The following is a 52,934-nucleotide window of genomic DNA, read 5'->3' as shown; positions in this document are numbered from 1 at the left end:
CAGAGGCCGGTTCTGCCAGGCCACCACCTCCTCGATCACCGCATCCGTCACCGTCGAGATCAGGTCGGCCGACACCTCGATGCCGTAGAGCTCCCGCAGGTGTCCCGTGATCTCCCGCGTCGACATGCCCCGCGCATACATCGAGATAATCTTTTCGTCGAAGCCGGGGAAACGCCGCTGGTACTTGCCGATCAGCGCCGGATCGAACGTCCCCGCCCGGTCACGTGGCACGGACAGCTCCATTGATCCGCCATCGCCCAGCACCGTCTTGCGGCCATAGCCGTTGCGCCGGTTGCCGCTCTCGTCGCTGGCCAGGTGATGATCCAGCTCCGCGCGCAGGGCTCGTTCCGTCAGCGCTTTCTTCAGCTGGTCGAGCAACCCGTTCTGATCGAACGCCGTCTTGGCGTCCGCCCCGGCCAGCAGCTGGTCGAGGATCGCATCGGGGATAATTGGTTCTTTGCGTCGTGCCATCGGGGGCTCCTTCCGTTCTCAGCATACCCCCGCCGAGCACGAAATTCCGGATAGTCCCGGGGTACGAGAAGCGCGCCGTCAACTAACTCGCCATGATCACCACCGCGGCAGTCCTTATATTGCTCTGACGTTTGCCAACGCGCCCTAGCCGCGCCCGCCCCGTCCTTCGTCATATCAGAACGCATGTGTTTAGAGCTGCGGATCCGCAATTTGAGCGAACCCGCCGTTCACGAACCAGTCATCAGCCGCGAGCGCTTGGAAGAAAACATGCTGCCATGAATTAGGTTTGTCGTCATGGGAGTCCCGTTCCTCTTCGAGATAAGCCTTAACCGCCGCCGCGCCACCGGGATCATGGAGCCGCTGGAGCCGTCGCTTGAGGGAGACCAGATTAGCGTTCGCGTTGGTCCCGAAGCTGATACCTAGCCCGCAGGTGGTGAAATGGCGAGCAACCCGCTGTTGGTCGGTAAGGGGCCATGAGGTTGGCGCCGTTACTGAAAAGACGACGACGAGTGGCGCGCCATAGTCGAGCGTAGCCGTGATCCAGCGTTGGGTCAGAAGGTGAGCATCATAATAGGGATGGAAAGTCTGCTCGCCCGCCGTCGTTGGGAAGCGCGCCTTCTTAGTATCGTTACAGAAATGGCAGGCGGGGACAAGGTTAAGGGGCAGGACTGAAAGATCGGGATAGCGCGATTTCGGCAGATGGTGGTCTACATGAGCGACCGATCCGATGCTGCACAGAGGACAGAGTTTATTCGGTGCAGCGTTTTTAATCGCATCGTAAACGGCACGCGCGGCACCACGCGTGGCGCTCAGATGGTCCTCGTAGAGCGCGATTAACTCCGCCTTCGTGACGGAGCCCAGGTCGGTGCGCCGGACGATGAGGTTGAGGAGCGAGTTGGTAGCATGCGTGTCGTAGAGAGGTTCATTCGCCTCGATCGTGTTTTTGACCGCATTCAACCGGTTAACGAGATCATCAGAGGTGCTAATGGCGCCGATACACATGGCGAGCACGTCTGTGACCGCGAAGGCGGGCTTGCTGAGCGCATACATGGGTCAGACGTCCAGATCGTCGTCTGTGTCGACCTTGGGCGGCAGAAGGGTCAGTGTCCTGGCCAGCGCACGCGCCTCACCGCCAAGCTTCCCATCAAAATAGTCGACTACCGCGTCATACGTGCGGGTCTGCACGGCCTCGCTAATCATTCTGTAGAAACCGGTCTGCATGACCTCGAGGCCGAATACCTCGTGGGTCAGGATGCCTACATTTTCGCCGAAGGTCTCGTGTCGCGGCCGATCGGCGCGGCTCGATAGCCCTGACCGACTGAGGATCCATGCACAGGTTTTCGGCACCTCCTGCAGGACCACCGGCGAGTGAGTGGCGATGATAGCGACGCCGTTCCGATCGGTCAGCAATTCAGATAGCGCGCGGACGAACGCGGACAGAAGTGGCGGGTGGAGGTGACCCTCGGGCTCATCGATTAATACCAATGATTTCTCTTCAACTATTTCAACCAGCTTCGTGATGATCAACAACACGATGCTATGGCCTGAACTCAGATTGCGGAAAAGCCGCCAAGCCCGCTGCTCCCAGCCTTCTTGCTCGTCGTCCACGATTGCGGAGATTTCGGCTTCCTTGAAAAGGGGGTCCGCCTCAAGGAGTTCGAGCGCGTGCGCCCAGCGGTCCCGGCGCGCACCGATTCGGCAGGCGATGATCCCGTCCTTGAAGTCCTTGAAAAGGTCCGGCTGAGCCTTGATGGTTAGCGGCGCAGCATCGTCGCTGTTTTCGCGGTCCTCGGCGGATTCCCGGATCAGACCGACATAGGCGTAGCGGACCTCGAGCCCGGCCGGATTAGTGACAAGCGGCCCATATTTGTCGAACGGGCTGAACGACACCGTGACCAGTCCTGCAAAGCCGTGGCTGCGACCCGGGAGCGAGGTCGAGATCCCAAGTGGGCTGAGTGTGCCGGGCGAACCTCCCCGTGGCGCCTCGCGGCCAAGAAAGGCGCGGCCGAGAAGGTCGAAACAACGCGATTTTCCAACGCCATTGCGACCGATAACGACATGGATGTTGCTCGGGGGATGAGAGGCGGGCCTAACGCGAAACGTGATGGTGGGCGGCTCATCTGCGGCGCGTGGGTCGACTGGGAACTTAAAACAAAATGAAAAACCAGTAAGCGCTGCGTCGCCGCGGGCGAGACGGTGAAACCGGTTCCGCACACGGTCGCTATCGATGTCACGGAGCAGCGATCGCCCGAGCACCGCTTCCCCAGCATGACGATCAAGCAATGTCAGATCGCGCGCGCAATCCTGCAGAGCCCCCAGGAACCAATCGCGATACTGCGGGCCCAGGATATTAAGTGTCTCGTAATAGTTCTCCGACTGGCCTATAGAGAACCAATTTTCATTGAGTGCAGGAAATGTCGGAGGCAATGGCGTCCTTCCGCCCGTCATGCCCACATGAGCAATCTTGACTTGTCCAATGTCCGTCCGTGTGCCATCTGCCGCGACAACAATCGCATAAAATTGCGTGACCCAAACATACCAGTCGTTCCAGTCATCTTTGACAAGGAGCACCTCATTGCCGTTACTTGAGGCTCCTGCGCTGTCGACTACTCTAAACACTGTATCTTCCTTTTCGATCTCGGCTTCCCACCGAGTGCGTGGCGTGCGCTTCGGCATACTAGATCAACCGGCCGGCGAGCGCCAAGCGAAGACTATGATCGTGTAGACTATTTCGTCCATATCCGCGTTCATTCCTCGTTGGCGTAGCAAAGAGGATTCAGTCATGCGAAAGGGCGAGCGCTGTGAGTGTGTCTGGATCGTGTCCCGAGGCATGGTGTAGGATCCGGGGCGCTCATCTGGTCTCCGGCAGGTCTGGCCGGGACGTTCACGCGGCCGTAGCGGGCAATGTGAGGGCGAGATCATCACGTAGCGGGGCGATGGTTTCCAGGGTCATGTAGCGCGCCCGCTGCAGTTGTTCGCTATCCAGCAAAAGCGGAACGTGCGCGACACTGCCGAATCCGAGTTCGGTCAGTCTCTTCGAGTCGGGTCGAAACACCACCGCCATGTCCACCTCAAGCGCTACCCCTATCGATGAAGGTAGGGAACGCCGGCATACAGATCAATTGGGCACGACAAAAAATAAGGGGATAGCTTTCGCTACCCCCTAGTTTGTACCGCCAATTTAGTCAGTCACGTCGGCATACTAACTGCACCCCGTGGTCGAACCGCAGGTGTCGCACTTCAGGCAGGTGCCGTTGCGGACGAGCGTCATGTTGCCGCACTCACCGCACTGGTCGCCCTCGTAGCCGCGGGCGCGGGCTTCGCGGATGCGGTCGAAGCGGTTGTCGCTGGTCGATCCGCCGTAGGCGGTGCTGGTCACCGCACCGACGGTGGCCTGGCCGCCGGCCTGGGCGACCGCGGTGGCGACGGCGGTGGCCGAGGTGGTCACGGTGCCGGCCGAGGCCGGAACCGGCGCGCCGTCGGTGCCGGTGGCGGCGAGCGCCACGGCGGCGGCGGCGGTGCGCTGGGTCTGGCCGCCCTCCAGGACGCGCAGGTTGTTGCGGACATAGCCGGTCGAGGCGATCTTGCGGACGATGTCGGCCGGGTTGACCTTGTCCTCCGGCAGGTCGCCCTGCTTGTCGCCGCTGCCGACCGTGAAGGGCAGCAGGTCTTCCGGCGTGGCGTGGCCCAGGTCGGTGCGGCCCAGGTAGGAGATCGCGACCTCGCGGAAGATGTAGTCGATGACCGAGGTCGCCATCTTGATGGTGTCGTTGCCCGACACCATGCCGGCCGGCTCGAAGCGGGTGAAGGTGAAGGCCTCCACGAACTCCTCCAGCGGCACGCCGTACTGAAGGCCGATGGACACGGCGATGGCGAAGTTGTTCATCAGCGACCGGAAGGCGGCGCCCTCCTTGTGCATGTCGATGAAGATCTCGCCGATGCGGCCGTCCTCATACTCGCCGGTGCGCAGGTACACCTTGTGGCCGCCGACCATGGCCTTCTGCGTGTAGCCCTTGCGGCGGTGCGGCAGGCGCTCGCGGGCCGCCTGCTTGCGCTCGACGATCTTCTCGATGACCTTCTCGACCACGCGCTCGGTGACGATCTGGGTGCGGGTGGCGTTGGCGGCCTCGGCGATCGCCTCGACCGTCTCGCCCTCCTCCTCGTCGTCCAGCAGCTGCGCCTGGAGCGGCTGGCTGAGCTTGGAGCCGTCGCGGTACAGCGCGTTGGCCTTCAGCCCCAGGCGCCAGGACATCAGGTAGGCGTCCTTGCACTCCTCCACCGTCGCCGAGTTCGGCATGTTGATGGTCTTGGAGATGGCGCCGGAGATGAAGGGCTGCGAGGCGGCCATCATCGTGATGTGGCTGGCCCAGGACAGGAAGCGCTTGCCGATGCGGCCGCAGGGGTTGGCGCAGTCGAAGACCGGCAGATGCTCGTCCTTCAGGTGCGGGGCACCCTCCAGCGTCATGGCGCCGCAGCAGAAGGTGTTCGCCGCCTCGATGTCGGCCTTGGTGAAGCCGAGATGCGTCAGCAGGTCGAAGCCCGGCGCGTCCATCGCGGCGGCCGGAATGCCCAGCGTGTTGATGCAGAAGTCGGCACCCAGCGTCCACTTGTTGAAAGCGAACTTGATGTCGAAAGCCGTGCGCAGGCCGCCCTCGATCTTCGCCAGCAGCTCGTCGGTCAGGCCCTTGGCCTTCAGCGTCTCGTGGTTGACGCCCGGCGCGCCCTTCAGCGTGCCGTGGCCGACCGCGTACAGCTCGATGTCCTTGATCTGCGCGTCGTCGTAGCCGAGCGTCTTCAGCGCGGCCGGCACCAGCCGGTTCACGATCTTGAAGTAGCCGCCGCCGGCCAGCTTCTTGAACTTCACCAGCGCGAAGTCCGGCTCGATGCCCGTGGTGTCGCAGTCCATGACGAGGCCGATGGTGCCGGTCGGTGCCACCACCGTGGCCTGGGCGTTGCGGAAGCCGTTCTGCTCGCCCAGCGTCAGCGCCTCGTCCCACACGCGGCGGGCCGCGGCGGCCAGCTCGGCGTCCGGGCAGGCCTCGGCGTCGAAGGGCACCGGCGCCACGGCCAGCCCCTCATAACCGTCCGTCTCGCCGTAGGCGGCGCGGCGGTGGTTGCGGATCACGCGCAGCATCGAGTCGCGGTTCTGCTCGAAGGCCGGGAAGGTGCCCAGCTCCTCGGCCATCTCGGCCGAGGTGGCGTAGGCGGTGCCGGTCATGACGGCGGAGATGGCGGCGCAGATCGCGCGGCCCTCGTCCGAGTCGTAGGGCAGGCCGGACGCCATCAGCAGGCCGCCGAGGTTGGCGAAGCCCAGGCCCAGCGTGCGGAATTCATAGGAAAGCTGGGCGATTTCCTTCGACGGGAACTGCGCCATCAGCACGGACACTTCCAGCACCACCGTCCACAGGCGGCAGGCGTGCTCGAAGGCCTCGACGTCGAAGGAGCCGTCCTTCAGGCGGAAGGTCATCAGGTTCAGCGACGCCAGGTTGCAGGCCGTGTCGTCGAGGAACATGTACTCCGAGCAGGGGTTCGAGGCGTTGATGCGCCCCGAGGCCGGGCAGGTGTGCCAATCGTTGATGGTCGTGTCGAACTGCACGCCGGGGTCGGCGCAGGCCCAGGCGGCGTAGCCGATCTTGTCCCACAGGTCGCGGGCGCGCAGCGTCTTGTGAACCTTGCCGTCGGTCCGGCGCATCAGGTTCCAGTCGGCGTCGTCCAGCACGGCCTTGACGAACTCGTCGGAGATGCGGACCGAGTTGTTGGAGTTCTGGCCGGCCACCGTCAGGTAGGCCTCCGAATCCCAATCGGTGTCGTAGGTCTGGAATTCGATGGAGGTGAAGCCCTGCGCGGCGAACTGGATCACGCGCTGGATGTAGTTCTCCGGCACCTGCGCCTTGCGGGCGGCGATGACGGCCTTCTTCAGCTCCTTGTTCTCCTTCGGGTCCTGGCCGGCCTGGGCGGCGGTCATCACCGCGGTCATGTGCTCGCGCACGATGCGGGAGCCGGTGACGAGTGCCGCGACCTTCTGCTCCTCCACGACCTTCCAGTCGATGTAGGCCTCGATGTCCGGGTGGTCCATGTCCACCGACACCATCTTGGCGGCGCGGCGGGTCGTGCCGCCCGACTTGATGGCGCCGGCGGCGCGGTCGCCGATCTTCAGGAAGCTCATCAGCCCAGACGACTTGCCGCCGCCGGCCAGACGCTCACCCTCGCCGCGCAGCTTGGAGAAGTTGGAGCCGGTGCCCGAGCCGTACTTGAACAGGCGCGCCTCGCGGACCCACAGGTCCATGATGCCGCCCTCGTTCACCAGGTCGTCGGCGACGGACTGGATGAAGCAGGCGTGCGGCTGCGGGTGCTCGTAGGCCGAGGCCGAGGAGGTCAGCAGGCCGGTCTTGAAATCGACGTAGTAATGGCCCTGGCTCGGGCCGTCGATGCCGTAGGCCCAGTGCAGGCCGGTGTTGAACCACTGCGGGCTGTTGGGGGCGGCCATCTGGGCGGCCAGCATGTAGCGCATCTCGTCGAAGAAGACGCGGGCGTCCTGTTCCGAATCGAAATAGCCGCCCTTCCAGCCCCAATAGGTCCAGGTGCCAGCCAGACGGTCGAAGACCTGCTTGGCCGAGGTCTCGCCGCCCGTGCGCTTCTCCTTCGGCAGGGTGGCCAGCGCCGCCTCGTCGGCGGTCTTGCGCCACAGCCAGGAGGGAACGGTGTTCTCCTCGACCGGCTTCAGCGCGGCGGGGACGCCGGCGCGGCGGAAATACTTCTGCGCCAGGATGTCGCTCGCGACCTGGCTGAAGCCTTCCGGAACCTCGATGCCCGTCTGCGAGAAGACGACGGAACCATCGGGATTCCGGATCTCGCTGGTCGTCTGGCGGAAGCCGAGACCGGCGTAGGCATCCTGGCCTTCGTTCGTGAAGCGACGCTCGAACCGCATGGTAATCCGCTCTCCCTTGTTCCTTGGTCCCGCCAACACGGCGACGGGCCGCCGTCCGGCCTCCGGCCGGAGACAAACCCTATATCTGGTGGTCTCGTCGCGTCCGACTCGGCGGTCAGCCACAAACCGTCGCGCTCAAGTTCCAAACACAAGATATAGCGGGCTCGCCCCACCAGCAACGCCATAAAAAGGGGTTTGTTCTGGTGGCCGTCAAAAAAAGGACTTGCCCGGAGTTGCCCACAGGGGCTTGGGGACAGGCGGTTGGAAGCCCTGGAATCCCTCGCTTCAAGGATGTTACCCACAGGCTTATCCCTGATTCGAATCGCTAGATTTCGTGGTTTCCGTGCGAAACACCAACCATATGCACCCCGGACTCTACCCGTTCGGCTAGGAGCGACACAAGAGATAGGGGGTGGGCAGTCCAAATGGCCTGGACTCCCGCCGGAGACCTCCGCCAGCCCTACCATATCTGGGGTTCCGGACCGGCCGGAATCCTGGCAGTCCATCCTTGTCACGGTCCCGGACCCGTGACGTTCCGGCGCGCCTTCGGTTGGGGGGAAGCCGGTCCGCAGGGGCCGGAGAGACAGGAGGAAACGCCATGCGCAGGACGATCATGGCCGCTCTTTCGATGCTGGCGCTCGCCTATGGCGGCGCCGGCGCACTGGCCCAGACGGCCGGAGGCCAGACAGCCCAGGCGCAGGCCGCGACCGTGCAGGACGTGCAAGTCCGCGGCATCGACTGGACCCCGCTCACCGCGGCCAGCGGCGGGCTGTCCAGCGTGGACCGGCTGATGGGCCGCACCGTCTACGGCAGCGACGGCCGGACGGTCGGCAAGGTGACCGACGTGCTTCTGGACGGCGACGGGCAGGCGCGCCAGCTCGTGGTGCGCAGCGGGGGCTTCCTCGGGCTGGGCAGCAGCGACCGGGCCATCGACGTCGGGCTGGCGCAGACCCGGCTGGACGAGAACGGCATCCGGCTGCGCGACCTCACCCGCGACCAGGTGATGGCGATGCCGCCCATCGACTATGACGACGGCATGACCTCCCTGAACCGCAGCCCGCGCAGCCACGACCGGGCGACCGGCGCCGCGGAGTGAGCCGCGGGCCGCCCGTTGCCACCAGTGCCGCCGTTGCCGGCGCCTACTCCGCCATCACCTGGCGGCGCGCCTCGGCTGAGATCCGGCTCAGCTCCTTCGCCATCTGCCGCTCGGTCAGCCCGACGCCGCGCTCGTGCAGGTCGCGGCTCAGCCGCTCCATCACGTCGTGCGGGCCCGCCGTGCCGACGTCGGCCTCGACGAGGTCGCGGGCGTAGGACTCGGCCTCCGCCCCGCGCTTGCCGAGCAGCCCGGCCGCCCACAGGCCGGCCAGCCGGTCGCGGCGCACGCGCACCCGGAACATCAAATCCTGGTCGTGGCTGAACTGGTTCTCGAAGGCTTGTTCACGTTCATCGAACAGGGTCATGGGATGGCCTCCAATCTGGATTGGCTTATTCCCCCGCCTTACCTCTCTAATATAGTTGCGGCGTGACCCGCCGTCATCGTCCCCAACGGAGAGCCTTCCACCCCATGTGCAGCGTCATCCTCCTGCGGACCCCCGGCGCCGCCTGGCCCCTGGTGCTGGCCGGGAACCGCGACGAAATGGCCGACCGGCCCTGGAAGGCGCCGGGCCGCCACTGGCCGGACCGGCCCAACGTGGTGGCCGGGCTGGACGAGCTGGCCGGCGGCTCCTGGATGGGGCTGAACGACGAGGGCATGCTGGCCGTGGCCCTCAACCGCATGGGCACGCTGGGGCCTGAGACCGGCAAGCGCTCGCGCGGCGAGCTGGTGCTGGACGCGCTCGACCATGCCGACGCGGCCGACGCGGCCATGGCGCTGTCGCACCTGGACACGCGGGCCTACCGCCCCTTCCATCTGGTGCTGGCGGACAACCGCGACGCCTTCCTGCTGGTGCATCGTGGTGAAGGCGGGGGCGGCGAGGGCGGGCGCAACCGGCCCGAGGTCATACCCATCGGGGAGGGCGTCCACATGCTGACCGCGGCGGAACTGAACGACACGGAGGATCCCCGCATCGGCTTCTATCTGCCCCTCTTCCGCGGGTCCGTGGCACCCACCGTCGAGGCCGCGGGTGCGGACTCCTTCGGCTGGGGCGGCTGGCCGGAGCTGCTGGGCAGCCGCATCTGGGACGACCGGCATCCGGAGCGGGGCGAACGGAGTGCGATGAGCTTCCGCCTGCCGACGGGCTTCGGGACGGTCAGCAGCTCGCTCGTCGCCCTGCCCGCCATCGGGCGGCCGGAGCTGAAGCCCATCTGGCACTTCGCGGGCGGCCCGCCGCACGCGACGCCCTTCGAACCGGTGGCGCTGCGCTGACACCCGGCCGGCTGCCCAGGACCGGCTGCCCAGGACCGGCTGCATTGTGTTCCTTGGGCCGTCTTGCTATATCAGTCGGGACTATATCCGGACCGGCAAATATCTTGGCGGATCCACAGGCTGTTGGACGAATTTCGCATGACACGACGCCGGCGCATCTATGAAGGCAAGGCGAAGGTTCTCTTCGAGGGGCCGGAGCCGGGCACGCTCGTCCAGTATTTCAAGGACGACGCGAGCGCCTTCAACAACAAGAAGAAGGGCGTCATCACCGGCAAGGGGGTGCTGAACAACCGCATCTCCGAATATCTGATGAGCCGGCTCGGCGAGATCGGCGTCCCGACGCATTTCGTGCGCCGCCTGAACATGCGCGAACAGCTCGTCCGCGAGGTCGAGATCATCCCGATCTCCCTCGTCGTGCGCAACGTCGCCGCCGGTTCCCTGTCGCGGCGCTTCGGCATCCCCGAGGGCACGCCGCTGCCGCGCTCGATCATCGAATACTATTACAAATCCGACGATCTCGGCGACCCGATGGTCTCGGAAGAGCACATCACCGCCTTCGGCTGGGCCGCCCCGCAGGACCTGGACGACATGGTCGCCCTGTCCCTGCGCATCAACGACTATCTGTCGGGCCTCTTCCTCGGCACCGGGCTGAAGCTTGTGGACTTCAAGCTGGAGTTCGGCCGCCTCTGGGAGAACGAGGAGATGCGCATCGTCCTGGCCGACGAGATCAGCCCCGACAACTGCCGCCTGTGGGACATCAAGACCAACGAGAAGCTGGACAAGGACCGCTTCCGCGAGGATCTGGGCAAGGTCGAGGAGGCCTACCAGGAGGTCGCCCGCCGGCTCGGCATCCTGCCGGAGGGCGGCCCCAACGACCTCATGGCTCCCAAGACGATGCAGTAAGCGGCATCCAACCACCCTTTCAGTCAAGACAACACGAAGCGGACATACCCCGATGAAGGCCAAGGTTCACGTCACCCTCAAGCGCGGCGTTCTGGATCCCCAGGGCAAGGCCATCGCCCACGCCCTGCACACGTTGGGCTTCAATGGCGTCGAGGACGTCCGCGCCGGCAAGTTCATCGAGGTCGAGCTGAAGAGCACCGACGAAGCCAGCGCCCGCAAGGAGCTGGACGCCATGTGCACCAAGCTGCTCGCCAACACCGTCATCGAGGACTACTCGATCGAGCTGGTGGCCTGAAGGCCCTTCCCTTCGGGGACGGTTCTGAATGGGGGATGCGCGAAGCCCGCGCGTCCCCCATTTTGTTTTGGGCACGGTTGTTCCGCGGCATGTTGCGTCAAGCCATTGATGACACTCGTTGTGGCCGTCATCCCCGCGAAAGTGCATAGGCGCTAACTTTGAGGTCTGAGCGACTGAAGCAAGCTCCCAACCACTCCTCCACCGTCATCCCCGCGGACGCGGGGATCCAGGGTTTCCAACGGGTTCGCTCTGGAAGGGACTGGATTCCCGCTTTCGCGGGAATCACGAAGAGGGAGGTTGCAGGCTTCGGCAAGACGGGCCGATGTGCAAAAGTTAGCGCCCATGCGCGAAAGCGGGGATCCAGAAGTCCGCAGAACGAACGCTGTGGAGGAGTCCTGGACCCCCGCTTTCGCGGGGGTGACGGCTAAGTGGTTGGTATTCCTGAAAAGAAACACCCCTCACCCCCGCAGCCCCCATGACTCCCCAGCAGCTCGCCGCCATCGATCCCATCTTCGCCGAGGCCCTGCGGGTCGGCGGGCCGGAGCTGCGCGACTTCTCGCGGCCGGACGGCTTTCCGGGGCTGCTGCGCGTCGTGATGGAGCAGCAGCTCGCCACGGTCGTGGCGGTGGCGCTCTGGAACAAGCTCGTCGCCCGGCTCGACACGGTGACGCCGGAGGGGTTCCTGACGCTCGGCGACGAGGAGCTGCGCTCGCTGGGCTTCTCCCGGCAGAAGATCGGCTACGCGCGCGGGCTGGCCGAGGCTGTGGCCGGCGGGCGGCTCGACCTCGACGCCATCCACGCGATGGAGGACGAAGCGGCCATCGCCGCCCTGGTCCAACTCAAGGGAATCGGGCGCTGGAGTGCGGAGATCTACCTGATGACGGCACTCGGCCGGCCGGACATCTGGCCGGTCGGCGACCTCGCCATCCAGCTCGGGGTGCAGCGGCTGAAGGGCTGGGCCGAGAAGCCGAGCCAGGCGGAGCTGGAGGCCGTGGCCGAGCCCTGGCGCCCCCACCGCAGCCTTGCCGCCCAACTCGTCTGGCACCACTATGTCGCGCTGCAAGAGCAAGCCAGGGCGAAGAGGAAGAAGCGGCCGTGAGCGACGAAATGGCAAGCGAAACCGAGATCATCGCCCTGATGGTGGGCAAGGCCTCCCCCTTCGGCCCGCCGGGCCGCCGCAGCGCCATCGCCAAGGCGCCGGTGGACGGCCCGCTGGAGGTCGGCCCCGAAGGCTTCCTCATCGACGAGCAGGCCGACCGCAAGAACCACGGCGGACCGGAGAAGGCGGTCCACCACTACCCACTCGACCATCACGCCGCATGGCGTGCAGAACTGGGTACGGAGGCGCCCCACCTCGGCAGGCCCGGCGCCTTCGGCGAGAACATCGCCACCCTCGGCCTGACCGAGGCCGACGTCTGCATCGGCGACGTCTTCCGCGCGGGCTCCGCCCTGCTCCAGGTGGCGCAGGGCCGCCAGCCCTGCTGGAAGCTGAACCACCGCTTCGCCGTTCCGGACATGGCCAGGCGCGTCCAGACCAGCGGCCGCACGGGATGGTACTACCGCGTGCTGGAGCCCGGCCGCATCGCCCCCGGCGACCGTCTGGCCCTGACCGCCCGCCCCCACCCGGACTGGACGCTCGCCCGCATCCTACACGTCCTCTACCACGACACCATGAACCGCACGGCGCTGGCCGAGATGGCCGGGCTTCCGGCGCTGGCGGAAGGCTGGCGCAGCCTCGCCCGACGCCGGCTGGAGCGGGGTGCCGTGGAGGACTGGAGCGCCCGGCTGGGCGGATAGGGCCGTTCCCACCCTCCGCAGCCCCTTTTCGCATGGCTGGGCGCGGGGCCGCGCGCCCGCACACCCTTGCTTTGGCGGCATTGCGCCTTTAGTGTCCGGCTCGAATCTTCCCTGCCACCGACGCCGGACGCATCGAGCCCAATGAAGGCTGCCGTCATCGTATTTCCCGGCTCCAACCGCGAACGCGACGCCGTCGCGGCGCTGGAGGCCGCCAGCGGGACCAAGCCGCATCTGGTTTGGCACCGTGACACCGAACTGCCCAAGGTCGATCTGATCCTCGTCCCGGGCGGCTTTTCCTATGGCGATTACCTGCGCTCCGGCGCCATGGCGGCGCATTCGCCGATCATGCGCGAGGTGAAGGCGCGCGCCGACCAGGGCGTGCGGGTGCTCGGCATCTGCAACGGCTTCCAGATCATCACGGAAGCCGGGCTGCTGCCCGGCGCCCTGATGCGCAACGCCGCGCTGAAGTTCGTCTGCCGCACCGTGCATCTGCGCGTCGAGAACACCGACAGCGCCTTCACGGCGAAGTACCGCAAGGGGCAGATCGTCCGCTACCCGGTGGCGCACGGCGACGGCAACTACTGGACCGACACCGAGACCGTGAAGCGGCTCGACGGCGAGGGCCACGTGGCCTTCCGCTACGTCGACGGCGACGGCAAGGACGATCCCTTGTGGAACCCCAACGGGTCGGTCGGCAACATCGCCGGCATCTTCAACGCGACGAGGACCGTCCTCGGCCTCATGCCGCACCCGGAGGACGCCGTGGAGAGCCTGCACGGCAACACCGACGGCAAGCCCATGTTCGAAGGCCTTGTGGAGGCCCTGTCGTGAGCCAGAACCAGCCCGAAGTCACACTGGAACTCGCCCGCGAGCACGGCATGACGGAGGCCGAGTACAATCTCGCCCTCGAGCTGCTGGGCCGCACCCCGACCTTCACCGAACTCGGCATCATCTCGGTGATGTGGTCGGAGCACTGCTCCTACAAGTCGTCCAAGCACTGGCTAATGCAGCTGCCGACCACCGGCCCGCAGGTCATCTGCGGCCCCGGCGAGAACGCCGGCGTGGTCGATTTCGGTGACGGCGACGCCATCATCTTCAAGATGGAGAGCCACAACCACCCGTCCTACATCGAACCCTACCAGGGCGCGGCGACGGGCGTGGGCGGCATCCTGCGCGACGTGTTCACCATGGGCGCCCGGCCCATCGCCAACATGAACGCGCTGCGCTTCGGCTCGCCCGACCATCCCAAGACCCGCCACCTGGTGTCGGGCGTGGTCGCCGGCATCGGCGGCTACGGCAACTGCGTCGGCGTGCCGACGGTCGGCGGCGAGACGAACTTCCACCGCGCCTACAACGGCAACATCCTGGTCAACGCGATGACCGTGGGTGTGGCCAAGACCGACCGGATCTTCTATTCGGCGGCGGCCGGCGTCGGCAACCCGGTGGTCTATGTCGGCTCCAAGACGGGCCGCGACGGCATCCATGGCGCCACCATGGCGTCGGCCGAGTTCACCGAGGATTCGGAGGAGAAGCGCCCGACCGTGCAGGTCGGCGACCCCTTCACCGAGAAGCTGCTGATCGAGGCCTGCCTGGAGCTGATGGCGACCGACGCCATCGTCGCCATCCAGGACATGGGTGCGGCCGGCCTGACCTCCTCGTCGGTCGAGATGGCCGGCAAGGGCGGCCTCGGCATGGAGATGGTGCTCGACGACGTGCCGATGCGCGAGGAGGGCATGACTCCCTACGAGATCATGCTGTCCGAGAGCCAGGAGCGCATGCTGATCATCCTGAAGCCCGGCCGGGAGGAGGTGGCGCGCGCCATCTTCGACAAGTGGGAGCTGGACTTCGCCGTGATCGGCCACCTGACCGACACCGGCCGCCTCGTGATCAAGATGCACGGCCAGACCTGGTGCGACATGCCGATCGCCCCGGTCTCCAACGCAGCGCCCATGTACCAGCGCCCGTGGGAGCCGACCCCGGCCCAGCCGGAGCTGGAGGACGACGTCCGCCTGCTGCCGGCCAGCGGCACGCTCGGCGACATCCTCGAAAAGCTCGTCTCCTGCCCCGACCAGGCCTCCAAGCGCTGGATCTGGGAGCAGTATGACAGCCTCGTCGGCGGCGACACCCGCTTCATGTCGGGCCAGGCCGACGCCGCCGTGGTGCGGCTGCCCGGCCAGAAGAAGGCCGTCGCCATCACCACCGACGTGTCCCCGCGCTACTGCCTCGCCGACCCGGTGCGCGGCGGTGCCCAGGCCGTGGCCGAGGCCTACCGCAACCTGTCGGCCGTGGGCGCGCTGCCGCTCGCCATCACCGACAACATGAACTTCGGCAACCCGGAAAAGCCGCGGATCATGGGCCAGTTCGTCGGGGCCATCCAGGGCATGTCGGACGCCTGCCGGGCGCTCGACTTCCCGGTCGTGTCGGGCAACGTCTCGCTCTACAACGAGACCAACGGCGAGGCCATCCTGCCGACCCCGGCCATCGGCGCGGTGGGCAGCCTGCCGGACGCCATGCTGGCCGTGGGCATCGCCTTCCGCAACGAGGGCGACACGATCCTGCTGGTCGGCGAGCCGGGCCGCCATCTCGGCCAGTCGCTCTACCTGCGCGAGATCCTCGGCCGCGAGGAGGGTCCGCCTCCGCCGGTGGACCTCGCCGTGGAGCGCCGCAACGGCGAGTTCGTGCGCGGCGTCATCCGCGACGGGCTGGTCGCCTCCAGCCACGACATCGCCGACGGCGGCCTGCTGATCACGGTGGCCGAGATGGCGATGGCCGGCGGCATCGGCGCCAACCTCGCCGGTCTCGACAAGGCCGACGCCGGCGAGCTGTTCGGCGAGGACCAGGGCCGCTACGTCCTGGCCGTCCGGCCGGAGCACGCCACGGCGGTGCAGGAGCGGGCCAAGGCGGCCGGCGTCCCCGTCTCCGTCATCGGCAAGACCAACGGAACGGCGTTGAGCGCCCGCGGGCCGGAGATCATCTCCATCGAGCGGCTGCGCAAGGCCAACGAGGCCTGGCTGCCGGGCTACATGACGGCCGAGGCCAAGTGACCGCCGGTCACCGGATGGCGCGTTAGGGACGAAGGGCCGGGCGGAGGGTTTCGCCCGGCCCTTCTTCTTTGCGCGCAAGGCTGTGTCGCGGGAAACCGCCCGCGCTTCCCCGATGACAAACGCCGCCGGGCCGCCTAATTATGGTGGCAACGCCCGCGAAGGGCTTGGGCCAAGACGGAATGGGGTGACGAGCATGGCGATGGATGCCAGCGAGATCGAACGGATGATCAAGGAAGGGCTTCCCGGCGCGGAGGTGACCATCCAGGACCTCCGCGGCGACGGCGACCATTACGCCGCCACCGTCGTCTCCGCCGCCTTCAAGGGCAAGTCGCGCGTGCAGCAGCACCAGATGGTCTACGCCGCCCTTCAGGGCAAGATGGGCGGACAGCTCCACGCCCTGATGCTGACCACCACCGTTCCGGACAACGCGTAATCCCGCGTGACCCCTCGCGTGCTTCCGCACTGCAAACCACCCGAGTGCCTGTGCACTCCATGACCGAGGCTTGAGAGAACCATGGACCAGACCGTCGTCGATCAGATCAAGCAGGACATCGATAACAACGACGTCGTGCTCTACATGAAGGGTTCGCCCGTGTTCCCGCAGTGCGGCTTCTCCGCCGCCGTCGTCGGCGTGCTGAGCCACGTCGGCGTGAAGTTCAAGGGCGTGGACATCCTCCAGGATGCCGGCCTGCGCCAGGGCCTGAAGGAATATTCGAACTGGCCGACCTTCCCGCAGCTCTACGTGAAGGGCGAACTGGTCGGCGGCTGCGACATCGTCCGCGAGATGTACGAGACGGGCGAGCTGGAAACGCTCCTGAAGGAAAAGGGTATCGCGACCGGCGCCACCGCCTGATCCGCGTCTCTATCGCCTTCCTGGAAAGGGCTCCGCTTCGGCGGGGCCTTTTTCGTTTCCGGAACCTCCCGCGCACACACCCTGTTGCCTTGACAACTCAATCGCAACCAAGGGGTGGCGTGATGGCAAGTGACAACGGCCCGCGCAAGATGGGCGTGTATGAGGGAGCCGGCACGCAGCGCTCCCAGTCGAAGACCGTTCTGGCGGTGGTGGCGGCGATCGTCGTGCTGCTGATCGTCCTCACCTGGATCGTGTGAGGAGGACGGACCATGCGCAAGACCATCGTGGCGCTCTATGACAGCGCCGCCCAGGCCGAGGCCGCCCGCCAGAGCCTTCTCGCCGCCGGCTTCGACGAAACCGACCTCGACCTGCACAGCGACGGCGGCTTCGGCGGCTCCATGGACGGCCATGGCGCGGTCGTGGCGACCATGATCGGCTGGGGCATGCCGGAGGCGGAAGCGCACCAGTACGCCGAGGGGCTGCGCCGCGGCGGCACGCTGCTGACCGCCTCGCTCGCCTCCGACGAGGCGGTGAGCCGGGCGACCGGCATTCTGGAGCCGACCGGCCGCGTCGACCTGTCCGAGCGCTCCGCCCAGTGGCGCAACGACACCATGACCGACACCAGCACGGGCAGCGGCCTCGCCGGCGCCGCCGCCTCCATGCGCGACGCCAACGCCGCACCGCATGTCGACCAGACCCAATCCGCGCAGAACCAGTCCGCGCCCTTCCCGGCCACGCGCACGGAAAAGGCCGGGGCGCCGATGGAGGGTCCGCTGGCCGAGGACATCGACCGGGCCGACCGCGGCACGCTGGACCGGGGGCGCCTGCCATGAGCTGGCGCCTGACGCTGCTGGGTGGCTCGCTGCTCGGTGCGGCCATGCTGTCCAGCCTGCCCGCCCTGGCGCAGTCGCGCGCCGAGGCCTGCATGAACGAGACGGAACGCTTCTCCGCCACGCTGCTGAAGCCGGAGACCGAGTCGCAGCAGCAACTCGCCGGCGGCAAGCAAGGCGCCCGTCTGGAGGGCGAGGAGAAGGACCGGCTGCGCCGCCTGCTCGACGAGGCCCGCGCCGCCGCCCGGGACGGTGACGGCGACCGTTGCGTGCAGAATTTGCGCGAAGCCCGCGCCGCCGCGCGTGAGGGCGGCATCGGCGGCGGCGGGTCCGGGGCCGGCGGCGCCGGGAACCAGTCCGGCAGTTCGACCGTCGGCACGCCCGGCCGGGCGCCCTCCACCCCCGGCCTTGGCCCCGGCTCCACCTCGCCGGGCAGCACGGGCGTCGGCGGCTCGACCGGGGGCGGCAGCGGGATCACCGGCGGAACGGGGCTCGGCGGCGGGTCCACCGGCTCCGGCTCCCTCGGAGGCGGCTCCATGGGCGGTGGCGCTTCGGGCGGGTCCGGCGGCGGCATGTGATTGGGCATGCCGCCGGGGCATGTTCCGGATGCAGGACGGGCATGAGGGACGGCGGGCGTACGCGGATTCGATCCGCGTGTTAAACGGATCGAATGACGACCACGCCCGCCCCCGCCCCTGCCCCTGCCTCTGCGCCGGACACGGCCCCGACGGCCGCTCAGGCCCAAGCCCGCTCCGTCCGGACGGGCTTCCTGGCCTCCTTCGTCGCCTTCGTGATCTGGGGCCTCATCGCCCCGGTCTATTTCAAATCGCTCCACGGCGTCGGGCCGCTGGAGATCGTCGCGCACCGGGTGGTCTGGACCGTGCTGCTGGTGGGTGCGGTGGTGGTCGTCCGCCCCGGCCTGGCCGGCTTCGTGCGCAGCATCGGCACCTGGCGGCGGCTGGGGCTGCTGGCCGTGACCACGGCCCTGATCTCCACGAACTGGAGCATCTTCATCTGGGCCACGGTCAACAACCAGATGGTCCAGGCAAGCCTCGGCTACTACATCAACCCGCTGGTGAACGTGCTTCTGGGCGTGGCCTTCCTGAAGGAGAGCCTGTCCTGGCGCCAGTCCGGCGCGGTGCTGATCGCGGCGCTGGGCGTGATGAGCCTGGTCGTGCAGCAGGACGTCGTACCCTGGGTGGCGCTGACGCTCGCCGTCACCTTCGGCATCTACGGGCTTCTGCGCAAGAAGGTGACCATCGATCCCCTGCCCGGCATGCTGGTGGAGACCGGCCTTCTGCTGCCGCTCGCGCTCGGCTATCTGCTGTGGCTTGGCCCGGACGGGTCCTTCGCGATGCACGGCATCGGCCACGACCTGATGCTCTTCCTGTCCGGCCCGGTGACCGCCGTGCCGCTGCTGCTGTTCGTGGTCGGCGCCAAGCGGCTGAGGCTCGCCACCATCGGCCTCCTCCAATACATGGTCCCGACCGGCCAGCTCATGCTGGGCGTCCTGGTCTATGGCGAGACCTTCACCCAGGCCCACGCCATCGCCTTCGGCTGCATCTGGGTGGCGCTGGCCCTCTACTCCGCCGACGCGCTGACCACCCGCCGCGCCGAACGCGCGAAGCTGGAGCGGGCGTGAGGGGGCTGGCAACAGCAGGCACAACATTTCTTCTTTGGAAAACAGCCACTTAGTCGTCACCCCCGCGAAAGCGGGGGTCCAGGACTCTTCCAAAGCGTTCGGTACGCGTACTTCTGGATCCCCGCTTTCGCGGGGATGACGTTCTGAACGAGGGCAGTGCCCGGTATTCGAAGGAGTCCACTGCCCAAATAAAAAAAGCCACGCTCCGGGGAGCGCGGCTTTTTCGTTCCGGCTGTCGCCGAACCGGTTAGCGCGAGTAGAACTCGATGACCAGGTTCGGTTCCATCTGGACCGGGTACGGGACGTCGGCCAGCAGGGGAGCGCGGACGAAGCGGCCCTTCAGGGCGCCGCCGTCGACTTCCAGGTAGTCGGGGATGTCGCGCTCACCCGAGGCGGCGGCCTCGAGGATGAGGGCCATCTGCTTGGACTTGGCGCGCACCTCGACGGTGTCGCCGTCCTTGACCTGCGCCGAAGCGATGTTCAGGCGGCGGCCGTTGACCAGGATGTGGCCGTGGTTGATGATCTGGCGCGCGGCGAACGGGGTCGGCGCGAACTTCATGCGGTAGACCACGGCGTCCAGACGGCGCTCCAGCAGGCCGATCAGGTTCTCGCCGGTGTCGCCCTTGCGGCGGACGGCCTCGGCGTAGATGCGGCGGAACTGCTTCTCGCCGATGTTGCCGTAGTAGCCCTTCAGCTTCTGCTTGGCCATCAGCTGCAGGCCGTAGTCGGACGGCTTCTTGCGGCGCTGACCATGCTGGCCGGGGCCATACTCGCGCTTGTTGACCGGGCTCTTGGCACGGCCCCAGAGGTTTACGCCGAGGCGGCGGTCGATCTTGTACTTGGACTCTTGACGCTTGCTCATTCGATCCTCGATGCCATGTCGAGTTGATATTGTCCCGGTAGTTCCACGGCGCGAAACCTTGCCGTGGACGGTGCGTTAAAACCAACGCACGCACGCATTCCCAGGAGTTGGAGCGGCGCACTATAAGGATCCGCGAGCCCATGTCAAACGAACTATGCCCCGTTCCGGCGGAAACCGTCGATTCATGACGGCCCGCAGCCTTCTCGTCGTCATCGCCCTTTTCGCCGCAACGACCACCGTTCCCGCCTTGGCGCAAGAGGCGGGACAGACGGTCGGAGACAAGATCCACATCCGCGTGGATGAGCTGCCCGCCCCCGTCCCGGCGGAGCCGCCGGACAACACGCCGACCGGCACCGCGCGCCCGGCGGTCCCCCTGCGCGTGCCCGACGGCTTCGCGGCCACGCCCTTCCGCGACGGGGTGGAGAACGCCCGCAACCTGCTGGTCCTGCCGGACGGCGACGTGCTGGTCGCCCAGCCGAACCCCGGCACGCTGACCCTGCTGCGCGACGCCGACGGCGACGGGTCGGCGGAGGTCATGGAGACATGGGCCAGCGGCTTCGAGAAGCCCTTCGGCCTCGCCTTCGCGATGGGCGGGGTCTATGTGGGCGACGTGCAGGGGGTGTGGCGCCTGCCCTGGCGCACCGGTGGCACCAGTGCTGCCGGCCCGCGCGAACGCATCGTGCCGGGCGAAGCCTTCGGCCCCAAGGGGGGCCACCACACCCGCACCCTCGCCTTCTCCCGCGACGGCAAGCGGCTCTTCGTCGGGATCGGCTCGGTCAAGGATCTGGCGGAGGAGCCGCCGCCGCGCGCCACGATCCAGGAATTCGCCGCCGACGGCTCCGGCCAGAAGACCTTCGCCGACGGCCTGCGCAACCCCGTGACCATGGCCGTCCGGCCGGACACCGACGATCTCTACGCCGTGGTCAACGAGCGCAACCAGCTGGGCGACGAGCTGGTGCCCGACTTCTTCACCAGGGTACAGCCCGGCGGCTTCTACGGCTGGCCCTACGCCTATCTCGGCCCCAGGGAACAGCCGGAATTCGCCGGCAAGCGGCCGGACCTCGTGGCGAAGACCCTGACGCCGGACGTGCTGTTCCAGGCCCATTCGGCGCCCATCGGCATGGCCTTCGCCGACCGCACCAACTTCCCGCAACGCTACAAAGACGGCGCCTTCGTGACCCTGCACGGCTCCGCCAGCCGGTCGGAGCCGGTGGGGTTCAGCGTCGTCTTCGTGCCCTTCAAGGGCGGCAAGCCCGAGGGCGGCCACGAGGTCTTCGCCGCCGGCTTCCTGGTCGGCACCAAGGAAGGCGGCAAGCCGGTCGTCTGGGGCCGCCCCTCCGGCCTCGCCGTCGCCAAGGACGGCAGCCTGCTGGTCGCCGACACCATGGGCTCGGTCTGGCGGATCGCCTACACGGGGAAGACGGGCAAGGGAAAGACGGCCAAGGCCGCGAAGTGAAGCAAGAGCCTCCAGGCGCCCTGGAGGCCACCCCGTCAGGGGTCGTTCTTGCGGCGGCCAGCGAGCGCGGCGATGACGCCGTGGAAGGTGCGGACCTCCTGCTCGGTCATCTGCATGCGTTCCAGCGCGTTGCGCAGGGTGCGCACCATGGAGGGGCGCTTTTCCTCGGACGTGAAGAAGCCCGTGCGGTCGAGCTGGCTTTCCAGATGGTCGAACAGGTTGAACAGCTCCGCCTTGGTGGCGGGGCGGGTGGCGCCGGTGTGCAGGAAGCGGTCCGGCGGGATCTCCCCCGTCTGAAACCATTCGTAGCTGATCAGCAGCACCGCCTGGGCGAGGTTCAGCGAGGCGAAGGACGGGTTCAGCGGCACGGTGATCAGCGTCTCGGCCAGGGTCAGGTCGTCGTTGACGAGGCCCGTACGCTCCGGCCCGAACAGCACGCCCACCTTGTGGCCGGCGTCGTGGTGCGCCCGCATCTCTTCCGCCGCCGCGCGCGGGGTGACGAAGCGCTGGATCATGTCGCGGGACCGCACGGTGGTGGCGAACACCACCTCCAGGTCGCCGACCGCCTCGGCCGTCGTCTCGTAGACCTTGACGTTCTCCAGCACGATATCGGCGCCGGACGCGGAGGCGACCGCCTTCTCGTTCGGCCAGCCGTCGCGCGGCTTGACCAGCCGCAGCTCCGTCAGCCCGCAGTTCAGCATGGCGCGCGCGCAGGCGCCGATGTTCTCGCCCATCTGCGGATGCACCAGGATGACGGTCGGGCCGCCGAGGATGGAGGGGCGCGTGGGGTTCTGGCCGGAGGTCATGACGTCACGTGATGCTGGAACTCGTTGCCTAGCAACTACTTGCCCCGCCCCCGTCGTGCAAGCGGGAATGCGGGATGGCGGCGTGGAGGACGGCGCGCCTCAGCCGCGCGGCGCCGCCCCGTCCTTCAGGAGCTTGTAGGTGTAGCTGTCCACCAGCGCCTCGGTGGAGGCCTCGATGATGTTGGTGGAGACGCCGAGCGTGGACCATTCCGTCCCGTCGGCGTTCTGCGACCGGATCAGGACGCGCGGCATGGCGCCGGTGCCGTCCTTCGCGGCCAGGATGCGCACGCGGTAGTCCACCAGCCCCACCTCGCGCAAGGGCGGATAGAGCGGTTCCAGCGCGCGGCGCATCGCCTGGTCGAGCGCGTGGACGGGGCCGTTGCCGGCGGCGACCTCGTGCCGGGTCTCCTGGCCGACGCGGACGCGGACGACCGCCTCGGACTCCACCACCAGCTCCCCGTTCGCGTTGTAGCGGCGCTCGTCGGTGACGTGGAACCGCAGCAGCTCGAAGAAGCGCGGCACCTCGCCGAGCTGGCCGCGCACCAGAAGCTCGAAGCTGGCCTCGGCGGTGTCGTAGGCGTAGCCCTCCGTGTCGCGCTGTTTCACGAGGTCGAGCAGGCCCGGCAGGCGCGGGTCGCCGCCGGCCACCTCCATGCCGATCTCCCGCAGCCGGGCGATCAGGTTCGACCGGCCGGCCTGGTCCGACATGACGATCTGGCGGCGGTTGCCGACGGATTCCGGCGGGACATGCTCGTAGGAGGACGGGTCCTTCTCCACGGCGGAGACGTGCAGCCCGCCCTTGTGGGCGAAGGCGCTGTGGCCGACATAGGGCGCGTGGCGGTTGGACGGACGGTTCAGCCGCTCGTCGAGGCGGCGGCTAAGGTCGGTGAGGCCCGCGAGATCCTCGCGCCGGATTCCGGTCTCGTAGCCCATCTTCAGCATCAGCGTCGGGATGAGGGAGACGAGGTTGGCGTTGCCGCAGCGCTCCCCCAGCCCGTTGATGGTGCCCTGGATCATGCGCGCGCCGGCCCGCACGGCGGCGAGCGAGTTGGCGACGGCGTTCTCCGTGTCGTTGTGGGTGTGGATGCCCAGCCGGTCGCCGGGGATGCCGTGCTCATGAATCACCCGGCGGACGATCTCCTCCACCTCGTGCGGCAGTGTGCCGCCGTTGGTGTCGCACAGCACCAGCCAACGGGCACCGGCTTCATAAGCAGCGGTCAGGCAGCCGACGGCGTAGGCCGGGTTGCGCTTGTAGCCGTCGAAGAAATGCTCCGCGTCGAACAGCGCCTCGCCCTTGGCGGCCCGCGCGGCGGCGATGCTGTCGGCGATCAGAACAATGTTCTCCTCGCGCGGGATGCCCAGCGCGATGTCCACGTGGAAGTCCCAGCTCTTGCCGACGAGGCAGACCGCCTTGGCGGAACTTTGCAGCAGGGCGGCGAGCTGCGGGTCGTTGGCGGCGCTGCGGCCGGACCGGCGGGTCATGCCGAAGGCGGTGAAGGTCGCGCGGGTCAGCCGGGGCGGCTCCGCGAAGAAACGGTCGTCGGTCGGGTTCGCGCCGGGCCAGCCGCCCTCCACGTAATCGACGCCGAGCCGGTCCAGCTCCTCCGCGATGGCGATCTTGTCGGCGACGGAGAAGTCCACATCCTGGGTCTGCGCGCCGTCGCGCAGCGTGGTGTCGTAAAGATAGATGCGCTCGCCCGTCATCGCCGCCCCGCCATCGCCCGTATCACTTTGTTCTCGCCATACACTGCCGGCAAAACGTTACAGGATTGCCGGGAAGGGCGGGAGAATGGACGATCATGTCCGCTTTCTCAACGGCTTTGGCGGAACGCGTCGCATTCCGGCCCAGGGTGCCGCCGGCTCGCGGGGGTCCCCCTGGCCGGGGCTCCCTGACGAAGAAGAGGTAAACACAGTGTTAACACCTTGGTCCAGGGCGAGGCTGTGCTAATCACGGCTCCGCTTCTCCGGCCCCCAGGGCCGTTGGGCCTGCCTCAACAACGTCAGGCGAGACATGAACAAGGGTCACGTGACACAGAAGACCGCAGCAGCGGCGCCGGGATCGCTTCGCAAGAAGCCCGTCCTGGTGATCGATGCCGAGACGGCCGTCGTGCAGGCCTTGGACATCCTCTTGGACATGTGGGGATACCGCGTCGTTGCCGCCGCGGATGAAAGCGAGGCGGTCGCCCGGCTGGCCGGCATCGGGGAGCCGCTTCACGCCGTGCTCGCCACCTATCGGCTGCGCGACGGGAGCACCGGGCCAGAGGCCATCGCGCGTATCCGCCGGCTGGCCGGCGGCTTCGTGCCGGGCCTCGTCATCACGGGCGACAGCACCATCGAGGAACTGCGCGAGGCCGAGGCCGACGGCATGATCGTGCTGCAGAAGCCGGTGCTGCCGCAGCATCTGCAAGCCCTTCTGGAAGCGGCCGCGCTGGAAGACGCGGCCTGACCCCGAACCTGCCCGGGGCCAGGCCGGCAAGCGTCAGGCGAGCGCCGAGCCCGTGCCCCGCGCGCGTCCGCGCATCATGATCCAGACCGCCGAGACGCCGGCCAGCTTCGACGCGAGGCTGGCGGCCCAGACGGCCGGCTCCCAGATGCCGAGCATGCCGAAGAAGATCGCCGTGTCCACCGGCACCGACAGCGCGGCGCTGATCCACAGACGGTCCCGCAGGGGACGGCGGGTGACGGTGAAGACCGCCCAGTCGATCAGCTCCGACACCGCGAAGGCGGCGACGCTGGCCGTCGCCACGAAGGGGTCCGACAGCAGGTAGGACAGCACGGTGCCGGCCAGCATCGCGGCAAGCGACCAGTGGCCGTAGCGGACCTGCACCATGTCGCGCAGGATGTAGATCAGCCCAGCCCAGCAGGACCAGATCAGGTCCAGGTGCGGCGCGAGGCTGAAGGCGTAATTGATGGCGAGTACACTGCCGATGTAGGCGGCCAGCCAGATCATGTCCAAGATCCTCCAAGGCAACCCGCGGAAATACGGGCGCGAAAAACGGAGCCACCCGCTTGAATGCGAGCGCCCCGCGCGCGTCTTTTAACAGCAGGCGCGGAGGATTTGGAAGGGCATGGGATGGACATCCACGCAAGGCAGGTCCCTGAACGCCCGCTCCCCTCCGGGGCTGCGGGATGCGGAACTGCACGCGTTTCCCGTTTCTGCATCGCTGAAGAAGACCACGCCTTACCCGTCATCCCCGCGAAAGCGGGGATCCAGCGTTTGCCAAAACAGCAAATGATGGGGAGTTCTGGATCCCCGCTTTCGCGGGGATGACGAATAAGTTCTTTTCTGCCAGTGAGTTACGGCGGTGTAAGCAGAGCGGGGGTTTATCCCCGCTTCCAGGTCGTCCCCTGGGGGCCGTCCTCCAGGATGATGCCCTGGTCGGCCAGCTCCTTGCGGATGCGGTCGGCCTCGGCGAAGTTCTTTGCCTTGCGGGCGGCGAGCCGGGCGTCGATGAGGCCCTGGATGGCGTCTTCCGACAGCTCCGCCGCACCCTTCGGCGCCCAGCGGAACCAGGCCTCCGGCTCCTGGAGCAGCAGCCCCAGAGCCTGGCCGGCGGCGAGCAGCGCCCCCTTGGCGGCGGCCTTCGCCGCATCGCCGTCTGCCTTGTTCACCGCCGTCGCCAGCTCGTGCAGGTGGGAGATGGCGAGCGGCGTGTTGAGGTCGTCCTCCAGTGCCGCCAGCAGCTCGGCGGAGGGTTCGGCGGCGGCCGGGGCCGGGTCGCCGCGCAGGGCCTGGTACCAGCGGTCGAGCGTCGCCTTGGATTGCTTCAGCCCGTCGCGCGTGAAGTCCAGCGGCTGGCGGTAATGCGCGCTCATCAGCGTCAGGCGGATGGCCTCGCCGGGATACTCGTCCAGCAGATCGTGGACGGTGAAGAAGTTGCCCAGCGACTTGGACATCTTCTCGCCTTCGACCGTCACGAAGCCGTTGTGGACCCAGTAACGGGCGAGGTCGGCGCCGTCATGGGCGCAGCGGCTCTGCGCGATCTCGTTCTCATGGTGCGGGAAGATCAGGTCCAGCCCGCCGCCATGGATGTCGAAAGTGACGCCGAGATGCTCCTTCGCCATGGCGGAGCATTCGATGTGCCAGCCGGGCCGTCCCCGGCCCCAGGGGCTGTCCCAGCCGGGCTGGCCCTCGGCGCTCGGCTTCCACAGCACGAAGTCGGACGCATCGCGCTTGTAGGGGGCGACCTCCACCCGCGCGCCGGCGATCATCTCGTCGAGCGACCGGCGGGAGAGCTGGCCGTACGCCCCCATCGAGGGGACGGAGAAGAGGACGTGCCCCTCCGCCGCGTAGGCGTGGCCCTTGTCGATCAGCGTCCCGATCAGCCCGATCATGTGGGCGATGTGGTGGGTGGCGCGCGGCTCCACGTCCGGGCGCAGCGCGTTCAGCGCGTCCATGTCCTCGTGGTACAGGCGCGTCGTGCGCTCGGTCAGCGCCTCGATCGGCTCGCCCGAATCCCGCGAGCGGTCGATGATCTTGTCATCCACGTCCGTGATGTTGCGCACGTACGTCACCGACGGGTACAGCCGGCGCAGCACGCGGTTCAGGACGTCGAACACCACCACCGGACGCGCGTTGCCGATGTGGGCCGTGTCGTACACCGTGGGCCCGCACACATACATGCCGACATGGTCCGGGCGCATCGGCTCGAAGCGCTCCTTGCGGCGGGTCAGCGTGTTGTAGAGTTCGAGCGGCACGGCCCACGGCTCCCTTTTGTACGGCTGCGTCTTGCGGCTGTCTGTTACGCGGTCTCGCCGGCGAGGCGCTTCAGGGCGCGCTCGCGGCCGAGGAGGGGTAACAGGTTCTTCAGTTCCGGTCCATGATCGCGCCCGGTGAGCGCGCGGCGCAAGGGCAGGAACAGATCCTTCCCCTTGCGGCCCGTCTCCGCCTTCACCGCACCCGTCCAGGCGCCCCAGGTGGAGAGGTCCCAGGGCTCCGCCGGCAGCAGGGCGGCGGCGCGCGCCGCGAAGTCCGGGTCCTCGACCAGCGGCGCCACCGGCGCGTGGGTCACGGCCCACCAGTCCCGCGCCTCGGACAGGCGGGACAGGTTCGGCCGCACCGCCTCCCAGAAGGCCTCGTCCGCCCCCTCAAGCCCCAGTGCGGCGAGATCGTTCCGGACCCGGTCGAAGGGCAGCAGATGCAGGATGCGGGCGTTCAGCCGCGCCAGCTCCTCCGGGTCGAACTTCGGCGTGCCGCGGGCGATCTTGCCCATGTCGAACTCCGCGACCAGCTCGTCCAGCGTCAGGCGCGGCTCGATGGCGTCGGAGGTGCCGAGCTTGGCGAGCAGGCTGGCCAGCGCCATCGGCTCGATCCCCTCCTCCTCGCGCAAGGACGCGATGCTGAGGCTGCCGAGACGCTTGGACAGGCCCTGCCCGCCCGCGTCGGTCAGCAGCGGCAGATGGGCGAAGGCGGGCACGGCCGCACCCATCGCCTCGAAGATCTGGATCTGCACCGCCGTGTTGGCGACATGGTCCTCGCCCCGGATCACGTGGGTGATGGCGAAGTCGGCGTCGTCCACCACGCTGGTCAGGGTGTAGAGCGGCCGGCCATCCTCGCGGATCAGCACCGGGTCGCTCAGCGCGGTCCCCTCGAAATGCACCGGCCCGCGCACGAGGTCGGTCCAGTCCACGGGGCTGTGCTCCAGCTTGAAGCGCCAATGGGGCTTGCGCCCCTCCCGCTCCAGCCGCGCGCGGTCGGCATCGGTGAGCCGTAGCGCCGCGCGGTCGTAGATCGGGGGGCGCCCCTGCGACACGAGGCTCGCGCGCTTTAGGTTCAGCTCCTCAGGCGTCTCGTAGCAGGGGTAGAGCCGCCCTGCCGCCTTCAGCGCCTCGGTCGCCTCGTCGTAACGCGGGTAGCGGTCGCTTTCGCGTTCGAAACGATCCCAGTGCAGCCCCAGCCAGCGCAGGTCGCGCTCGATCCCCTCGGCGTATTCCGGCCTGGACCGTTCCTCGTCCGTATCGTCCATGCGCAGCAGGAAGCTGCCGCCCTCCTTGCGCGCGAACAGCCAGTTCACCAGCGCCAGGCGGATGTTGCCGACATGGAGGAGGCCGGTCGGGCTGGGGGCGAAGCGGACGGCGACGGACATGGCGCTCTCGGAATGGTGCGGGGATCGGCGGAACAGGCCGCAGCGATAGCATGGTGCGGGCGGGCGGAAAAGCCATAGAGCGGAAGCGCCGATGCCGGCCCCATGCGCCCGCTGTAGACTTCCGCAAAAGGCATGAGCCCGGAGGACGCGCATGAGACTGGCGGAAGCGCTGCTGCACGCGTTGAAGGACCGCGGGGCGGAGGCGGTGTTCGGGATTCCCGGCGATTTCGCCCTGCCCTTCTTCAAGGTGGCGGAGGAGACGAAGATCCTGCCGCTCGTAACGCTGAGCCACGAGCCCGGCGTGGGCTTCGCGGCCGACGCGGCGGCGCGCCACGGCTCCACGCTGGGGGTGGCGGCGGTGACCTACGGGGCGGGCGCGCTCAACATGGTCAACGCGGTGGCCGGCGCCTACGCGGAGAAGTCGCCGGTGGTCGTCATCTCCGGGGCACCGGGCACGGCGGAGGGGAACAACGGGCTGCTGCTGCACCACCAGGGACGCACGCTCGACACGCAGTTCCGCATCTACCGGGAGATCACCGTCGCCCAGGCCCGGCTCGACGACACGGCCAAGGCGCCGGCGGAGATCGCCCGCGTGCTGGGTGCCGCCCGCGCCCTGTCGCGCCCCGTCTATCTGGAAATCCCCCGCAACATGGTGACCGCACGGGTGGAGCCGGTCGGCCCGGATCCGGAATGGCCGGTGGACGCGGACGCGCTGGCCGCCTGCGCCGACGAAGTGCTGGCCCGGCTGCGCGCGGCGGAAAGCCCGGTGCTGATGGTCTGCGTCGAGGTCCGGCGCTACGGGCTGGAGACCAAGGTGGCGGAGCTGGCGCAGCGGCTTGGCGTGCCGGTGGTGACCAGCTTCATGGGGCGCGGCCTGCTGGCGACCGCCCCCACCCCGCCGCTCGGCACCTACATCGGCATCGCCGGCGACCCGGACCTCACCCGTCTCGTGGAGGAGTCGGACGGGCTGTTCCTGCTGGGCGTCCTCCTCAGCGACACCAACTTCGCCGTGTCCCAGCGCAAGATCGACCTGCGCAAGACCATCCACGCCTTCGACCGTGCCGTCACGCTGGGCTATCACAGCTACGCGGATATCCCGCTGGACCGGCTGGTGGACGCGCTGCTGGAACGGCTGCCGCCCTCCAGCCGGACCGGCGATAGCCGGGGCCACGGCTGGCCGCTGGGCCTCGCTGGTGACGAACAGCCCATAGCGCCCATGGACATCGCGCGCGGCGTCAACGACCTGTCCGCCGCGCACGGCCCGCTCTTCATCGCGTCGGACATGGGCGACTGCCTCTTCACCGCCATGGACATGATGGACGCCGGGCTGATGGCGCCCGGCTATTACGCGGGCATGGGCTTCGGCGTGCCGTCCGGGATCGGCGCCCAGGCCGTGGGCGGCGGCAAGCGCGTGCTGATCCTCGTCGGCGACGGCGCCTTCCAGATGACGGGGTGGGAGTTGGGCAACTGCCGCCGCTACGGGCTCGACCCCATCGTGATCGTCTTCAACAACGCGAGCTGGGAGATGCTGCGTGCCTTCCAGCCGGAGTCCGGCTTCAACGACCTGGACGACTGGCGCTTCGCCGATGCCGCCGCGGCGCTGGGCGGCGACGGCACGCGCGTGCGGACAAGGGCCGAGCTGAAGCAGGCGCTCGCCAGGGCCTGGGCGACGCGCGGGCGCTTCCAGCTGATCGAGGCGATGATCCCGCGCGGGGTGCTGTCGGACACGCTGGCCCGCTACGTCCAGGGCCACAAGCGCCACCACGCCCCGCCGAAGGACTGATCCGCCCCCGGCGGGCCGCTCACAGCCGGCAAGGCACCTGCCGAAGCGGCATACCTCCTTCGGCCCAAGCCCGCCGCAAGAATCTATTAACCATAATAGCCGATCCTGACGCCGCTCTCACGGAATGAGGACGGTTATGACCTGCATTGTTGGCTTGGTGGACGGCGACCGCGTGTGGATGGGCGGCGACAGCGCCGGCGTGAACGGCCTCGACATCACCGTGCGTTCGGACACCAAGGTCTTCACGAACGCCGACATGCTGATCGGCTTCACCAGCTCCTTCCGCATGGGGCAGCTCCTGCATTACCGGCTCCAGCCCCCCGCGCGCGAGCCGAACGCCGACGTCCACCGCTACATGGTCGTGGATTTCGTGGACGCCGTGCGCCATTGCCTGAAGGACGGCGGCTACGCCCACCGCTCCAACGACGTGGAATCCGGCGGCACCTTCCTGGTCGGCTACGAGGGGCGGCTCTTCTCGGTTCAGTCCGACTATCAGGTCGGCGAGGCCGTGCGCGGCTTCGCGGCCATCGGCTGCGGCGCGGACTATGCGCTGGGCTCGCTTGCCTCCACCACCCATCTGCCGCCGGAAGAGCGCGTGCTGAAGGCGCTGGAGATCGCCGAACTGTTCAGCGGCGGCGTGCGCGCGCCCTTCACCATCAAGTCGATGGTCCGGCGCCCGCAGCTGGCGCTGACCGAGGCCGCCTGACGGCGGTGCGAGGGGCTTCCCGCCCCTCGCGCTCCCAGGGCCAGGGCCGGATGGCCCTGTAACCAATGGCCTGTGGCACAGGCCATTGGAGGCCGCGACTGCGGCCCGCGCGCACATGCGCGCGAAGCCAAGCGGCCGGACGGCCGCGCCCGGCGTCTGAGGGAAAAAAACTACATCAATCCCGCGGCCTTCAGCGCCTTGGTGATGACGGCTTGCGGGTCGAAGTCATTCATGGACGGCATGGAGACGGACGGACCGGCGGCCGGCGCCTCGCGCTTTTCCGCCTGCGGCCTTGCCGCGCGCTCCGGCACCGCGTCCGTCAGGCCCCAGAAGGCCAGGATGTGGTGTGCCGACGAGATGCCCGCGTCGAGGATGAAGGCGCCGGCCGTGCCGGCCTGCCCCTCCTCCGTCCCCGGCAGGATCGGCGCACCGTGCGCCATGCCGGCGATGGTGAAGACCTCCAGCACATCCTCACCCCGGCTGTCGCGCCAGACCTGGTGCAGTTGGCCGTCCACCCGGTGCTCCAGCGTCGGGACGGCGCGCAGCCCGTGCAGGTCGGTCCACTGCTTTACGATCTCGTCGGCGTTGCCCGGCCGCACCGTGGTGTCGGCGCTGCCCTGCCAGACCGACACGCGCGGCCAATGCCCCTTGTGGCCGGAGGCGGAGCGCACGAGATCGCCCCATTCCCGGCCGGTGTGGTTGCGCACCTGGAACATCGCCTCGAACGCCTCGGCGACGTTGCGCGCCGACCCGAAGGGCAGCCCCGCCACGATGGCGCCGCCGGCGAACAGATCCGGATAGGTTGCCAGCATGACCGAGGTCATGGCGCCGCCCGCCGACAGGCCGGTGACGTAGACGCGGTCGGCATCCACGCCATGGTCGGCCGCCATGCGGCGGACCATCTGGGCGATGGACAGGCACTCGCCGGAATCCCGCCGCGTGTCCTCCGGCTCGAACCAGTTGAAGCAGCCGTTCGCGTTGTTCTGCTGCCGCTGCTCCGGCATCAGCAGGATGAAGCCGTGCTGATCCGCCATGGCCGGCCAGCCGACCCCGTCCGCGTAGCCCGCCGCCGTCTGCTTGCAGCCGTGCAGCACGACCACCAGCGCCGGCGTCTCCTGGACCCGGTCCGGCACATAGGTCAGCATCCGCAGATTGCCGGGATTGGACCCGAAATCCGCCACCTCGGCGAAGCGCCGCCCCGATGCACTGGCGGATTGCCCTCTTCCCGGCGCGCCGCCGAGGCCGCCCGGCATGTGGCCCGGCATCTGCTTCTGCCACTGGCGGCGGTGGCGGGCGAGGTTGGCGACGGTTTGTCCCAGTCGGAGCATGCGAAACGTCCTTTTTCATCACGGCTGGACCGGCGCATCGCCCCGACCATGAAGGTCCGCGATCCCGCCAGCCTCATCCACAAATATGCTGCGCCGCAGCATATGTAAGGGCAACCTTTATGAATTGGGTAAGTTCCGCGCCGCCTTCTACCGGATGGGCAGGTCGGGAAAGGACTGGAAGAAACGCTATCCCGCCGCCTTGGTCTCCTGGTCCACTGCTTTTTCAGCACCCTTTTCAGCATCCGGGCGCGAACCGCCGAACAGCAGATGACCTGCCGGCTTCCAGGTCAGGCTTGCCGCCTCCGCGCAGCCGTAATGCCACGGCCGCTCCTGGGGGTCACCGGCCCAGCGGGGCTCTCCCGGCAAAACCGGCTTTCCGCAATGAAGGCAGATCGGGGTTTCCGTCATGCAAAACCTTCGCACCGCGCGGCTTCCGGGACCCGGTCTCGGGTGCCCGTCCCATGGCGCCGCCCAAGCTGGCAAACTACGAAATTTCGACGCGGAACTCCAGAGATAAGGTATCGAGCCAAAACGTTTCGCCCAGCACGCCGGTTCTTTGGAGGCATCTGTGATCCGGTGGGGACGGACCGTCGTATGGGAAAAGCTCAAGTCCACTCTGGCGATCCCGAAACCACGAGCCGTCCCAATCCGTTTCGCCTGAATCCTTTCGACGGCAAACCACCGGAATCCCAAAGGCAACCCCATGACGGCAGACAGCCTCGGCGCCTGTGACGACCCGATCCGGATCGCGGCCCTACACCGCTACGAGATCCTCGACACGCCGCGCGAACAGGCCTTCGACGAGCTGACCGAACTGGTCTCCCGCGTCTGCCGCGCGCCGATGGCGGTGATCAACTTCATCGAGACGCGCCGCCAGTGGTTCAAGGCGGAGGTCGGGCTCGGCGTGCGGGAGATGCCGCTGGACCTGTCCATCTGCCGGCACCTGCTGCTCCAGCCCGGCCTGACGGTGATCCCGGACCTGCGCGACGACCCGCGCATGCGCGACAACCCGCTCGTCTCCGGCGAGCCGAACCTGCGCTTCTACGCGGGCTATCTCCTCCAGACAGCGGAGGGGCAGGCGCTCGGCACGCTCTGCGTCCTCGACCACCAGCCGCGCGACCTCGACCAGGACCAGCGCTTCGCCCTGAAGGCGCTGGCCGGCCAGGTGATGGGCCAGATGGAGTTGCGCCTCGCGCTGAAGCAGAAGAGCACGATGCTGGAGCGCCAGGACCTGCTGGTGAAGGAGGTCAACCACCGGGTCAAGAACAACCTCCAGATCATCAGCTCGATCATCAGCCTGCAGATGCACTCCATCGAGGACGCGCAGGCCCGTGCCGCCCTGATGGACACGAGCTACCGGATCCGCAGCATCGCCGCCCTGCACGAGCGGCTCTACCGCGCCGACAGCGTCTCCGAGATCGACCTCGCGGTCTTCCTCCAGGGCCTCGTCGCCGAGCTTCAGAGGTCGGCGCCCGAGGGGATCGCCCTGTCGCTGGAGGCCGTGCCGGTCACCGCGAACATGGACGTGGCCGTCGCCGTCTGCATGATCGTCAACGAGCTGGTCACCAACGCCCTGAAATACGCCTACGACGATGGCGTGGCGGGCTCGGTCCGGATCCTCCTGCGGCGGAGCGCCCCCGGCCGGGTCGAGGTGACGGTGCGCGACCATGGGCGCGGCCTTCCCGAGGATTTCGACCTGCGGAAGAGCCGCTCGCTCGGCATGAAGATCGTCCTGTCCATGGCGTCCCAGCTCCACGCCGACCTGTCCATACGGAACGCCAGCCCCGGCGCGGAGGCCACGGTGACGCTCCACGTCCAGCCCTCCTGACCGGGCCCCCTGGATCAGTCTCCAGCGATCATGGGGCCGGGAGGCGCCCCACGCCGCAACGCCGCCAGCCGGCGCAGACGGTGCCGGGCTTCCGCCGGGGCAGGCCCGCTTTCCGGACCAGCCCCCGCGCCACCGGCCAGCAGCGCCACCGGCACGGCCGGTCCGGCAGGACCGAGGAGGCCCGCCGGCCGCCCCCCGTTGCGCCAGCGCGCCAGGGCGAGCGCCTGGGTCCGGGAGATGTCCTTCAGCACCGCGTAGTCCGCGCACAGATCCGCCTTGAGCCCGGCGGCTCCCTCCGACAGATCCGTCCCGTCGAAGCCCGCCAGCAGCATCGGTCCGGGCCGCCCGGCTGAAGATGAAGCGGCTAAGGATGACAGGGCGGCACCGCGCAGGCGGGAAAGGTCGGCGATGCCCGTGCCTCCTGGTGCCAGGGGAAAGAGCATCGCCGCAATGGCGTCGGCCACCGGGTCGAGCGGGACGGCGTCGAACCGGCAGCCGAGCAGGCGCGCCGTCTCGGCGGCTTGCCCGTCCGGCACGCTGCCGGGGCCGGGCATCGCCACGCCCCACAGCCCTTCCGGCCCCAGCGCATCGGCCGCGACCGCCGCCGCCAGCGCCGGGCCGAGTCCGCCGGAGAGATGGATCAGCGCGCCGGAAAAGCCGTTCTTCGTCACATGGTCGCGCAAGCCCAGCACCAGGGTGCGCCAGACCGCCTCCGGCCCCTCCGGCGGCGCGTGGGTTTCGGCGTCCAGGCAGGTCCAGAACTCGTCCTCCCTGCGCTCCCACCGTGTGAAGGCCAGATGCTCCCGGAAGGAGGGGGCCTGGGCCGCCAGCGACCGGTCCGCCCGCAACGCGAAGGACGCGCCGTCATACACCCGCTCCCCCTGGCCTCCGGCCGCGTTGACATGGACCAGCGGAAGGCCGGTCTCGGTGACGCGCCGGACGGCGGCCTGGAGACGCCGGTCCGGACCACCGGCCGTGAAAGGGCTGTCACCGGGAACGATGAGGATCTCCGCCCCGGTCTCGGCCAGGGTTTCGATGACGTCGGCGCGATCCAGGTCCCCTCCCACCGCCACGCCGACGCGCAGACCCCGCAGGCTCATCGGACCGGAAACCGGGCCGGCGGCGAAAGGCTCGGCCCCAGACACCCCCACCCGGAAGCGCGCCGCCGCCACCCGCCCGCCGTCGAGGAGCAGGGCGGCGTCGTGCAGCCTGCCCTCCCGCCGCCAGGGCGCCCCCACCAGCAGGGCCGGACCCCCAGCCGTTCCGGCCGCCAGCGCCTCCACCGCCGCCTCCACCTCCTCCAGGCCGAAGGGCCAGAGCGCCGGGTCCGCAAGCGGAACGCCGGTCATCGCCGAGGCGGGGCAGACCAGCAGCCCGGCGCCCCCTTCGGCGGCCCGGGTCCAGGCGGCGCGGATCAGGGCGATGTTGCCCGCGACGTCCCCCGGAACCGGGTTGATCTGGGCCAGCGCGATGGAGAAGCGGTCGGTCATGGGCCTGCCGGTGCTCTTGCGGGATTGGGCATGGGAAGGCCGGAAAGGGGACCAAGTCAACAGGACGGGAGGACACCGCTTCCACTTGTCGCGCGGGCCCTCATTAGGAAGCGGTTAACCTTTGGTAAACCCACCGGTAGCAATACTTCCCACTCCAATTGACCCGCGCGCGAGGAGGACGGGATGTTGTACTCGGAAGTGTCCGGGGCGAAGGTGCTGACCAGCGCCCCGAAAACGGCGCCCGCCGCATCCCCGAAGGCGCCCGCCGCCCCGGCCGCGGCGCCCTCCTCCTCCACCAGCGGCGGCTCTTCCGCCGCCGTGGCCGGCAAGGATGAGAAGAAGGGCGGCGGCGCCTACTCCATCAGCGATTCGATGGAGAAGCTTCTCGACCGCATGACCGGCAAGAACCCCGGCGGCTTCGGCGAGGCGGCCGGCAGCGCCGTCGATGGCGGCTCCGCCGGCAACACCGGACTCCAGCGCGCCCAGGAGGCGCAGCGGGTCATGGAAACCGCCCTGCAGATGGCGAAGGCCGCCGCCAAGGGCATCGATTCCCTGAAGAGCACGCTCGGCGACGTGCTCGGCAAGCTCGGCATGCCGAGCGACCGGGTCGAGGACGCCGTCGGCGGCTTCGGCGACCATCTGAAGTCCAAGCTCGCCGAAATGGACTTCAGTTCCATGGCGATGGACATGCAGCAGGCGCGCTCCATGTGGTCCATCGAATCGCGCGGCATCGAGCTGAAGATCGAGGACGGCGACCGCACCCTGTCCATTTCCTTCGCCAAATCCACGCTGGACTTCCGCAAGGAGGAGCAGAGCCTTCAGGCCTCCTTCGGCCAGGGCGGCGACTTCGCCTTCGGCATGTCGCAGACGACTACCCAGGTGAACGCCAAGGCGACGGGCATCATCGTGCGGGGCGGCGGCTTCAGCGACGAGGAGATCGCCGGCATCCTGGAAAAGCTGAACGGCATGGCGTCCGGCGGCGGGACCGCGGGCGGAGCCGGCGGGGCCGCGGCGCTGACGCCGCAAAAGACCGACAAGAACGGAATCATGCACCTGACGCTGGACCTGGGCGCCCTGGTGCAGCCCCCCGCCGCTTCGGCGCCCGCCGCCCCCGCTCCGGCCGCCGGCTCCTCCAAGCTGCTCGACGTCAGCGCTTAAGGACGCTCGGCGCGGGGGTGCGGCCTGTCCCACGGATGTTTCCGCGAGGGGGCAGGGTCCGGCTTGCCGCGCCGCATGGGCTTGGCTAAAAGCGGGCAAGACACGCGCCGGAAGGGAATCCGCCGTCCCGGCGCGTGGTTTCAGCCTGTTTTTCCGGGAATCCGACGCCATGACCGACCAAGACGCCGTCCTGGCGCAGCACCAGGCCTTCTACCGCGCCTTCGCCCTGCGCGACCGCCCCGCCATGGAGGCGCTGTGGGCGGAGAAGCTGCCCGTGTCCTGCATCCATCCGGGCTGGGCCGCGCTGTTCGGACGCGAGGCGGTGATCGCGAGCTGGGGCGACCTGATGCAGAGCCCCGCCATGCCGGAGATCCAGGCACGCAACGAGCGCGTGACGCTCTACGCCGACACGGCCCTGGTGCTGTGCGAGGAGGTCCTGGGTGGCGCCGTGCTGGCCGCCGCCAACCTTTTCGTCCGCGAAAACGGCGCCTGGCGCCTTGCCCACCATCAGGCCGGCCCGGTGGCCGAGCCGCGCGCCTCTGTCACGCGCGGCAGCGAGGAGAGCAAGCCGCGCCTCCTGCACTGAGCGGACGCGCGGCTCCGAGGGGACGGCAAGCCACGGACGAATGGGAGGAAGCGCATGGCCGGAAAGGAACACCGCTACGCCGTCACGGTCACCTGGACCGGCAACACCGGCACCGGAACCTCCGGCTACCGCGCCTATGAGCGGCGGCACGAGATCGCCGTGCCCGCAAGCGCCAAGCCCGCGATCCCCGGATCGTCTGACCCCGCCTTCCGTGGCGATCCGGCGCGCTGGAACCCGGAGGAGCTGCTCGTCGCCTCCCTCTCCGCCTGCCACAAGCTCTGGTACCTGCATCTGTGCGCCGACGCCGGCCTGGCCGTCACCGCCTACACGGACCGGGCGGACGGCGTCATGGAGGAGACGGCGGACGGCGGCGGACGGTTCCGGCACGTCACCCTGCGGCCGGAGGTGACCTTGGCGCCGGGGTCCGACCCCGAGCGCGCGCGGGCGATCCACCACGACGCGCACGAAAAATGCTTCATCGCCGCCTCGGTGAACTTCACGGTCGCCATCGAGCCGGTCGTGGCGGTTGAAGCAGGGTGACGCCGCGATGGCATTAACGCTTCGTTAAACGCGCCGCGCAACCTTGTTGCATGCGGCCATCCCGAGTCTTGCCGGCCGCCGACACGATCCGCAAAGGGAGGGCCGGGACATGGCGAGCAACCTGCTTCAGCTGTTCATGTCGGGCGGCACGGCCGCCACCTTTCCCTGGAAGACCACCGACGCCTCCGCGGCTGGCGCGGGAGTGGCGGGACCATCATCCTCTCCGAAGCCGGAAGCGGCGTTCACCCCCGTCGAGAAGCCGACGACCCGGGCGCGGGACGCGGTCGAGGTGAGCGAACTCGGCCAAGCCCTCACCGGAAAGGCCGCCGAGCTTTTCGGATTCCTCGATCCGAAGGTCCGCGGCCAACTGGACATGGTCGTCAAGGAAGGGCTGATGAGCGCGGACGAGGTGGCGCTCGCCCTTCACGGTGAGGCGACCGACGCGCAGTTCTCACGCTACGCCTCGGAGGCGGCCCCATCCGATGAGCAGAAGGCGATGCGCGCACGGATGAAGGAGCTGAACGATCTCGACTCGGCCTTTCGCGGGGAGGTGGCCCCGCTCGCCCGCGACTTCCGGGCCAGCATGGTGGCGGCCCATGCGAGCGACGATCCACGGCTCATCGCGGAGCGCGACACGGCGGGAGACAGGCTGCGCGAGGCGACGGCGGCGGCCCGGGCCAAACACGACCCCGACGACGGCGAAAGCAATTCCGACGAGCGGAGCGGCCTGATGGCCGCCCACTTCGAAATCTACGTCGATCGCTTCAAGGCTCTGGATGCGGATTCCGACAGCCATCGCGGCGCGGGGCTGGTGTCGCGGGAATCCCTGGCTGCGCAGAAGAAGTTGAGCAAGCTTCTCGATGGCTTCGGGGTGGACTGGGCGAAATTCGCCTACGATACCCGCCGCTACGCGCGGAGCGTCGAGCTGCCCGAAGTCGGGCGCGGTGCGCCGCTGCCCTCATGGGACCAGATCGACAAGGGCCCATTGGGCCGCTGAGGACCGCCTGCGGCGGGACGCCGCCTGTCGGCCGATCGCCTGTTGCGAAACCGGCCTATCGCAGAACCGCCTGCCCGTCGGCGACCTGGCGGTTTTCCATGCCATCCTCGAAGGCGCGGATCAGGTCGCCGACCAGCTTGTCGGCAACGACCCGTTCGGGGTCGCTGTTGGTCAGGGCCACCGCCGCCCAGCCGTGGGCGCGCGACAGCGCCATGTAGGCGTTGAACCCGCCGGTCGAGCCGGAGTGCCAGAGGATCGGCGTGCCGTCCGACGCCCAGGCGACGAACCAGCCCAGCGCCATGGCCCCCTGCCCCAGCGCGCCCGGATCGCGCAGCGCCCGCCCATCCACCTGCACTGACTGGGCGAGCCGGAGGGCCGCCGCCACCGGCTCCGCGCAGGCGTCGGGGACCGTGCAGTCGCCGAGGTTGGCGCGCAGCCAGCGCAGCATGTCCTCGACCGTCGAATAGAGGCCGAAGGAGGGCTGCATGGACGGCGTTTCCCAATCGGGAACCCACCCGCCGCGCGCGACACCCGACGCCTTGCGGCGGCGCTGCTCGGCGGTGAGGCGAAGCGTGGTGTCCCGCATGCCGAAACGCTCGGTCACCGTGCGGCGCAACAGCTGCTCGTAGCTGGCCCCGGCGCTGGCGGCCAGAGCCTCCCCCAGCACGGCCATTCCGGTGTTGGAATAGCGGAAACGCACCCCCGGCGGCACCGGCGGCGCGTAGCCCGACAGCCAGTTGGACAGCTCGGCCCGGCTCAACGCCTTGTATGGGTTGCGCGGGTCCTCCAGCCGGCTCCAGGAGAAGTTCTCCGTCTCGGGCACGTTCGGCAGCCCGGCCGTGTGGGTCGCGAGATCGACCAGCCGGATCGGCGCGCCCGGCCCGACGGGCGACAGCCGGGCGGCCGGCAGATGCCGGGCCAGCGGGTCGGCGGGCGACAGCTGGCCCTCGCGGATCATCTCCGCCATGACGGTGCCGGTGAAGGGCTTGGTCAGGGAGGCGATCTGGAACAGGGTCCGGCCGTCGGGCGGGCCGCCGTCGGGGCGGCCGCTGTCGCCCAGCCCGATCACCACGCTCCGCCCGCCGCGCACGGCCCCGACCACGAGGCCGCCCGGCCCCGCCTCCGCGAGCCGACGGCGCGCCAGCCCGGCGACCGTCGATTCCAGCGCGGCGGTGCTGCCTTCCGCGCGATCCAGGGCGGGCGGCGTCCCGGCGGCACGTCCGCCAGCCGCCGTCTCGGGCCCGGCCGCGCCGGCGGGCTGCCAGAGGCAGAGCGCGACCAACGACAACAACCCCACCGCCGCGCCCTTCATCCCCAACCTCCGCCTCGGAGCCTGGGATGAGAATGGGGACAGCGGCAGCGGGACGGTACGGCCGCGGACGGCGATGCCGCGAACGCGCCGCCCGCCCGAAGGGTGCTAGTCCACCAGGGGGTTCGGCCCGACCGGTCGGCGATCCTTCACGATCGAAAGGGGCGTGCCCTCGGCGCCGATCGAAATGATGGTGCGCCCGTCGATCAGCGGCGGGCAGCCCTTGTCCTGGGTGAAGGCCATGAAGAAGTCGGGGTTCCGCCAGTCCGGCTCGATCCCGTTGACCAGCTTCAGCCAGGGCGGCAGGTAGAAGTTCACCGCCAGCGTGTTGCCGCAGACGGTCAGGCTGTACTCGCGCTGCGGCGGCCGGCCGCCATTCTCGTGGACGACCAGGGCGATCAGTTCCAGCAGCGCCTCATGCTCGGAGTTGCCCCAGTAATCCAGCTCGTACCGTCCGGCGGCGCCATCCACCCCGCCGGTGAAGCGGTTGTAATAGACATACTGGTTGGGGTGCAGCGCGACCAGATGCAGGGCGTAGACGCCGGCCAGCCCGGCCAGCGCCGCGCCGGCCGCTCCGCACGCCACCGTTCCCCGCCGCTCCGCCCACTGCCACAGCCGGTCGATGGCGATGCCCGCCGCAACCGCCATGGAGGGCACGAGGAAGAGGAAATGGCGGATTCCGTTGTAGATCGACGGCCGCATCAGCATGAAGAGCAGGATCGGCAGCAACGCCGACAGAACCAGCGGCGCGTAGGGCAAGGCCTCGGGCCAGCGCCGCGGCCCCACCCGCATCACCCACGCCCCCGCCATCGCCAGCGCCATCCCGGCCCCGGCCAGCAGGATCTCCGGCAGCTTCACGGCGAGATAGACCGGCAGGTAGAGGGCCGGCGGGTCGTTGGACGGGACCAGCTCGCCCATGAACAGGGTCTGGATGCTGATGGGAAAGCGGGAGACGACGCGCAGGGCCTCCAGCGGGTTCAGCGGGCTCATCACCGCCCAGGGCCAGAAGACCGCCATCACCGCGTAGGCGACGGGCACCGCCGGAAGAAGGGCCAGGACCGTCCGGCCGGCGTCGCGCAATACCACGCGCGGCCCCACCGCCCGGACGGCCAGCGCCAGATGCAGCGCCAGCGCCGCGGCGAGGTAGAAGGCCGCGAGCACGGCGCCGACGCGGATCGACAGCGTCAGCCCGAAGGTCAGGCCGAACTTCAGCACCGTGGAGCGTTTCGGCCGGGGCAGCTGGAGGACGATGCGCGTGGTGTAGTAGAGCGTCCACACCATGCCGGCCGCGAAGGGCACGTCCTTGGTGTTGTTGAACATCGCCCCGTAATAGACGCCGCTGATCGCCAGCAGCACCGCCGCCGCCAGCCCGGCCCGCGGGCCGCCGAGCAGCCGCGCCATGCGCCAGCATCCCGCGATGCCCAGCACGCCGATCAGCGAGCAGAGCAGGTGGCGCGTCTCGTACTCCGCGAAGGGGGAGACACGGACCAGCACCGCCGTGACGAGGTCGAACAGCCCGCCGTAGAGGTAGAGGTCCTTGAAGTAGAAGGCCGACCAGTCCTCGAAGCCTGACAGGTAGAAGGCCAGAAGATGCTTGCCGTAGAGGTGCTGCACCCCCTCGTCGGTGCTGACGCCGTAGTCGCGGAAGGTCGCCACCGCCAGCACCGCCAGCAGGAACAGCATGGCGCGCGCGAGGTCGTCCCACAGCGCGCCCTCGCGCCGGGGCAGCGGAAAGGCGTCGGCGGTCGTCGTCACGGGCGAACGCCTCCGGCTCCGGCACCCGCCATGGCCTCGGCGAGGTCGCGGGACAGGGCTGCGGGAAGCCCGCGCAGCGCGGCGTCGTCCGCCTCGCGCCCCTGCTCCACCCCGTGGGTGGCGCGCACGATGAAGAGCGGGCGGCCCTTCACCTCGTTGAAGACGCGGCCCAGATAGTCGCCGATCACGCCGAGCGTGATGAGCTGGATGCCGCCCAGGAACAGCACGGTCATCAGCAGCGATTCATAGCCCGGCACGTCGACGCCGAAGAACAGCGTGCGCAGAAGCCGCAGCACGATGTAGACGAAGGCGAAGCCGGAGATGGCCATCCCCACCAGGCTCCAGACGCGCAAGGGGAAGGTGGAGAAGGCGGTCAGCCCGTCCAGCGACAGGCGCAGGAGCTTCATGAAGCCCCACTTCGTCTGGCCCTCGGCGCGCTCGCCCTGCTGGTAGGTGACGCTCGCCTGGCGGAAGCCGACCCAGGCGAAGATGCCCTTCATGAAGCGCGTGCGCTCGGGCATGCGGTTGATCACCTCGACGACCTTGCGGTCCATCAGCCGGAAATCGCCGGCCTCGCGCGGCAGCCGCACCTCCGACAGGTGATCGAAGATCCAGTAGAAGGCACGCGCGAACAGCCGGTGCCCGGCGCTCTGGCCGACGCGCGCGTGGCGCACCGCCACGACCACGTCGAAGCCCTGGCGCCACAGCGCCAGCAGGCGGGGCAGCACCTCCGGCGGGTGCTGGAGGTCGGCGTCCATCGGCACCACCACGTCGCCGCCCGCATGCCGCAGCCCGGCCGACAGGGCCAGCTCCTTGCCGAAGTTGCGCGACAGGTCCACCACCTTGATGCGCGGGTCGCGGGCATGCGCCTCGACCAGCCGGTCGATGGTGTCGTCGCGGCTGCCGTCGTTGACGCAGACCACCTCCCAGGCGACGTCCATGCCGTCCAGCACCGGGACCAGCCGCTCGAAGAGCGCATCCAGGTTCCGCGCCTCGTTGAAGCAGGGGATCACGACGGAGAAACGCAGGCGCCGCGCCGAACCGGGCGAGGAGGAGCGCCCGTCGGCCGCGCCGGCCGGATGATGACTGTCGGTGATGGACATGGATGCCGTCTGCTCAGGTCGCCGCGCCGGAGGAACGCCGCCTTGAAATCCGGCCGGCGGTCAGCGGCTCCGGCAAAGCCGCTATCAGTGAAAGGTTATAGCACATTCCTCATAAATGAGCAAAACGCCTGATCCGTGGTCAATTTGGGGTGAAGTCCGGGGTGAACTTGGGACCGGATAAGAAAACGCCGCATTCAGCAGGCGAAAACCACCCATGGCGGGCATTATTCCTTCAACCTCCGATTGGAACCTTCGCGTGAACGGAGCCCATGCGGCCCTCCCCGTCCCGCGATTGCCCATCCCCTGAGCAGCAGGCCAGGATGCGGGTGGCGGCTGAAACCGATGGAGCGCGGAAAATCCGCGGAGCCCACGGCAGAAAAGGGAGCGTACACATAAATGTTTATGTAATTTTTATAGAATAGCTGATGTGTGTTGCACTGCATTCTTAAGTGTTGCCGATGAACTCTCCCTTATTTAGGGTTATCAGCAATACTTTCGCGCAGATGGAGTGCAGGTCGATGGCCCGTTTCACGCCCTTCGTTACAGCCGTATGCACGGCGGCCGCGCTGGTTGCGGCGTCGCCTTCCCTGGCCGCCACCCCGGCGACTCCGTCCGGCGGGGCCGGCGCCGCGCTCCCGGCGGCGCGGAGCGGCACGGTTCAGGAGTTGAGCCTGACCTCGAGCCACTTGGCGGACCCCTACCGCTACACCGTCTACCTGCCCCGCGGTTACGAGAGCGACTGCCTCAGCTACCCGGTCGTCTATCTGCTGCACGGGGCGAGCGGCAACGAACGCGACTGGCTGGACAAGGGCAAGGTCGCGCCGACCCTGGACCGGCTGATCGCCGAGGAGCGCATTCCGCCGGTGGTGGTGGTGATGCCCGGCCACCGCGCCATGTGGTGGGTGGACGGCCACGCCGACAAGGCGGAGACGGTCCTGCTGGACGATCTGCTGCCCGAGGTGGAAAAGCGTTTCCGCGTCTCGAAGGAGCGCGAGGGCCGTGTCTTCGCCGGGCTGTCGGCCGGCGGCTTCGCGACGGTCCGCTTCGCCTTCACCCGGCCGGAGCTGTTCGCGGTGGGTCTGGCGCTCAGCCCCGCGGTGTACCAGCCCGTGCCGCCGCAGAATTCCTCGGCCGTGAAGGACCCGACCTTCCAGAAGGACGGTGCGTTCGATGCGGAGCTTTGGAAACGGCTGAACTGGCCCGCGCTGGTCGAGGGCTACAAGGCGCAGCCCCTGCGCGTTCCGCTCTACCTCAACAGCGGCGACCATGACCGCTTCGACATCGTCTATCACGCCGCCGTTCTGTACCAGGAACTGCGCCGGATCCAGCCGGGCAGCGTGGAATACCGGGTGGTGGACGGCGACCATGAATGGCCGGTCTGGGAACACACCATCGGCGACGCGCTGGGCTATGCGGCCAAGTACATCAAGGGTCCGCAATCCGCCATGACCGTCGCGGCGGGCGACACGAGCCATGTTCCCACCGGCGGCTCCAGCGCCGACGCGACCGTCCAGAACGGTGCTTCCTGCCGGTAACCGGCGACCTCCGGGGGCCGCGCCCGGTGCGCGGCCCCGTCCTGGCCGGGGCTCTTGTTTTGCCGAGAACCTTTTCTGAAGAGGCTTCCAAACAGGCAGGCGCCCGCTTTGGAGGCAGAGGACGCAAAACTCCGGCCAGAGCGCTCCGGCGCGATCCTATCCATTCGAAAGTGTTAGCCTAAGCGCATCATTCTTGCCGGAAGCTCGCCTTTCCGGCGGGATCCACGCCCTCGCCGCCGGCCCCCTGCCCAGCGCGCGAGCAACCGCCCGCGATCGGTGGCCACTGGCACACGGGGGCACCATCGGCCCCGCAAGCCGCCCCGAATCGTTGATGGGCCAGGGCGAAGTCATACCCCGGTCTGCACGCGCCGGGATGTCCTCCCATAGTGGCATGCGGAGTGAATGTGAACTTTCCCTGACAGGGGCCGTCCGACACGGCCCGCCGCCCCCGTTCCGGAGACCGCCCATGATCGCCCTCAACCGCATGAGGATCGGAACAAAGATCACCGCCGGCAGCGCCGGCATCCTGGTCTTCCTGGTCCTGATCAGCACCGTCGGCTTCCTCGGCCTGACCGGCGCCAAGGAAGACTTCAACACCTACCGCGCGCTGGCCGGCCAGACCAACGAGCTGGGCCGCATCCAGGCGGCCCTGCTGGACATGCAGCTCGGCGCCAAGGCCTTCCTGCTGCGCGGCGACGAGGCCTCCACCCAGGCGGTGCGCGACCGGGCGGGCGAGGTGAAGGCCATCCTCGGCGAGGCCGCCGCCCTCCTCACGGACCAGGGCCGCCGGGAACGGCTCCAAGTCATGGCCGGCGAGGTGGAAAGCTACCTCGCCGCCTTCGACAAGGTCGTGGCGCTCCAGGCCGAACGCGCCGCCAACCAGGCGGAGATGGCGGAGACCGGCCCGAAGATGGAGGAAATCCTCGGCGGCATCATGGAGAGCGCCCACAAGGACGGCGACGCCGAGGCGGCCTATCTCGCCGGCATGGCCTCCCGCCAGCTCCTCACCGGCCGCATTTACACGACCCTGTACCTGGATTCCGGCAAGGCGGAGGCGGTCGAACCGGCGCGCGAGGCGCTGAAGGGCGCGCGCGAGCACGGAAACGCCATGCTGGCGCGGCTGACCAACCTGGAGCGCTGGAAGTCCGCGCGCCCCTTCCTGGCGATGCAGCGCTTCTACGCCGAGAAGTTCGACGCCGCGGCGAGGGCCACGGCCGAGCGGGACGAGGTGGTGAGGACCGCCATGGACCCGGTGGGTGCCGCCCTGTCGGCCGAGCTGAGGACGCTGTCGTCGGGCAGCCTGGAAGCGCAGATGGCGCTGGGCATCACCGCCAGCGCCGACGTGGACCAGGCCCGCAACACGGGCACCCTTGCCGCCGCCGTCGCCATCGCGCTGGGGCTGGTCACGGCGCTGCTGATCGGGCGCGGCGTGTCGCGGCCCATCGTGTCCATGACGCGGGCCATGACGGCGCTGGCCGGCGGCGACCGGACGGTCGCGGTGCCGGGGCTGGAGCGCGGCGACGAGGTCGGCGGCATGGCCAAGGCCGTGCAGGTCTTCAAGGACGGGCTGATCCGCGCCGACGCGCTGGCCGCCGAGCAGGCCGCCGAGCATGAGGCCGCCGCCCGCCGCGCCGCCCGTCTGGAGGAGCTGACCCGCGAGTTCGACCGCCGCGCGATCGAGGCGCTGGGCCGCGTGTCGGCCGCCGCCACCCAGCTCCAGGCCACGGCCCAGGGCATGTCGGCCACCGCCGAGCAGACCATCCAGCAGGCGGGTGCGGTCGCCGGCGCTTCCAGCGAGGCATCGGGCAACGTGGAGACGGTCGCCGCCGCGGCGGGCGAGCTGTCCAACTCCATCGTCGAGATCGGCCGGCAGGTCGCCCAGTCCACCCGCATCGCCGGGGAGGCCGTGGAGACCGCCGGCCGGACCGACACCACGGTGCGCGGCCTCGTGGACGCCGCCCAGCGCATCGGCGAGGTGGTGCAGCTCATCAACGAGATCGCGACACAGACGAACCTGCTGGCGTTGAACGCCACCATCGAGGCGGCCCGCGCGGGCGAGGCCGGCAAGGGCTTCGCCGTCGTGGCGAGCGAGGTGAAGAGCCTCGCCAACCAGACCGCCAAGGCCACCGAGGAGATCGGCGCCCAGATCACCGCCATCCAGCGGGTCAGCGGCGAGGCCGCCTCCGCCATCGCCGAGATCGGCCGGGTGATCGGCGAGATCAGCGGCATCTCCACCACCATCGCCACGGCGGTCGAGGAGCAGGGTGCGGCCACCCGCGAGATCAGCCGCAACGTGCGGGAGGCCGCGCGCGGCGCCGGGGAGGTCGACAGCAACATCGCCGGCGTCACCGAGGCCGCCGTCGCCACGGGCGAATCCTCGCGCGAGGTGCTGGGCGCCGCCCAGGGCATGTCGCGGGAGGCCGAGGAGCTGCGCGGCTTCGTCTCCCGCTTCCTGACGGACATGCGTGCCGCGTGATGGGCGCGCGGCCTGATGGGCGCGATTCGGAGCAGCCCGGCGACAGGAGCCTTGCGTGGGACGGGGGGCTTGGGCAAATAAGGCCCGAGCAGCCGTTCCACGGCCCATCTCCGCCAGACCGCGCAAGGCACCATGATCCTCACCCCCCTCCCCGCCGAGGTCATCCCGCAGGCCCTCTCCGCCATGGAGGCGAACCTCGCCGGCGAGCCGGTGGCGCTCGCCGCCCTGCGCCGCATCGCCGCGACCTGGCCCGTGACCGGCGGGGTGGACACGCCCGAGCAGCGCGCCGACGGCGTGGCCCTCGCCCACGCCCACGGGATCGGCACGCTGGACGAGCCGCCCAGCAAATCCTTCATGTGGGACGGCAAGGTGATCCGCACCGACGTTGAGGCCACCGTCATCGTCCACGAGGTCTGCCACTGGCTGCTCGCGGCACCCGAGCGCCGGACCCTGATCGACTACGGCCTCGGCCCCGGCCCGGAAACCACGAGCCTCGCCGAAGCCCGGCGCGACAAGCGCCTTGCCTTCGAGGCCTGCATGCACGAGGAGCAGCAGACCTCGCTTCTCGGCGTGCTGTGGGAGGCCGAGCTGGGCCACCCGGCCATCCTCGCCTTCATGGAACAGAACTGGATGGAACGCTGGGAACGCCCCAGCACGGCCCAGTTTTTCCTGCGCCACGCGAACGAACTGCACGAGCGCGGCCTGATCGACACCGGCGGCCGCCCGACGACCGTGCGCACCTGGGCGGACGCGCGGCGGGTGGAGGGGAAGCGGGCGGCTTAGAGCCTTGGGGCGTCGTCAGTGCCACGCCATGTCAAGCCTGCTGGACATGGCGCCCGCTCCGCAATTCCCGACCCGACGTTCAGTGACGCTCGATCCCCAGCAGGGCCAGGGCTTCGGCTCCCGACAAATGGTTGCCGCCCGGATACTCGTGCTGGGCTTCGTAGCTGTTCTCGCGGTCGCCCAGCCAGGCGAAGTAGGTATCCGCGTCCAGGATCTGGACATGGACGTCCAGGCCGTGGCTCAGGAACACCTTGGCGCCTTCGACCGTGACAAGCTGCCGGAAATCGAAATCGTCGCTCTCTTCCTTCAGCCTCATCCTGTGGAACGACTCCTCGTCCGCATAGTAGGTGAGCGTCACGTAATCATACTCTTCGGCGAGGAGCTGGCGCGCCTCGGCCTCGATGACCTCCAGGTTCTTCTCGAGCGCCCTGCGCCGCTGCTCTTCCGAAAGCATGGAACCTCCCCTGCCGTGAGATGCGCTGCCCGTATCGGTCAAACGGGAAAACCGGCCTGAATGTCCCACCCGCGGCGCGGAGCCGATCGGATCATGGACGACGGACGTTGAAACGAAAAAGGCCAGGGCGGAGATCCTTGCGGTCTCGACGCCCTGGCCTTGAATTCTGGCGGATGGGGGGAGATTCGAACTCCCGATACCCTTGCGGGTATGCCGCATTTCGAGTGCGGTGCATTCAACCGCTCTGCCACCCATCCGCGGACCCCGTCTGGCGGGGTGGCGCGGAACCTACAAAAACGGATCAGGCGGCGCAAGCCCCCTTTTTCAGAAAGATGCGGAATTTTTTATCGCCCCGATTCCGGGTTTATGCGCCCATCGCTGTTGACTCCGGGAGGGCACTGCGTATAAATCCCCCCTCTCAAGATCGGGCTTGCACCTCATACGGTGGGCGAGCAGCCCGCCGTTTGTTGTGTTTTGGAATAGGCAGTGACGACATGTTTGCAGTGATCCGCACCGGCGGCAAGCAGTACAAGGTCGCCAATGGCGACGTGATCCGCGTTGAGAAGCTCGAGGGCGAGGCTGGCGCGACCATCACGCTGAACGACGTTCTGATGGTCAGCGACGCCGGGAACACCACCGTCGGCACGCCGACGGTCGCGGGCGCCGCCGTGTCGGCCGAGGTCGTCGCGCAGGACCGTGGTCCGAAGATCATCGTCTTCAAGAAGAAGCGCCGCCAGAACTACCGCCGCAAGAACGGCCACCGTCAGGACCTGACGGTGCTCCGCATCACCGGGATCAACGGCGCGGCCTGAGCCGGCGCCGACAGAGTTTAAGGAGTAAACCCCCATGGCACATAAAAAGGCAGGCGGCTCCTCGCGCAACGGTCGCGACTCCGCTGGTCAGCGCCTCGGCGTGAAGCGCTTCGGCGGTCAGTCCGTCCTCGCGGGCAACATCCTCGTCCGTCAGCGCGGCACGAAGTTCCACCCGGGCGCCAACGTCGGCATCGGCCGCGACCACACGCTCTTCGCGCTGGTCGACGGCAAGGTGGCCTTCAAGCACAGCACGGCCGGTCGCACCTACATCGCGATCGAGCCGGCGAACGACAGCGTCCCGGCGGTCGCGGCCGAGTAACTCGCCCGCCCCGTAGGGTACACGCGTTCAGGAAATCGGGGGTCCGGGCAACCGGTCCCCCGATTTTCGTTTCGAAGCCCCGTTTCTCCACCCCTCCCGTTCCTTGCCGGCCCGTTTCCCTGTTAGTTGGCAAGCCACGATCATTCCCTCTGGTAAGCCATGAAGTTCCTCGATCAGGCCAAGGTGTTCCTCAAGAGCGGTGACGGCGGCCCCGGCGCCGTCGCCTTCCGGCGCGAAAAATTCATCGAGTTCGGCGGGCCGGACGGCGGCGACGGCGGCAAGGGCGGCGACGTGGTGATCGAGGCCGTGAGTGGCCTCAACACGCTGATCGACTACCGCTACAAACAGCATTTCAAGGCCAAGCGCGGCAACCACGGCATGGGCGCCAACCGCAACGGCGCGCGCGGCGACGACGTCGTGCTGCGCGTCCCGGTCGGGACCCAGATCCTGGACGAAGACCAGGAAACCGTGCTGGCCGACATGACCGAGCCCGGCCAGCGCATCGTCTTCCTGCGCGGCGGCGACGGCGGCCACGGCAACGCCCATTTCAAGACGCCGACCAACCGCGCGCCCCGCAAGTTCCACCCCGGCTGGCCGGGGCAGGAGATCTGGGTCTGGCTGCGGCTGAAGCTGATCGCCGACGCAGGGCTGCTCGGCCTGCCCAACGCCGGCAAGTCCACCTTCCTGGCCGCGACCACCGCCGCCAAGCCGAAGATCGCCGACTACCCCTTCACGACGCTGGCGCCAAATCTGGGCGTGGTGCGGGCGGGCGACGACGAGTTCGTGATCGCCGACATCCCCGGCCTGATCGAGGGCGCGCACGAGGGCCACGGCCTGGGCGACCGCTTTCTCGGCCATGTGGAGCGCACGCGAATCCTGCTGCACCTGATCGACGGCACGGCCGACGACGTGGTCGCCTCCTACCGCACGATCCGCCACGAGCTTCAAGCCTATGGCGGCAACCTCGCCGAGAAGCGGGAGATCATCGGGCTGAACAAGTCCGATGCCCTGATGGACGAGGAGATCGAGGAGAAGAAGGCGGCGCTGGAGGAGGCGTCGGGAGCGGAGGTCATGGTGCTGTCCGGCGCCACCGGCCAGGGCGTGCAGGCCGTGCTCTACCGGCTGCTGACGGCGATCAAGGAATCGAAGGCGGAGGAGCCGGAGGTCATCCACGCCCCGGCCACCCGCTCGATCCCGCGCCCGCCGGTCGGCCAGAAGATGGACGACGAGTTCGAGGGCTGGAACGAGGAGCTGGGCGAGTACGAGCCCCTCGACGAGGAAGACCCGGACGGGAACGACCAGGATGACGAAGACGGGGATGAGGACGCGGACGATGACGGCAAGCGTTGAGGGCACCGGCGGGCTGGCTGACACCCTCTCCCGTTCCCTGGCTCGCTCCCCCACCCTGCTCGACGCCCGCCGGCTGGTGGTGAAGATCGGCTCGGCCTTGCTGGTGGACGGCAAGACCGGGCAGATCCGCCGCGCCTGGCTCGACGCTCTGGCCGACGACGTCGCCGCCTGCCGCCGCCGCGGCCAGGAGGTGGTGATCGTCACCTCCGGCGCCGTGGCGACGGGGCGCGAGCATCTGGGCCTCGTCGGCCGCCCCCTGCGGCTGGAGGAGAAGCAGGCCGCCGCCGCGACCGGCCAGATCCGCCTCGCCCACGCCTACCAGGAAACGCTGGCCCGCCACGACGTGACGGTCGCCCAGGTGCTGGTCACGCTGGAGGACACGGAGGAGCGGCGCCGCCACCTGAACGCCCGCAGCACCATCGACACGCTGCTGAAGCTCGGCGCCGTTCCCGTCATCAACGAGAACGACACGGTCGCGACGGCGGAGATCCGCTTCGGCGACAACGACCGCCTCGCCGCCCGCGTGGCGCAGATGATCAGCGCCGACACGCTGGTGCTGCTGTCGGACATCGACGGGCTCTACACCGCCGACCCGCGCAAGGACCCGGACGCCCGCCACATCCCCGTGGTGCGCGAACTGACGGCCGAGATCGAGGGCATGGCCGGCGAGCCGCCGCCCGGCTACAGCTCCGGCGGCATGGTGACGAAGATCGTCGCCGCCCGCGTCGCCCTGTCGGCCGGCTGCCGCATGATCATCGCCAAGGGACAGCGCATGAACCCGCTGAGCGCGCTGGAGAAGACGCCCGAGGACGGCGGCGCGCTTTGCACCTGGTTCCTGCCCTCGTCGGAGCCGTCCAGCGCGCGCAAGGCCTGGATCGGCGGCTATCTCAACGCCGCCGGCAGCCTGACGGTCGACGCGGGCGCGCTCACCGCCCTCGCCAAGGGAGCCAGCCTGCTGCCCGCCGGCGTGCGCGCGGTGGACGGCGACTTCGACCGCGGCGACGTCGTCGTGGTGCGGTCGCCGGACGGGCGCGAGATCGCGCGCGGCCTCGCCGGCTACGCGTCGGAGGACGCCCGCCGCATCATGGGCCGCAAGAGCGCCGAGTTCGAGGCGATCCTGGGCTACCAGGGCCGCGACGAGATGATCCACCGCGACGACCTGGTGGTGCGGTGACCCGCCCTCCCCTCCAGGCGATCCTCTGGGACATCGACGGCACGCTGCTGGACAGCGAGCCCTGGCACCGCGCCGCGACCATCGCCGTGTGCAACCGCCACGGCGTCGAGCTGAGCCCGGAGGGCTACGCCGCCACGGTCGGCGTCGCCTTTCCGGAACTCTACGCCCGGCTCCAGGCGGTCAAGCCCATGGGGCTGAGCTTCGAGGCCTGGGCCGACGCCATCACCGACATGTATCTGGAGCGGATCGCCGAGGTCGAGGCGCGCGCCAGCGCCTTCGCGCTGGTGGACGCCTTCGCCCGGCGCGGCCTGCGCCAGGCCTGCGTGTCCAACGCCGGCCGCCGGGTGGTCGAGGCCAACCTTCGCGTCATGGCGATCCCGCATTTCGAGTTCGCCCTCAGCCGCGACGACGTCACCAACGGCAAGCCGAACCCGGAGCCCTACCTGACCGCCGCCCTGCGGCTGGGCGTGCCGCCGGAGGCCTGCGCGGTGATCGAGGACAGCCCGCCCGGCGCCCGCGCCGCCAAGGCCGCCGGCATGCTGACCATCGCCTGGCCCCAACACCCCGGCCTCGTCTTCGAGGAAGCCGACCATCTGGTCGAGGATCCCGCCCATCTTGACTGGGACGCGCTGTGCGGGATCGCGGAGCGCTTCGCGGAGGGGTGAGGCCCTCGTTTCTGTTATCCGAAGGCTCGGGCCTGCTCGCGTTTGCGAATCCGCAAGTAATTGCAGGGAAACAACCTACCGCCATCCTCACAAAAGCGCGTGGGCGCTGACTTAAGTGTTGAGCGACCGAAACAACGGTTCGACCACTCTTCACCGTCATCCCCGCGGACGCGTATAGGCGCTAACTTTTGCACATCGGCTCGACTTGCCGAAGTCTGCAACTTTCCTCCCCGTCATTCCCGCGAAAGCGGGAATCCAGTCCCTTCCCGCAGCGAACCTATTGGAAAATCTGGATCCCCGCGTCCGCGGGGATGACGGTGGAATGGCGCTCGGATGCTCGGTTTCGTCGGTCGATTCTCAGAGCCTGTTTGATTAGGCTTCTGGCTTGTAATCTCGGCCATAGGCGCGGAGTGCTCGATCGAAAGCAGCGATTTCTACGGCATCT

General features: G+C 68.6%; 50 protein-coding genes and 1 tRNA gene. 31 read left to right on the top strand and 20 right to left on the bottom strand.

Going from position 1 to position 52,934, the window contains the following annotated elements; translation table 11 throughout:
* The 5 genes from JUB11_RS26450 to JUB11_RS26430 form a co-directional block, all read right to left on the bottom strand.
* On the bottom strand, positions 1–471 hold a 471-nt coding region (locus tag JUB11_RS26450; protein WP_207461790.1), incomplete at its 3' end, for a transposase.
* Between the two features lie 189 nt (positions 472–660).
* Positions 661–1,521, bottom strand: coding sequence for a hypothetical protein (locus JUB11_RS26445; protein ID WP_207461789.1), 861 nt, complete (start codon positions 1,519–1,521; stop codon positions 661–663).
* Between the two features lie 3 nt (positions 1,522–1,524).
* Positions 1,525–3,147 (bottom strand): AAA family ATPase, encoded by a 1,623-nt coding sequence (locus JUB11_RS26440; protein WP_207461788.1) that lies wholly within the window; start codon positions 3,145–3,147, stop codon positions 1,525–1,527.
* A gap of 208 nt (positions 3,148–3,355) precedes the next feature.
* Entirely contained in the window at positions 3,356–3,535 is a 180-nt protein-coding gene (locus JUB11_RS26435) for a hypothetical protein (RefSeq protein ID WP_207461787.1), read from the bottom strand.
* A gap of 138 nt (positions 3,536–3,673) precedes the next feature.
* Complete coding sequence (locus JUB11_RS26430; RefSeq protein ID WP_207461786.1) at positions 3,674–7,399, bottom strand: vitamin B12-dependent ribonucleotide reductase; 3,726 nt, start codon at positions 7,397–7,399, stop codon at positions 3,674–3,676.
* A 598-nt stretch (positions 7,400–7,997) separates the two neighbouring features.
* Between JUB11_RS26430 and JUB11_RS26425 the strand changes: the two genes are divergently transcribed.
* On the top strand, positions 7,998–8,495 hold the full coding sequence (locus JUB11_RS26425; RefSeq protein WP_207461785.1) for a PRC-barrel domain-containing protein: 498 nt from the start codon (positions 7,998–8,000) through the stop codon (positions 8,493–8,495).
* Between the two features lie 43 nt (positions 8,496–8,538).
* Here the strand turns inward: JUB11_RS26425 and JUB11_RS26420 are convergent, their stop codons facing one another.
* Positions 8,539–8,859 carry a DUF1476 domain-containing protein gene (locus tag JUB11_RS26420; RefSeq protein WP_207461784.1) on the bottom strand — a complete coding sequence of 107 codons (321 nt, stop codon included), beginning with the start codon at positions 8,857–8,859 and terminating at the stop codon, positions 8,539–8,541.
* A 104-nt stretch (positions 8,860–8,963) separates the two neighbouring features.
* Between JUB11_RS26420 and JUB11_RS26415 the strand changes: the two genes are divergently transcribed.
* The 13 genes from JUB11_RS26415 (at position 8,964) to rarD (ending at position 19,128) form a co-directional block, all read left to right on the top strand.
* On the top strand, positions 8,964–9,764 hold the full coding sequence (locus JUB11_RS26415; protein ID WP_207461783.1) for an NRDE family protein: 801 nt from the start codon (positions 8,964–8,966) through the stop codon (positions 9,762–9,764).
* A 138-nt stretch (positions 9,765–9,902) separates the two neighbouring features.
* On the top strand, positions 9,903–10,667 hold the full coding sequence (gene purC / locus JUB11_RS26410; RefSeq protein ID WP_207461782.1) for a phosphoribosylaminoimidazolesuccinocarboxamide synthase: 765 nt from the start codon (positions 9,903–9,905) through the stop codon (positions 10,665–10,667).
* 52 nt (positions 10,668–10,719) lie between these two features.
* Positions 10,720–10,962: a phosphoribosylformylglycinamidine synthase subunit PurS gene (purS, locus tag JUB11_RS26405; protein WP_207461781.1), complete on the top strand. Its 243-nt coding sequence runs from the start codon at positions 10,720–10,722 to the stop codon at positions 10,960–10,962.
* A 475-nt stretch (positions 10,963–11,437) separates the two neighbouring features.
* Positions 11,438–12,061, top strand: coding sequence for a DNA-3-methyladenine glycosylase 2 family protein (locus tag JUB11_RS26400; RefSeq protein WP_207461780.1), 624 nt, complete (start codon positions 11,438–11,440; stop codon positions 12,059–12,061).
* Positions 12,058–12,759, top strand: a complete 702-nt coding sequence (locus JUB11_RS26395; protein WP_348771512.1) for an MOSC domain-containing protein — start codon at positions 12,058–12,060, stop codon at positions 12,757–12,759. The genes JUB11_RS26400 and JUB11_RS26395 overlap by 4 nt, the downstream gene beginning before the upstream one ends.
* A gap of 141 nt (positions 12,760–12,900) precedes the next feature.
* Complete coding sequence (purQ, locus tag JUB11_RS26390; protein ID WP_207461779.1) at positions 12,901–13,590, top strand: phosphoribosylformylglycinamidine synthase subunit PurQ; 690 nt, start codon at positions 12,901–12,903, stop codon at positions 13,588–13,590.
* Entirely contained in the window at positions 13,587–15,803 is a 2,217-nt protein-coding gene (gene purL / locus JUB11_RS26385; RefSeq protein WP_348771511.1) for a phosphoribosylformylglycinamidine synthase subunit PurL, read from the top strand. The genes purQ and purL overlap by 4 nt, the downstream gene beginning before the upstream one ends.
* A 193-nt stretch (positions 15,804–15,996) precedes the next feature.
* Entirely contained in the window at positions 15,997–16,236 is a 240-nt protein-coding gene (locus JUB11_RS26380; protein ID WP_207461778.1) for a BolA family transcriptional regulator, read from the top strand.
* 81 nt (positions 16,237–16,317) lie between these two features.
* Entirely contained in the window at positions 16,318–16,656 is a 339-nt protein-coding gene (gene grxD, locus JUB11_RS26375; RefSeq protein WP_207461777.1) for a Grx4 family monothiol glutaredoxin, read from the top strand.
* Positions 16,657–16,778: 122 nt separating this feature from the next.
* Positions 16,779–16,913 carry a hypothetical protein gene (locus JUB11_RS33310; RefSeq protein WP_282189175.1) on the top strand — a complete coding sequence of 45 codons (135 nt, stop codon included), beginning with the start codon at positions 16,779–16,781 and terminating at the stop codon, positions 16,911–16,913.
* A gap of 12 nt (positions 16,914–16,925) precedes the next feature.
* A complete protein-coding gene (locus JUB11_RS26370; RefSeq protein WP_207461776.1) occupies positions 16,926–17,489 on the top strand; it encodes a hypothetical protein in 564 nt (187 codons plus the stop codon).
* Entirely contained in the window at positions 17,486–18,064 is a 579-nt protein-coding gene (locus JUB11_RS26365; RefSeq protein ID WP_207461775.1) for a hypothetical protein, read from the top strand. Before JUB11_RS26370 ends, JUB11_RS26365 begins: the two co-directional genes overlap by 4 nt.
* 92 nt (positions 18,065–18,156) lie before the next feature.
* Complete coding sequence (rarD, locus tag JUB11_RS26360; RefSeq protein ID WP_207461774.1) at positions 18,157–19,128, top strand: EamA family transporter RarD; 972 nt, start codon at positions 18,157–18,159, stop codon at positions 19,126–19,128.
* A 247-nt stretch (positions 19,129–19,375) separates the two neighbouring features.
* Here rarD and rpsD read toward each other — a convergent pair whose 3' ends face one another.
* A complete protein-coding gene (gene rpsD, locus JUB11_RS26355; protein WP_207461773.1) occupies positions 19,376–19,990 on the bottom strand; it encodes a 30S ribosomal protein S4 in 615 nt (204 codons plus the stop codon).
* A gap of 184 nt (positions 19,991–20,174) precedes the next feature.
* On the opposite strand from rpsD, the gene JUB11_RS26350 reads away from it, so the two are divergent.
* Entirely contained in the window at positions 20,175–21,446 is a 1,272-nt protein-coding gene (locus tag JUB11_RS26350; RefSeq protein WP_207461772.1) for a PQQ-dependent sugar dehydrogenase, read from the top strand.
* A gap of 35 nt (positions 21,447–21,481) precedes the next feature.
* Here the strand turns inward: JUB11_RS26350 and JUB11_RS26345 are convergent, their stop codons facing one another.
* A complete protein-coding gene (locus JUB11_RS26345) occupies positions 21,482–22,252 on the bottom strand; it encodes an RNA methyltransferase (protein WP_207461771.1) in 771 nt (256 codons plus the stop codon).
* A 99-nt stretch (positions 22,253–22,351) separates the two neighbouring features.
* Positions 22,352–23,956: a citramalate synthase gene (gene cimA, locus JUB11_RS26340; RefSeq protein ID WP_207461770.1), complete on the bottom strand. Its 1,605-nt coding sequence runs from the start codon at positions 23,954–23,956 to the stop codon at positions 22,352–22,354.
* 322 nt (positions 23,957–24,278) lie between these two features.
* On the opposite strand from cimA, the gene JUB11_RS26335 reads away from it, so the two are divergent.
* Positions 24,279–24,698, top strand: a complete 420-nt coding sequence (locus JUB11_RS26335; RefSeq protein WP_207461769.1) for a response regulator — start codon at positions 24,279–24,281, stop codon at positions 24,696–24,698.
* 33 nt (positions 24,699–24,731) lie between these two features.
* Here the strand turns inward: JUB11_RS26335 and JUB11_RS26330 are convergent, their stop codons facing one another.
* From JUB11_RS26330 to gltX, 3 genes are all read right to left on the bottom strand, one after another.
* Positions 24,732–25,202: a preQ0 transporter gene (locus tag JUB11_RS26330; protein WP_207461768.1), complete on the bottom strand. Its 471-nt coding sequence runs from the start codon at positions 25,200–25,202 to the stop codon at positions 24,732–24,734.
* Positions 25,203–25,576: 374 nt separating this feature from the next.
* Positions 25,577–26,950 (bottom strand): cysteine--tRNA ligase, encoded by a 1,374-nt coding sequence (gene cysS / locus JUB11_RS26325; RefSeq protein WP_207461767.1) that lies wholly within the window; start codon positions 26,948–26,950, stop codon positions 25,577–25,579.
* A gap of 44 nt (positions 26,951–26,994) precedes the next feature.
* Entirely contained in the window at positions 26,995–28,338 is a 1,344-nt protein-coding gene (gene gltX, locus JUB11_RS26320) for a glutamate--tRNA ligase (protein WP_207461766.1), read from the bottom strand.
* A gap of 151 nt (positions 28,339–28,489) precedes the next feature.
* Between gltX and ipdC the strand changes: the two genes are divergently transcribed.
* Together ipdC and JUB11_RS26310 are read left to right on the top strand one after the other, a co-directional pair.
* The gene (gene ipdC, locus JUB11_RS26315; RefSeq protein ID WP_207461765.1) at positions 28,490–30,121 is read left to right on the top strand and encodes an indolepyruvate/phenylpyruvate decarboxylase; all 1,632 of its coding nucleotides are present in this window, start codon (positions 28,490–28,492) and stop codon (positions 30,119–30,121) included.
* Between the two features lie 136 nt (positions 30,122–30,257).
* Positions 30,258–30,827, top strand: coding sequence for a hypothetical protein (locus JUB11_RS26310; RefSeq protein ID WP_207461764.1), 570 nt, complete (start codon positions 30,258–30,260; stop codon positions 30,825–30,827).
* Positions 30,828–30,997: 170 nt separating this feature from the next.
* On the opposite strand, the gene JUB11_RS26305 is transcribed toward JUB11_RS26310, so the two are convergent.
* On the bottom strand, positions 30,998–32,155 hold the full coding sequence (locus tag JUB11_RS26305; RefSeq protein WP_207461763.1) for a PHB depolymerase family esterase: 1,158 nt from the start codon (positions 32,153–32,155) through the stop codon (positions 30,998–31,000).
* Positions 32,156–32,341: 186 nt separating this feature from the next.
* Positions 32,342–32,563, bottom strand: coding sequence for a hypothetical protein (locus tag JUB11_RS26300; RefSeq protein ID WP_207461762.1), 222 nt, complete (start codon positions 32,561–32,563; stop codon positions 32,342–32,344).
* A gap of 295 nt (positions 32,564–32,858) precedes the next feature.
* Between JUB11_RS26300 and JUB11_RS26295 the strand changes: the two genes are divergently transcribed.
* Positions 32,859–33,983 (top strand): histidine kinase dimerization/phosphoacceptor domain -containing protein, encoded by a 1,125-nt coding sequence (locus JUB11_RS26295; protein ID WP_207461761.1) that lies wholly within the window; start codon positions 32,859–32,861, stop codon positions 33,981–33,983.
* Between the two features lie 14 nt (positions 33,984–33,997).
* Here JUB11_RS26295 and JUB11_RS26290 read toward each other — a convergent pair whose 3' ends face one another.
* Complete coding sequence (locus JUB11_RS26290; protein WP_207461760.1) at positions 33,998–35,473, bottom strand: nitrilase-related carbon-nitrogen hydrolase; 1,476 nt, start codon at positions 35,471–35,473, stop codon at positions 33,998–34,000.
* Positions 35,474–35,656: 183 nt separating this feature from the next.
* Between JUB11_RS26290 and JUB11_RS26285 the strand changes: the two genes are divergently transcribed.
* The 4 genes from JUB11_RS26285 (at position 35,657) to JUB11_RS26270 (ending at position 38,754) form a co-directional block, all read left to right on the top strand.
* Positions 35,657–36,631: a hypothetical protein gene (locus JUB11_RS26285; protein WP_207461759.1), complete on the top strand. Its 975-nt coding sequence runs from the start codon at positions 35,657–35,659 to the stop codon at positions 36,629–36,631.
* A gap of 169 nt (positions 36,632–36,800) precedes the next feature.
* Positions 36,801–37,217 carry a nuclear transport factor 2 family protein gene (locus tag JUB11_RS26280; RefSeq protein ID WP_207461758.1) on the top strand — a complete coding sequence of 139 codons (417 nt, stop codon included), beginning with the start codon at positions 36,801–36,803 and terminating at the stop codon, positions 37,215–37,217.
* Positions 37,218–37,271: 54 nt separating this feature from the next.
* A complete protein-coding gene (locus JUB11_RS26275) occupies positions 37,272–37,757 on the top strand; it encodes an OsmC family protein (RefSeq protein WP_207461757.1) in 486 nt (161 codons plus the stop codon).
* Between the two features lie 109 nt (positions 37,758–37,866).
* On the top strand, positions 37,867–38,754 hold the full coding sequence (locus JUB11_RS26270; RefSeq protein WP_207461756.1) for a hypothetical protein: 888 nt from the start codon (positions 37,867–37,869) through the stop codon (positions 38,752–38,754).
* A 55-nt stretch (positions 38,755–38,809) separates the two neighbouring features.
* On the opposite strand, the gene JUB11_RS26265 is transcribed toward JUB11_RS26270, so the two are convergent.
* The 3 genes from JUB11_RS26265 to JUB11_RS26255 all read right to left on the bottom strand — a co-directional run bounded on the left by JUB11_RS26265 (position 38,810) and on the right by JUB11_RS26255 (position 42,921).
* Positions 38,810–40,066 carry a serine hydrolase gene (locus JUB11_RS26265; protein ID WP_207461755.1) on the bottom strand — a complete coding sequence of 419 codons (1,257 nt, stop codon included), beginning with the start codon at positions 40,064–40,066 and terminating at the stop codon, positions 38,810–38,812.
* Positions 40,067–40,171: 105 nt separating this feature from the next.
* On the bottom strand, positions 40,172–41,818 hold the full coding sequence (locus JUB11_RS26260; protein WP_348771509.1) for a glycosyltransferase family 39 protein: 1,647 nt from the start codon (positions 41,816–41,818) through the stop codon (positions 40,172–40,174).
* Positions 41,815–42,921 (bottom strand): glycosyltransferase family 2 protein, encoded by a 1,107-nt coding sequence (locus tag JUB11_RS26255; protein WP_207461754.1) that lies wholly within the window; start codon positions 42,919–42,921, stop codon positions 41,815–41,817. The genes JUB11_RS26260 and JUB11_RS26255 overlap by 4 nt, the downstream gene beginning before the upstream one ends.
* Before the next feature lie 518 nt (positions 42,922–43,439).
* On the opposite strand from JUB11_RS26255, the gene JUB11_RS26250 reads away from it, so the two are divergent.
* The 3 genes from JUB11_RS26250 (at position 43,440) to JUB11_RS26240 (ending at position 47,715) form a co-directional block, all read left to right on the top strand.
* The gene (locus tag JUB11_RS26250; RefSeq protein WP_207461753.1) at positions 43,440–44,456 is read left to right on the top strand and encodes an alpha/beta hydrolase-fold protein; all 1,017 of its coding nucleotides are present in this window, start codon (positions 43,440–43,442) and stop codon (positions 44,454–44,456) included.
* Positions 44,457–44,922: 466 nt separating this feature from the next.
* A complete protein-coding gene (locus JUB11_RS26245; protein WP_207461752.1) occupies positions 44,923–46,932 on the top strand; it encodes a methyl-accepting chemotaxis protein in 2,010 nt (669 codons plus the stop codon).
* A 132-nt stretch (positions 46,933–47,064) separates the two neighbouring features.
* Positions 47,065–47,715, top strand: a complete 651-nt coding sequence (locus JUB11_RS26240) for a hypothetical protein (protein WP_207461751.1) — start codon at positions 47,065–47,067, stop codon at positions 47,713–47,715.
* 79 nt (positions 47,716–47,794) lie between these two features.
* Here JUB11_RS26240 and JUB11_RS26235 read toward each other — a convergent pair whose 3' ends face one another.
* Together JUB11_RS26235 and JUB11_RS26230 are read right to left on the bottom strand one after the other, a co-directional pair.
* A complete protein-coding gene (locus tag JUB11_RS26235; protein WP_207461750.1) occupies positions 47,795–48,169 on the bottom strand; it encodes a hypothetical protein in 375 nt (124 codons plus the stop codon).
* A gap of 167 nt (positions 48,170–48,336) precedes the next feature.
* Positions 48,337–48,426 (bottom strand) — tRNA-Ser (locus tag JUB11_RS26230).
* A gap of 237 nt (positions 48,427–48,663) precedes the next feature.
* On the opposite strand from JUB11_RS26230, the gene rplU reads away from it, so the two are divergent.
* The 5 genes from rplU to JUB11_RS26205 all read left to right on the top strand — a co-directional run bounded on the left by rplU (position 48,664) and on the right by JUB11_RS26205 (position 52,489).
* Positions 48,664–48,981 (top strand): 50S ribosomal protein L21, encoded by a 318-nt coding sequence (rplU, locus tag JUB11_RS26225; RefSeq protein ID WP_207461749.1) that lies wholly within the window; start codon positions 48,664–48,666, stop codon positions 48,979–48,981.
* A 34-nt stretch (positions 48,982–49,015) separates the two neighbouring features.
* The gene (gene rpmA, locus JUB11_RS26220; RefSeq protein ID WP_207461748.1) at positions 49,016–49,300 is read left to right on the top strand and encodes a 50S ribosomal protein L27; all 285 of its coding nucleotides are present in this window, start codon (positions 49,016–49,018) and stop codon (positions 49,298–49,300) included.
* 159 nt (positions 49,301–49,459) lie between these two features.
* Positions 49,460–50,650 (top strand): GTPase ObgE, encoded by a 1,191-nt coding sequence (gene obgE, locus JUB11_RS26215; protein ID WP_207461747.1) that lies wholly within the window; start codon positions 49,460–49,462, stop codon positions 50,648–50,650.
* Positions 50,634–51,824: a glutamate 5-kinase gene (gene proB / locus JUB11_RS26210; protein WP_207461746.1), complete on the top strand. Its 1,191-nt coding sequence runs from the start codon at positions 50,634–50,636 to the stop codon at positions 51,822–51,824. Before obgE ends, proB begins: the two co-directional genes overlap by 17 nt.
* Positions 51,821–52,489: an HAD-IA family hydrolase gene (locus JUB11_RS26205; protein ID WP_207461745.1), complete on the top strand. Its 669-nt coding sequence runs from the start codon at positions 51,821–51,823 to the stop codon at positions 52,487–52,489. The genes proB and JUB11_RS26205 overlap by 4 nt, the downstream gene beginning before the upstream one ends.
* Positions 52,490–52,934 lie beyond the last annotated feature (445 nt).

Origin of the sequence: Azospirillum sp. SYSU D00513, from assembly GCF_017356015.1 — a bacterium.
Classification (GTDB): Bacteria; Pseudomonadota; Alphaproteobacteria; order Azospirillales; family Azospirillaceae; genus Azospirillum.
This window is presented reverse-complemented; position numbering and strand designations above follow the sequence as displayed.

What these genes read in the sequence shown, in the direction of transcription:
- JUB11_RS26445 (WP_207461789.1), bottom strand. Translation starts at nt 1,521, where the DNA reads ATGTATGCGCTCAGCAAGCCCGCCTTCGCGGTCACAGACGTGCTCGCC.
- JUB11_RS26440 (WP_207461788.1), bottom strand. Translation starts at nt 3,147, where the DNA reads ATGCCGAAGCGCACGCCACGCACTCGGTGGGAAGCCGAGATCGAAAAG.
- JUB11_RS26435 (WP_207461787.1), bottom strand. Translation starts at nt 3,535, where the DNA reads ATGGCGGTGGTGTTTCGACCCGACTCGAAGAGACTGACCGAACTCGGA.
- JUB11_RS26430 (WP_207461786.1), bottom strand. Translation starts at nt 7,399, where the DNA reads ATGCGGTTCGAGCGTCGCTTCACGAACGAAGGCCAGGATGCCTACGCC.
- JUB11_RS26425 (WP_207461785.1), top strand. Translation starts at nt 7,998, where the DNA reads ATGCGCAGGACGATCATGGCCGCTCTTTCGATGCTGGCGCTCGCCTAT.
- JUB11_RS26420 (WP_207461784.1), bottom strand. Translation starts at nt 8,859, where the DNA reads ATGACCCTGTTCGATGAACGTGAACAAGCCTTCGAGAACCAGTTCAGC.
- JUB11_RS26415 (WP_207461783.1), top strand. Translation starts at nt 8,964, where the DNA reads ATGTGCAGCGTCATCCTCCTGCGGACCCCCGGCGCCGCCTGGCCCCTG.
- purC (WP_207461782.1), top strand. Translation starts at nt 9,903, where the DNA reads ATGACACGACGCCGGCGCATCTATGAAGGCAAGGCGAAGGTTCTCTTC.
- purS (WP_207461781.1), top strand. Translation starts at nt 10,720, where the DNA reads ATGAAGGCCAAGGTTCACGTCACCCTCAAGCGCGGCGTTCTGGATCCC.
- JUB11_RS26400 (WP_207461780.1), top strand. Translation starts at nt 11,438, where the DNA reads ATGACTCCCCAGCAGCTCGCCGCCATCGATCCCATCTTCGCCGAGGCC.
- purQ (WP_207461779.1), top strand. Translation starts at nt 12,901, where the DNA reads ATGAAGGCTGCCGTCATCGTATTTCCCGGCTCCAACCGCGAACGCGAC.
- JUB11_RS26380 (WP_207461778.1), top strand. Translation starts at nt 15,997, where the DNA reads ATGGCGATGGATGCCAGCGAGATCGAACGGATGATCAAGGAAGGGCTT.
- grxD (WP_207461777.1), top strand. Translation starts at nt 16,318, where the DNA reads ATGGACCAGACCGTCGTCGATCAGATCAAGCAGGACATCGATAACAAC.
- JUB11_RS33310 (WP_282189175.1), top strand. Translation starts at nt 16,779, where the DNA reads ATGGCAAGTGACAACGGCCCGCGCAAGATGGGCGTGTATGAGGGAGCC.
- JUB11_RS26370 (WP_207461776.1), top strand. Translation starts at nt 16,926, where the DNA reads ATGCGCAAGACCATCGTGGCGCTCTATGACAGCGCCGCCCAGGCCGAG.
- JUB11_RS26365 (WP_207461775.1), top strand. Translation starts at nt 17,486, where the DNA reads ATGAGCTGGCGCCTGACGCTGCTGGGTGGCTCGCTGCTCGGTGCGGCC.
- rarD (WP_207461774.1), top strand. Translation starts at nt 18,157, where the DNA reads ATGACGACCACGCCCGCCCCCGCCCCTGCCCCTGCCTCTGCGCCGGAC.
- rpsD (WP_207461773.1), bottom strand. Translation starts at nt 19,990, where the DNA reads ATGAGCAAGCGTCAAGAGTCCAAGTACAAGATCGACCGCCGCCTCGGC.
- JUB11_RS26350 (WP_207461772.1), top strand. Translation starts at nt 20,175, where the DNA reads ATGACGGCCCGCAGCCTTCTCGTCGTCATCGCCCTTTTCGCCGCAACG.
- JUB11_RS26345 (WP_207461771.1), bottom strand. Translation starts at nt 22,252, where the DNA reads ATGACCTCCGGCCAGAACCCCACGCGCCCCTCCATCCTCGGCGGCCCG.
- cimA (WP_207461770.1), bottom strand. Translation starts at nt 23,956, where the DNA reads ATGACGGGCGAGCGCATCTATCTTTACGACACCACGCTGCGCGACGGC.
- JUB11_RS26330 (WP_207461768.1), bottom strand. Translation starts at nt 25,202, where the DNA reads ATGATCTGGCTGGCCGCCTACATCGGCAGTGTACTCGCCATCAATTAC.
- gltX (WP_207461766.1), bottom strand. Translation starts at nt 28,338, where the DNA reads ATGTCCGTCGCCGTCCGCTTCGCCCCCAGCCCGACCGGCCTCCTCCAT.
- ipdC (WP_207461765.1), top strand. Translation starts at nt 28,490, where the DNA reads ATGAGACTGGCGGAAGCGCTGCTGCACGCGTTGAAGGACCGCGGGGCG.
- JUB11_RS26310 (WP_207461764.1), top strand. Translation starts at nt 30,258, where the DNA reads ATGACCTGCATTGTTGGCTTGGTGGACGGCGACCGCGTGTGGATGGGC.
- JUB11_RS26305 (WP_207461763.1), bottom strand. Translation starts at nt 32,155, where the DNA reads ATGCTCCGACTGGGACAAACCGTCGCCAACCTCGCCCGCCACCGCCGC.
- JUB11_RS26300 (WP_207461762.1), bottom strand. Translation starts at nt 32,563, where the DNA reads ATGACGGAAACCCCGATCTGCCTTCATTGCGGAAAGCCGGTTTTGCCG.
- JUB11_RS26295 (WP_207461761.1), top strand. Translation starts at nt 32,859, where the DNA reads ATGACGGCAGACAGCCTCGGCGCCTGTGACGACCCGATCCGGATCGCG.
- JUB11_RS26290 (WP_207461760.1), bottom strand. Translation starts at nt 35,473, where the DNA reads ATGACCGACCGCTTCTCCATCGCGCTGGCCCAGATCAACCCGGTTCCG.
- JUB11_RS26285 (WP_207461759.1), top strand. Translation starts at nt 35,657, where the DNA reads ATGTTGTACTCGGAAGTGTCCGGGGCGAAGGTGCTGACCAGCGCCCCG.
- JUB11_RS26280 (WP_207461758.1), top strand. Translation starts at nt 36,801, where the DNA reads ATGACCGACCAAGACGCCGTCCTGGCGCAGCACCAGGCCTTCTACCGC.
- JUB11_RS26275 (WP_207461757.1), top strand. Translation starts at nt 37,272, where the DNA reads ATGGCCGGAAAGGAACACCGCTACGCCGTCACGGTCACCTGGACCGGC.
- JUB11_RS26270 (WP_207461756.1), top strand. Translation starts at nt 37,867, where the DNA reads ATGGCGAGCAACCTGCTTCAGCTGTTCATGTCGGGCGGCACGGCCGCC.
- JUB11_RS26265 (WP_207461755.1), bottom strand. Translation starts at nt 40,066, where the DNA reads ATGAAGGGCGCGGCGGTGGGGTTGTTGTCGTTGGTCGCGCTCTGCCTC.
- JUB11_RS26255 (WP_207461754.1), bottom strand. Translation starts at nt 42,921, where the DNA reads ATGTCCATCACCGACAGTCATCATCCGGCCGGCGCGGCCGACGGGCGC.
- JUB11_RS26250 (WP_207461753.1), top strand. Translation starts at nt 43,440, where the DNA reads ATGGCCCGTTTCACGCCCTTCGTTACAGCCGTATGCACGGCGGCCGCG.
- JUB11_RS26245 (WP_207461752.1), top strand. Translation starts at nt 44,923, where the DNA reads ATGATCGCCCTCAACCGCATGAGGATCGGAACAAAGATCACCGCCGGC.
- JUB11_RS26240 (WP_207461751.1), top strand. Translation starts at nt 47,065, where the DNA reads ATGATCCTCACCCCCCTCCCCGCCGAGGTCATCCCGCAGGCCCTCTCC.
- JUB11_RS26235 (WP_207461750.1), bottom strand. Translation starts at nt 48,169, where the DNA reads ATGCTTTCGGAAGAGCAGCGGCGCAGGGCGCTCGAGAAGAACCTGGAG.
- rplU (WP_207461749.1), top strand. Translation starts at nt 48,664, where the DNA reads ATGTTTGCAGTGATCCGCACCGGCGGCAAGCAGTACAAGGTCGCCAAT.
- rpmA (WP_207461748.1), top strand. Translation starts at nt 49,016, where the DNA reads ATGGCACATAAAAAGGCAGGCGGCTCCTCGCGCAACGGTCGCGACTCC.
- obgE (WP_207461747.1), top strand. Translation starts at nt 49,460, where the DNA reads ATGAAGTTCCTCGATCAGGCCAAGGTGTTCCTCAAGAGCGGTGACGGC.
- proB (WP_207461746.1), top strand. Translation starts at nt 50,634, where the DNA reads ATGACGGCAAGCGTTGAGGGCACCGGCGGGCTGGCTGACACCCTCTCC.